Here is a 57,671-nt window from a genome sequence, read left to right on the forward strand (position 1 = left end):
TCCCCGGCCTCGCCGATCCGCGCGACCAGGTCGGCGAGGTCCGAGCCCCGCCGTCCGGCCGCTCCGCCGCCCGTGACCGCACCCGGCAGGCCGCCCGCGCGGGCGCCGGCGGCCTGCTCGGTCCGCTCGTGGTCGAGCAGCCCGCCGCCGTGGAAGGCGACGAGGTCGCGCACGTGCGCGGTGCCCGGGTCGCACTTGAGGGCGTCGAAGACCAGCCACTCCAGCAGCCGGCCGTTCGCCTCGCGCGCGGTGACCTCGCGGGCCGGGTCGTCGTTGGGCTTGATGCCCACGTGCACGCTGCGCGCGCCGACGATCAGCGGTCGCCGGCCGCGGCGCAGCCGCATCCACACGCTGGCCGCGTAGGGGAACTCCCGGTGGGTCTGCACCGACCAGGTCTTCTGCCCCTCGATCGGGCGGCCGTTGGCGTCGACCTCGGTGACCTCCTTGCCGCGCGCGGTCACCACGACGATGCCGGGGAAGGTCAGCAGCTCGGTCTGCAGCTTGCGCCAGCGCGCGCCGGCGTCGTTCCACAGGTTCTGGCTGATGGTGATCTCGGCGTTGGGGTCGCGCTTGAGCAGCTCGCGGTTGCGGGCGGACCTGGCGGCCCGCTCGCTGGCCCAGTCCTTCAGGCCGTCCCAGATGGCCGAGCCGGTGTCGATGCCGAGCACGACCGGCGGCTCGCCGGCGTCGGCGGCGCGGCGCGCCTCCGCCTTGACCGCCTGGACGGCGGCCAGCACCGCGGCGTAGGAGCCGTCGTGCTCGACGAGCTCGTAGCGCGCGCCGGGGATGGCGCCGTACTCGTCGCCGGCGCCCTCGTTGAGGTCGATCCAGTACAGCGCGCCGATCCTGTCGCTGGCGCTGAACTGGGCCAGCGCCCAGCTCTTGCCGGCCTTCTCCTCACCCTCCAGGAGGATGCACGGCCACGGCACGCGACCGGTGGGCTTGCGGGTCTTGAGGCCGGAGGTGGCCATGGGGGACTCCTTGTCGACACGGGGAAGATGTCGATCCGGAATCTAGGGACGGGTACCGACAGAACCGGACTGTCAAGCCGCCCCGCCGGACACGCGGGCGGGTCGTTCGCTCTCGGCGGAACGGTGACCGGCGTCCCACGGCGGCGCGGCGCGGCGGGCTGCACCGGGGACCGGCCCGCACTAGCGTTCGACAGCGTGGGCGCCACCTCCGACGACGGTCCGGGCGGGGCGCGCGACGCCGTCCTCCCGCGCCCGGCGACGCCCCACGAGCTGTGGGAGCGCAGCCAGGAGACCGCGCAGCGCCTGCAGGACGTCTACCGGCGGATCGTCGACGCCGGCAGCCCCGAGGGGTACCGGGCCGCCGCACCGGAGTTCCTGCGGCTGGTGCGCCGCTTCCTGACCCTGCGGCTGACCGCCGTCGCCACCGGCCGGCGGCTGGCCTTCGAGCAGCGGGTGCCCCCCGCCGGCAGCGTGGCGGTGGCGGCGCTCTGGGCGGAGGTGTTCTGGGCGGCGCGGGCCGCCTCGCCCGACGACGACTCCGGGGTGCTCGAGCGGGCCGACGCGTCCATCCGCGGCCTGCTGGCGTGCGCCCCGGACGACCTGGCCGACCGCTACGCCCTGACCGCCTGGTGGCTGCGGCTGCAGCAGGTCGAGGACACCTTCGCCGGCCTGGAGGTGCAGGCACAGGCGGCGCTGGAGACCCGGCAGGAGCTGCGCGAGCACGAGCTGGAGACGCGCCGGCTGCAGGCCCGCTGACGCCCCACGGTCCTCAGGCCGCGCCCGGCAGCGGCTGGGGGCGGCCGCGCAGCCGGCGGGCGAGCGCGGTGTGCCGCCGGCCGGAGCCGGTGGCCCGCACCGCCTGGCCGAGGGCCCGCGGGGAGCCGACGAGCACGACGAGCTGCTTGGCGCGGGTCACCGCGGTGTAGAGCAGGTTGCGCTGCAGCATCATCCACGCGCTGGTCGTCAGCGGGACGACGACGCAGGGGTACTCGCTGCCCTGGGAGCGGTGGACGGTGACCGCGTAGGCGTGCACCAGCTCGTCGAGCTCGGCGAAGTCGTAGCGGATCGTCTCGTCCTCGTCGGTGACCACGGTGAGGGTCTGCTCGACCGGGTCGACGGCGGTGACCACGCCCTGGGTGCCGTTGAAGACCCCGTTGGCGCCCTTGTCGTAGTCGTTGCGGACCTGGCTGACCTTGTCCCCGACGCGGAACACCCGCCCGCCGAACCGCTTCTCGGGCCGGTCGGGGGCGGCCGGGGTGAGCGCGTCCTGCAGCAGCTCGTTGAGCGCGGCGGCGCCGGCCGGCCCCCGGTGCACCGGGGTGAGCACCTGCACGTCGCGACGCGGGTCGAGCCCGAAGCGGGCCGGGATCCGCCGGACGACGACGTCGACGGTGAGCCGGGCGGCCTCCTCGGCGTCGTCGGTGCTGAACAGGAAGAAGTCGTCGAGGCCGCGCACCTGCGGCGGGTTGCCGGCGTTGATCCGGTGGGCGTTGGTGACCACCCCCGAGCGGCTGGCCTGCCGGAAGACCTGCGTCAGGCGCACGTGCGGGATGGGGGTCCCCTCGGCGAGCAGGTCGCGCAGCACCTCCCCGGCGCCGACCGAGGGCAGCTGGTCGACGTCGCCGACGAGCAGCAGGTGCGCCCCGGGGGGCACCGCCCGCACCAGCTTGTTGGCCAGCAGCAGGTCCAGCATCGAGGACTCGTCGACCACCACCAGGTCGGCGTCCAGCGGCCGGTCCCGGTCGTAGGCGGCGTCCCCGCCGGGCCGCAGCTCCAGCAGCCGGTGCACGGTGACGGCCTCGACGCCGGTCAGCTCGGTCAGCCGCTTGGCCGCGCGGCCGGTGGGCGCGGCCAGCAGCACCCGGGCGCCCTTGGCCGCCGCGAGGGTGACCACCGAGCGCACGGTGAAGCTCTTGCCGCAGCCGGGGCCGCCGGTGAGGACGGCGACCCTCGCCGTCAGCGCCAGGCGCACCGCGTCCTGCTGGCCGGGCGCCAGGTCCACGCCGGTGCGCCGGCGCAGCCAGGCCAGCGCGGCGTCCCAGTCCACCCCGCCGAAGACGGCCATCCGGTCGACGTCGGCGCCGGCCAGCCGCTTGAGCCCCCCGGCGAGGGAGACCTCGGCCCGGTGGAAGGGGACGAGGTAGTAGGCCACCGTCGGCGGCTCGCCCGGCGCGCAGGGGAACTCCTCGCGGACGAGGTTGTCCTCGGCGACCAGCAGGGCCAGGCAGTGCCGCACCAGGCTCGGCGGGACCTGCAGCACCTCCACCGACTGGGCGATCAGCTGGTCCTCGGGGAGGAAGCAGTGGCCCTGCCCGGTGGCCTCGGAGAGCACGAACTGCACGCCGGCCTCGACCCGCTCGGTGCTGTCGTGCGGGATGCCGACCGCGGCGGCGATGGTGTCGGCGGTCTTGAAGCCGATCCCCCAGACCTCGGCGGCCAGCCGGTAGGGCGCGGTGCGGACGACGCCGATCGACGCGTCGCCGTACTGCCGGTAGACGCGCACCGCCAGCGACGTCGACACCCCCACGCCCTGGAGGAAGACCATCACCTCCTTGATGGCCCGCTGCTCCTCCCACGCCTCGGTGATCAGCCGGGTGCGCTTGGGGCCGAGGTTGGGCACCTCGGCGAGCCGGCCGGGCTGCTCCTCGATCACCCGCAGCGCGTCGGTGCCGAAGTGGTCGACGATCCGCTCGGCCAGCCGCGGGCCGATCCCCTTGACCAGCCCGGACCCCAGGTAGCGGCGGATGCCCTGCACCGTGGCCGGCAGCACGGTGGTGTAGTCCTCGACGAGGAACTGGCGGCCGTACTGGGGGTGCGCCCCCCACCGTCCGCGCAGCCGCAGCGTCTCCCCCGGCTGCGCGCCCAGCAGCGACCCGACGACGGTGACCAGGTCACCGCCGCGCCCGGTGTCCACCCGGGCCACGGTGTAGCCGGTCTGGGGGTTGGCGAACGTGACCCGCTCCAGCGTCGCCTCCAGGACCGACGGGGTCCGCACCTCCTGCACCCTGCCGATGGTCACACCTCCGGCGCGCGGGGGCCGGGCCACCGCTCGCGGGTCCGGGAACTGTCGGTGCCCGTCCGTAGCCTCCGCGGCGCTCACCTGAGCGCTGCACCGAACGTTACGGAGGACCGGACCATGGCCGGCGAGACTGTCATCACCGTCATCGGCAACCTGACCAGCGACCCCGAGTTGCGCTGGACGCCCTCGGGCGCGGCGGTCGCCAACTTCACCATCGCCTCGACCCCGCGCACCCTGGACCGCCAGACCCAGGAGTGGAAGGACGGCGAGGCGCTGTTCCTGCGCTGCAACGTCTGGCGGCAGGAAGCGGAGAACGTCGCCGAGTCGCTGACCCGCGGCTCGCGGGTGGTGGCGCAGGGCCGCCTCAAGCAGCGCTCGTTCGAGACGAAGGAGGGCGAGAAGCGCACCGTCGTCGAGCTCGAGGTCGACGAGATCGGCCCGTCGCTGCGGTACGCGACGGCCACCGTCGCCCGCGCGTCCCGTCCCGCCGACCGCTCCGGCGGCAACGGGCACGCGGGCGGGTTCGGCGAGGCCGCCCCCGCGGCGGTCCGGGCCGGCGCGGACGACCCGTGGGCGGCGGCCGGTGACCCCGGCGAGGAGCCGCCCTTCTGAGGTCCCGCCGTCGGTGGGGCCGTGCCGGCCGGGCCGGCACGGCTCCACCCCGGGTCAGCCGGCGGCGCGCCCGAGCTCGGCGGCGTCCTGCTCCACCGCGGCGGCCAGGAGGTCCAGGTCGCCGACGACGGCGGGGTCGGCGACGAGGCCGAAGCCGAGCCGGCCGGCGACCGACATGACGCCCACCCGGAGCGCGTGGTGCTGCGCCACCTCGACGAGGGGCTGCACCGCGCCGACGGGTGCGCCGAGCACGGTGACGGCCCGGTCGGGGCCGCGCACGTTCGACACGTTGAGCGCGAAGGACCGCCCGCTGCGCTGCAGCCGCTGCGACCAGCCGGCCAGCCGGGGTGACAGGCGCGCCATCCGGGCGGCGAGCGCGTCGAGCTCCCGGGCGTCGTGGCGGGCCTTCCGCAGCGCCGTCTCCTGGCGGACGGCGGCCAGTCGCGCCCCGGGGTCGGCCTCGTCCACCGGCAGGTCCACCCGGAACCAGGAGTCGCGGTTGCCGAGGTCGTCGCCGCCGGAGTGCAGCGTCACCGGCACCTTGACCCGCAGCCCGTGCAGCGACCCGTGCCGCTCCTGCAGCCACCGGCGCAGCGCACCGGCCACCACCGCGAGCACGGCGTCGTTGACCGTGGCACCGGCCAGCCGGCGGGCCGCCCGGCGCAGCGGCTCGGACGCGACCACGGCGAGGGCCACCGCGCGGTCGCGGCCCACCTCGGCGTCGAACGGGGAGCGCCGCAACCCCGGGACGAGCTCCCCGGTCAGCACGCCGGCGAGCGAGCCGCGGCCGGCGCCGGGATCCCCCGCGGGCGCCGGGCGCGCGTCCCGGGCCGGGGCGGGGTCCCACAGCACGTCCTCGGCCAGGCGCACCACGGTCCCGCCGTCGGCGAGGGCGTGGTGCACCCGCCACACCAGCACCGCACCGCCGCCGGCGACCGGCCCGACCACGTCCATCCGCCACAGCGGCCGGCCGCGGTCCAGCCGCTCGGTGAACAGCCGGGCCAGCTCGCTCCGCAGCCCGTCCTCGTCGAGCGGGCCGGCCGTGGCGACGGCGCCGACGTGGGCGGCGACGTCGACCCCGCCCGGGCACCACACCGGCTCCTGCGCCGTCCCGCCCAGCCGCCAGGTCAGCCGGGGCGCACCGGGCAGCCGGCGGGCGACGGCGTCACGGAGCCGGTCGGGGTCCGGCGCGCCCTCCGGCAGGTGCACCACCGTCGCCGTGTGCCCGACCAGCCGGGCACCCTCCAGCGCCAGGATCGCCCGGTCCTCGTCGGTCAGCGGGACCTGCACGCCGCCAGCCTGCCGCCGCGCGAGCGCCGCGGACAAGGACGGACGCCGCCGATCACGGTGGGCGAGGAACCGGTGACGCCGGTGCGGACCACGCCGCGCCGGAGCCCCGATCCCGCCCTCGGCGGGAAAAGCCGGTGACGGCCCGCCCGGCCCGTCGCTAGCGTCCCGGCCGCACCGTCGCCGTCCGGGACACGGGGACCCGGCGCTCCTCCGAGGAGACCGCCATGGGCAGGTCGTTCGCTTCCCGTGTCAGCCATCCCCGCCTGAAGTGGGTGGTGCTCGTCCTCTGGCTGGTGCTGGCCGCCGCCTCGGCCCCGCTGGCCGGCCAGCTCACCGACGAGCAGGAGAACGACATCGCGGCGTGGCTGCCGGAGGACGCCGAGTCCACCCAGGTGCTGCGGCTGCAGGCCGAGCTGGGATCCGACCCCGACGTCATCCCCGCCGTCGTCGTCTACGAGCGCACCGATGGCATCACGGCCGACGACGCCGCCGCCGTCGCGCAGGACGCGCAGGCGTTCGGGGCGCTCGAGGAGCTCGACGGCGCGGTGATCGGGCCGATCCCGTCCGAGGACGGGCAGGCGCTGCAGCTCATCGTGCCGCTGAACGTGGGCGCGGACGGCTGGGAGGCGATCGCGCCGCTGGTCGACGACATCCGCGCCGAGGCGGGCGACGGCCCCGACGGGCTGACCGCCTACGTGACCGGCCCGGCCGGCAGCGCGGCCGACTCCTCCGAGGCGTTCGCCGGCATCGACGGCACGCTGCTCTTCGCCGCCCTCGGCGTCGTGATCGTGATCCTGCTGTTCACCTACCGCAGCCCGGTGCTGTGGATCCTGCCGATCTTCTCCGCCGTCATCGCACTGTTCTGCGCGCAGGCGGTGGTCTACCTGCTGGCCCGCTACGCCGACCTGACGGTCAACGCCCAGAGCGCCAGCATCCTCACCGTCCTGGTCGTGGGCGCCGGCACCGACTACGCGCTGCTGCTCGTCGCCCGCTACCGCGAGGAGCTGCGGCTGCACGCCGACCGGCACGAGGCCATGACCGAGGCCGTGCACCGGGCCGGCCCGGCGGTGCTGGCCAGCGGCGGCACGGTGGTGCTCGGGATGCTGTGCCTGGTCGCGGCGCAGATGAACTCCACCGCGGGCCTCGGCCCGGTCGCCGCGATCGGCGTCGCGGTGACCCTCGTGGTGCTCATGACGCTGCTCCCGGCGCTGCTGGTCATCTGCGGGCGGTGGGTGTTCTGGCCGGTGCGGCCGGCCTTCGGCAGCGCCGAGCCCAGCGCGACCGGGCTGTGGGCCCGCGTGGGCCGGCTCATCGCGCCCCGGCCCCGCGCCACCTGGGTGGTCACCACCGTGCTGCTGCTGCTCGCCTGCCTGGCCGTCTTCCGCCTGGACCCCAGCGGCCTGACCCAGGCCGAGAGCTTCCGGGGGACGCCGGAGTCGATCCAGGGCGACCAGGTCGCCGCCGAGCACTACCCGGCCGTGGCGGGCAACCCCGTCACCGTCGTCACCGGTGCGGACTCCGCCGACGAGGTCGCCCGCGCCGTCGCGGAGACCGAGGGCATCGCCGCGGTCGACCCGCCCCGGGTGAGCGGGGACTCCGCGCTGGTCACCGCGTCGCTGACCGACCCGTTCGACAGCCCGGCGGCCTACGCGACCGTGGACCGGCTGCGCGCCGAGCTCGACGACGTCGGGGACGGCCAGGCGCTGGTCGGCGGGAACACCGCGCTCAACCTCGACGTCCAGAACGCCTCGCAGCGGGACAACCGCGTCGTCATCCCGCTGATCATGCTCGTGGTGCTGGTCGTCCTCGGGCTGCTGCTGCGGGCGCTGGTGGCACCGGTGCTCCTGGTCGCCACGGTCGTGCTGTCCTTCGGCGCCGCGCTGGGCCTCAGCGCCCTGGTCTTCGACTGGACGCTCGGCATCACCGACACCGACAGCTCGTTCCCGCTGTTCGTCTTCGTGTTCCTCGTGGCCCTCGGCATCGACTACAACATCTTCCTGATGACCCGGGTGCGGGAGGAGGCCGCCGACCACGGCACCCGGCGGGCCGCGCTGGTCGGGCTGGCGGCCACCGGCGGCGTCATCACCTCGGCGGGGCTGGTGCTCGCCGCGACCTTCGCCGTCCTCGGCACCCTGCCGCTGACCTTCCTGACCCAGCTGGGCATCGCCGTGGCGCTCGGCGTGCTGCTCGACACCATCGTCGTCCGGTCGGTGCTGGTCACCGCCCTGACCCTCGACGTCGGGCGGCACATGTGGTGGCCCAGCCGGCTGGCCCGCCGCCTGGACGAGGCCGAGCCGCCACCCGGCGCCCCGGTGCCGACGACGGCCGCGGCGGGGTCCCCGGTGCCGGCGCCGCGGCCGGTCCCCGACGGCGGCGACCCCGTCAGCGGAGCGCCGCCGGCGTCCGGCGCACGCCCACCGGGTACGGGGTCGGGGTGAGGGCGAACGCCGCGGCCGCCCGGCCGCCGTCGACGCCGAAGGGCTGCTCGAACGGGTAGGTGTCGTCCACGACCGTGGGTGTCGCCCGGCTTCAGGCGGCCAGTGCGGCGGCGCGGGCGGCGTCGGCCGCGGTCGCCCCGCCGTAGGGTTCCGCGTGGACTTCGCCGACCTGCGCCGGCCGTTCGTCATCGCCCACCGCGGCGGGGCGCTGCAGGTGCCCGAGCACACCCTGGAGGGCTACCGGGTGGCGGTCGGCCAGGGCCTGCCGGTCATCGAGCAGGACGTGCACGTCCTCGCCGACGGCGGCCTCGGCGTCATGCACGACGGCACCGTGGACCGCATGACCACCGCCAGCGGCAACGTCGCCGACCACACGTCGGTGTCCTGGAAGCAGCTCGACATCGACGCCTCGGCCACCCTCGGCGGCGGCTGGCCCGACGGGCTGCGTCCCCCGCTGTTCGACGAGGTGCTCACCAAGTTCGGCGACCGGGTCCTGCTGTGCGCGGAGGCCAAGGGCACCGGCGCGATGGCACCGGTGATCGCCGCGCTCGAGCGGCGCGGCATCCGCCGGGGGTCGGTGCTGCTGCAGTCCTTCTCCCTCGCCGACTGCCGGCTCGCCCGCTCGCGGGGGTGGGAGGTGGTCTGGCTCGGCAGCACCGACGTCGCCCGCGCCGCCGCCGAGGGCATCGGCTGGCTGGGCCCGCAGGCCGGGCAGGTGACCGCGGCGCTGTGCGCCCGGGCGCACGCCGCCGGCGTCGAGGTGGCCTGCCACACCGTCAACCGCCGGTACCAGCGCGACGCCCTGATCGCCGACGGCGTCGACGCGGTGTTCTCCGACGACCCCGTGTACCTCGCCGGGGACGCCGCGCGCCGCACCACCGACCTGTTCGCCCGGCAGGTGTGGCTGCCCGGCATGCAGGCCGACACCGACCGCGGCCGCTTCTTCCCCGACGACCACTCGTGGGGGTTCGCCGCCACCGACGCCGCCACAGACGCCGCCACAGACGCCGCCGCCTCGGCGCTGCTGGGCTTCCTCGCGCCGCCGGACCCGGACGCGTTCACCCTGCGGCTGCGCGTCCGCCTCGACGAGGCCCGCGGGGACCCGCGCGGCTGCGGCGCGGTCGTCCTGCTCAGCGCCGACGACCGCCCGTACCTGCCCCCGCCCGGGACCTCCCCCGGCGTCGACGGCCTGCTGGTCCTGCTGCGGGCCGACGGCACGGTCGCCGTCTCGTGCGTCTCCGACGGCGTCGCCGTCCCGGTGGCGTCCTCGCCGGGCGGTGCGCCGCTGCCGGTCGGCTCGTACGTGCCGCTGCAGGTCACCGTCACCGGCTCCGGGGTCGCCGTCCGCGCGGGGACCGCCGCGGTGACCGTCGCCGACGGCGGTGTCCGCCCCGTGCCCGTCGTCCACCTCGGCAGCGTGTCCGCCGGGGTCCGCTTCACCGGACTGGAGCTGACGTGACCGACCCCTTCGCCCTCCCCGACCGGCTGCCCGGTCACGGCCCCGCCGACCCGGAGGGCTACCTCGTCGAGGAGGTCGCCGACGGCTACCGGTGGACCTGCCGCGCCGACGGCCGGACCGCGGGCCCCTTCGCCAGCCGCGAGGAGGCCGTCGTGGCCGCCGCCGCCGACCGCACCGCCTGACCGGCGCGCCGGGGTTCCTCTCGTACCCTGGGGATCCGGTCCGTCGGCCCCGGGAGGACAGCACCGCATGCCCTTTCCGTCCCGCCGCCGCCCGCCCGCCGACGTCCCGCCCGCGCAGCGGTGGACCGACCGGGTGCCCCGGCGCCGGCCGGCCGACGACGAGCGCTTCCCGCCGTACGGCCCCCCGCCGGCGTCGGCGGACCCGTGGGCCGCACCGCCGCCCGGGTCGCGGCCGTGGCCGCCGCCCGCCCCCGGCAGCGCACCGCCGGCGGAGCGGGCGGGTGTCCGGCGGCGCCCGGAGGAGCTCCCGCCGCAGGACGACGCCCGGCGGCTGGGGCGCCGGCGGGTCCGACGCCGGGTGGTCCGCGGGCTGGTCGTCGCCTTCGTGCTGCACCTGCTCGTCCTGGTGTCGCTGCGCTGGGTCGACCCGCCGACGACGGCGTTCATGCTGGCCAACGAGCAGGGCGCGATCCAGCAGTCGGTGCCGGTGGAGCACGTGTCGCGGAACTTCCTCGCTGCCGTCATCGCCCACGAGGACCAGGCGCTGCCCTACCGCGACGGCGCCTTCACCTGGGACGAGCTCTCCGGCCGCGCCGAGGCCCGGCTGCGCGGCGAGGAGGACCCGTCGGGCTCGACCATCCCGCAGCAGGTGGCCAAGAACCTCTTCCTCAACCAGTCGATGAGCGTCTGGCGCAAGGCGGTCGAGGCCGGCCTGTCCGCCGAGCTGGCGCTGGTGCTCGACGACCGGCGGATGCTCGAGCTCTACGTCAACTCCGCCCAGTTCGGCCCGCGGGTGTACGGCATCTGCGCGGCCAGCTGGTACTACTTCGACACCCCGCCGTCGACGCTGACCGTCGACCAGGCCGTGCAGATCGTCGGGCTGCTGCCCTCCCCCGGGCACGTCCAGCGGGCGCCCGGCGGCGGACTGGACTTCGACGTGGCCGACGGCCTGGGCTGGCTGTCGCGCTCGCACGTGCTCAACGCGCAGAACCGGGTGCCGCGGCACATCGAGCAGAAGGGGTTCCAGCCGGTCGAGGACGCCGGGATCACCGGCCTCGCGGCGGACCAGCCGCCCGGCGACGACGACTGCTCGGAGGTGCCCGAGGAGGTCGCGGACCTGATCGCCGAGCAGGGCACCGCCTGACGACCACCACGGAGGGCACCCCCGGATGACGACGCCGTCGTTCCACCCCGACCTGCGGGCCGCACGGTTCGTGCCGCGCACGGTGGTCGGCCCGCGCACCCTGCGCCCGGTCCGGCTGCTCACCCGGGGCGTCGCCGCCTCCCGGCGACAGTGGGGCGCGGAGCCGGTGCCGGTCGCGCCGGGTGTGTCGGTGCGGCTGTTCCGGCCGGCGTCGGCCGGGGCGCGCACGCCGGCGCTGCTGTGGCTGCACAGCGGCGGGACGGTCATCGGCACCGCCCGCCAGGACGACCGCGCCTGCCGCCGGTTCGCCGACCGGCTCGGGATCACCGTCGCCTCCGTGGAGTACCGGCTCGCGCCCGAGCACCCCTTCCCCACGCCGCTGCACGACTGCGAGGCGGCGCTGCGGTGGCTGGCCGGGCAGTCGGCCGTCGACCCGGAGCGGATCGCGGTCGGGGGCGCCAGCGCCGGTGGCGGTCTGGCGGCCGCGCTGGCGCTGCTCACCCGCGACCGCGGCGGGGTCCGCCCCGTGCTGCAGCTGCTCTCCTACCCGATGCTCGACGACCGGACCGCGCGGCGGACCGACGTCGACGAGCGCTGCGTGCGGATCTGGAACCAGGCGAGCAACCGCTTCGCCTGGCGCAGCCACCTCGGCCCCGCCTGGGACAGCGGCGACGTCCCCGCGCTGGCGGCACCGGCGCGCGCCGCGGACCTCTCCGGCCTGCCCCCGGCCTGGATCGGGGTCGGCACCTGCGACCTCTTCCACGACGAGGACGTCGCCCACGCCGCCCGCCTCCGCGACGCCGGTGTGCCGTGCACGCTGCACGTGGTCCCCGGGGCCTACCACCTCTTCGACGAGACCGAGCCGCGGGCCGGCGTGTCCCGCGACTTCCTGCAGGCGCGCACCGCCGCCCTCGCCGCCGCGTTGCACGCCCGCTGACCGCTGCTGGGCAGCCCGCCGACGTCACGGAGACGCCCGTGCGCATCCTGATCGCACCCGACAAGTTCCGCGGCACGGCCACCGCCGTCGCGGCGGCCGCGGCTCTGGCCGAGGGGGTGGCGGACGCCGGCCACACGGCGATCGCCGTGCCCTTGGCGGACGGCGGGGAGGGCACGCTGGAGGCGCTGGGCGGCGCGACGCACACGACCCGCGTCACCGGGCCCCTCGGTGCGCCGGTGGACGCGGCGTGGCGGCTCTCCGACGGGCGGGCCGTGGTCGAGACCGCCCGCGCCTCGGGGCTGCTGCTCGCCGGTGGCCGGGAGGCGAACGACCCCTGGGCCGCCACCAGCCGCGGCACCGGCGAGCTCGTCGCCGAGGCGGTGCGCCGGGGAGCGCGGCGGGTGGTCGTCGGGGTCGGCGGGTCGGCGTGCACCGACGGCGGCGCCGGGGCCGTCGAGGTGCTGCGGGAGATCGCGCCGCTCGACGGCAGCCGCGGGTGGACGGTGCAGGTCGCCTGCGACGTCGGGACGACGTTCCTCGACGCGGCCCGGGTGTTCGGCCCGCAGAAGGGCGCGACGCCGGAGCTGGTGCGGCGGCTCACCGCGCGCCTGGCCGACGTCGCGCTCGACCACCGGGAGCGCTACGGCGTCGACGTCCGGGCGCTGCCCGGCTCGGGCGCCGCGGGGGGCCTCGCCGGCGGGCTGGCGGCGCTCGGGGCGTCGCTGGTCCCCGGGTTCGACCTGGTGGCCGACGTCGTCGGGCTGCGGGAGCGGGTGCGGGCAGCCGACCTCGTGGTCACCGGCGAGGGGATGCTCGACGTGCAGTCCTTCGAGGGCAAGGTCGTCGGGGGCGTCGCCGCGCTGGCGCGGGCCGCCGGCGTGCCCTGGGCCGCGGTGGTGGGGCAGGCGCTCGTCGACCCGCCCGACGGCCGGGTGGTCGACCTCGTCGCCACCTTCGGGCGGGACCGGGCGCTGGGCGCCACGTCGGCCTGCCTGCGCACCGCCGGGCGCGACCTCGTGGGCCCAGTCACCGACCGTGCCGTGCATGACGGCCCGGCCGCGGGGAAACGGGATCGGCGTCCCTGATCCCTCCCAGCGAGCGAGCACCTCGAGGAGGACGCGGTGAGCGTGATGCGCTTCGACCCCTTCGGTGACCCCTTCCGGGGCGTGGACCGGCTGACCAGCCAGCTGATGAGCGGCACGAAGACGCCGATGGGCATGCCGATGGACGTCTGGCAGGCCGACGACGGCTACCACGTCGCGCTGGACCTGCCCGGCGTCGACCCCGCCGGCGTGGAGATCACCACCGAGCGGAACACGCTCACCATCCGCGCCGAGCGCCGCTCGGAGTACGGCGAGAGCGGCAACGTGCTGCTCGCCGAGCGGCCGCAGGGCCGGTTCACCCGCCAGCTGCAGGTCGGCGACGCGCTGGACACCGCCCGGGTGACGGCCACCTACACCGACGGCGTGCTGCACCTGGTCATCCCGGTGTCCGAGCGCGCCCAGCCGCGCCGCATCGAGGTGCAGCACGGCGGCGCGCAGCAGCAGCTGCCCGTCACCGGGGACGACGGGCCCGCCGGCCAGGAGCGGCAGGGCTGAGCCGGGCGGCGCCGGGACGGACGGCGGCGGGCGCCACCTCCGTCCCGGCGGGTCACCCGTGCAGGTACACCTGCCCGGGCCGCACCGGCCCGAGCAGCTGCGGCACCGTGACCAGCGTGTAGCCCGCCGCCCGCAGCGCGTCGACGATGCCGGGCACCGCCGCGACCGTGCTCGGGTGGATGTCGTGCATCAGCACGATCGCGCCGGGGTGCACCCCGTCCAGGACCCGCTGGGTGGTGGTGGCGACGTCGCGGTTGAGCCAGTCCTGCGTGTCGACGTCCCACGTGATCTGCGCGTAACCGCGCTGCGCCGTCTCCGCGGCGACCGTGGCGTCGGTGGCCCCGTAGGGCGGGCGCATGAGGTCGGTGGTGATGCCGAGGTCGGCCAGCACCGCGGTGGTGCGGTCGAGCTGGTCGCCGACCGCGGCGGCCCCGACGTCGGGCAGCCGCGGGTGCGACCAGCTGTGGTTGCCGACGGCGTGGCCGTCGGCGACCGCCTGCCGGACGAGGTCGGGCTCGGCGGCGGCGGCCTGCCCGACGACGAAGAAGGTGGCGCGGACGTCGGCCGCCCGCAGCTCGTCCAGCAGCTGCCCGGTGTAGGGCCCCGGCCCGTCGTCGAAGGTGAGCGCGACGCACGCGAGGACGGCGCAGTCGACCTCCTGGCCGGGCGGCGGTGGCGGCGCGGGCGCGGGCGGCGCGGGCGCCGGGGGCTCGGGCGTCGGCGGCTCCGGGGGCTCGGGCGCCGGCGGCTCCGGCGGCGCCGGGACACCGGTGAAGGGGGCGGCCGCCACGGCCGCCTGCCGCACGGCGCGGCCGGCGTCGGTGAGCACGCCCTCGACGACCTCCGGGGCGAACCGGACCGCGACGTCGCCGAAGGGCTCCGCCCGCCCGTCGCCCAGGCCCACCACGGCGGTCACCGACCCGTCCGCCGCGAAGCGCAGGTCGGCCAGGGCGACCGCGCTGCCGAGCAGCTCGTGCCCCAGTCCCGCCCGGCGGACGGCGTCGGTGAACCAGGCGAAGGCGAGGTCGGGGTCGGCGACGAGGTCGGGCGAGGTCCAGACGGCCCCGGAGGTCACGTCGGTGTAGACGCCGGTCGTGGTGGTCTCGGCGGGCAGCCCGCCGATCCGGGTGCGCACGCCGACCGAGGCCCCGAGCACGTCGCCGGCGGCGAGCACGGGCACCACGTCGACCGTCAGCTCGTTCCACGAGCCGGGGGCCAGTTCCTCCTCGTAGCGCTGCACGTCCTCGTCGACGAGGTCGCCGAGCGCCTGCTCGAGGTCCGGGAGGCCGGGCACCGCCACGGTGGTGACCTGCCGGTGGTCCTCCGGGGTCTTGCTGTCCTCCTCGGTCACGGCCAGTCCCGCCGCGGCCGGGTCGAGCGCCGGCGGGGGCTCGACGACCGCCGCGGGCGGGGTCACGCCGGTGGGGGCGGCCGGCGCGGTGGCGTCGCCGGCGGCGGCTGCGGCGGTGCCGTCGCCGGTGCCGTCAGCGGTGCCGGGACCGGCGTCACCCCCGGTGTCGCTGCCGGTGCCGGACCCACCGCCGGTGTCACCGGCGGCGCCGGTGCCGTCCCCGGCGACCGCGCTCACGGCCCGGGCGCCCACGGCCTCGGCACCGACGCTGAGCACCCCGTCCGACCCGTCGCCCGCGCAGGCGCCGAGCAGGAGCACCGCGACGACGAGCGGGGCCGCCCTCCCCGGGCTCACCACGGCGACGCACCCCGGGCGGCGGGCCGGACCCCGCCCGGTGGGCCGGCCGGGCCGCGGCGGGCGGAGGTCGTCGGTGCGGGTCGGTCGGGGGACGTCACGGGAACCGCCGCGGGGTGGGGCAAGGAGGAGCTCCTTCACACGTCGTGCGGACGTCCGTGTCCCGGGAGGCCGACGGGCGTCACGGTCCCGGCAGCCGCTCCAATCCCGCTCCAACGGCGCCGCGGGCACCTCCCCGCGAGCCGGCGCCAGGGGGTGGCGGGGAACCGGTCGGTCCCGGTCGGATCGCAGGCCGGGAGGGTCGTCCGGCCGGCTGCCCGGGAGCCGACACGCGGACGCGAGCGGGATCGCAGGGCGCGACTGCGGGCAGCGCGCCACGGGCCGGCCGGGCTGCGCGCCCTGCCGGCGAGCGGTGCCCCGCCCTACGGGTGGCCCACCGACGCCGCCGGCGCTCGCTCGCGCGGACGGTCGAGCGCGACCACCAGCGCGGGGAACAGCAGCACGGTGAGCACGCCGGCGCCGACCAGCGCGGCGGCGTTCTCGGGCAGCATGGTGCCGCTGCGCAGGCCGATCTCGGTGAGCGCCACGAGCACCGGCAGCGCCGTCGCGCTCACCAGGGCGGTCTGGGTCCGCTCCCGCAGGACCAGCACGCCGCGGTAGACGAGCAGCGCCGGGCCGCCCCGCACGGCCAGCATCAGCGCGAAGAACAGCAGCAGCCGCAGCGGCGCGTCCGCGATCGAGGGCAGGTCCAGCGCCATGCCCGAGGCCACGAAGAAGACCGGGACGAAGAAGCCGTAGCCGACGGCGTCGAGCTTGGCCTCCAGCTGCGGCGCGGCCGTGCCCACCCACCGCCGCAGCACCATGCCGGCCAGGAAGGCGCCGAGCACCGCGTCGAGGTGGAACTGGTCGGTGACCGCGATGAGGGCGACCAGCAGCAGCACCGTGCCGCGCAGGGTGATCTGGCTGGTCTCGTCCTGGCCGGCGTCGATCACCCGGGCGAGCCGGCTGCCGTCGTGGACGGCGCGGCGCAGGACCGCCAGCACGACGGCCAGCACCGCCACCGCGGCGAGGGAGACCAGCGCGGCGAGGCGGCCCTGGGTGCCCAGGAACACGGCGATGGCGAGCACGGGCAGCAGCTCCCCGACCCCGCCGGTGGCCAGCAGGTAGCGCCCCAGCCGCCCGTGCAGCAGGCCCTTCTCGCGCAGGATCGGCAGCAGCGTGCCCAGCGCCGTGGTGGTCAGGCCCAGCGCCACCGGCAGGAAGGCGCGCACCACGCCCCCGGCGGTCAGCAGGCCCACCACGCCCAGCGCCAGCGCGGCGGACACCCCCCACGCGACCAGGGCCCGCCGGCCGGCGTCCTCGCGGAACAGCCGCGGGTCCAGCTCGTAACCGGCCAGCAGGAAGACGAAGCCGAGCCCGACGTCGGAGAGGACCCGGACGTCCTGCGCGGTCCCGACGTCGAGGACGTGCGGCCCGATCAGCATGCCGCCGGCCAGCAGCAGCACCACCTGGGGCACCGGCAGCCGCGGGACCAGCCCCACGACGACGGCGGCGACGAGGGACACCGCGGTCACCGCGGCCAGGGTGTCGATCACCACCACGTCGTCCACCGGGCTCTCCCGTCTCCGGAGATCCCGCGAGGATGCCCCTCCGGCCCGCCCGGGCGGAAGCACACCGGGCGCGCGGGGCTCCCACGGGGGCGGGGTCCGGGGCACGATCGCCGGGACGGTCGCGCACAGGGGCGGGCGCGCCGGGGGCGGGAGGTGCCGTGGGCCTCGAACCCGAGCTGATGCCGGTGGTCGACGGACGGCGGGAGCTGGTGGCCTGGCTGGTCCTCGGCTTCCTGGTGACCTTCCTGGTCACCCGCTTCGTCACGCGCGCCATCCGGGAGGGACGCGGGCCGTTCCGGGACGCCAGCGTCGGCGGGGTGCACGTCCACCACGAGGTGTACGGGATCTTCCTGCTGCTGGGCACCGGCACCGTCGAGTTCACCTACCGGCCCGGCGGCGCCGGCGGTGTCGTGCTCGCCCTGCTCTTCGGCGCCGGCGCGGCGCTGACCCTCGACGAGTTCGCGCTGTGGCTGCACCTGGAGGACGTGTACTGGTCGCGCGAGGGCCGCAGCTCGGTCGACGCGGTGCTCATCGCCCTGGTGGTCGGCGTCCTGCTGCTGGTCGGCGCCAACCCCTTCGACGCCGACGAGGACGACAGCGAGGCGGTGCTCGCCCTGACGCTGGCGGTCAACCTGCTCTTCGCCCTGGTCGCGATCCTCAAGGGGCGCGTCCTCCTGGGCGTGGTCGGCGTGTTCGTGCCCCTCGTCGCGCTCGTCGGCGCGCTCCGCCTCGCCCGGCCGGCGTCGCCGTGGGCCCGGCGCCGCTACCCGCCCGGCTGCGCGGCCGCCGAGCGCTCGCTGCGCCGCTTCCCGCCGGGCCGGCGCACCCGCTGGGACGCGCTGGTCGACCTGTTCGCCGCGGTCCCGGAGGCCACGCCGGCGCGCCCGGCCGTCCGCCCCGCCGCCGGCGGGTGAGCACCGGGCAGGACACGTTCAGGCCTCTGGTGTCTCGTAACCCCTTCCGGGGCGGGCGCGGATGCGGTACGCAGTGTCCCGACAGGGTCGTCACTCACGGTGGTCGGACGCTCCGGTGGCGCAGTTGCCGCCGGTCCGGGTCACCGTGGGGTCGCGGGCACGGGGGACGCACGCGAGGAGGCCGTTCGTGGGGGAAGCCGCGTCCGAGCTGCTGGAGTTCCGGGACCTCGGGCCGCTGGAGGTCCGGCGGGCGGGGGAACCGGTCCCGCTGGGCGGCGCGCGGCTCACCGCGGCGCTGTCGCTGCTGCTGGTCCACGCCGGCGGGCACGTCACCGTCGACGCCCTGAGCGAGGCGATGTGGGGCGCGCGGTCCCCGGCCCGGTCGTCGTCGACGCTGGACTCGCACGTCTGGCGGCTGCGCAAGGCCCTCGAGCCCGACCGGGCCCCGGGGGCGCCGTCGGAGGTGCTGGTGCGCGAGCCCGGCGGCTACCGGCTGGTGGTCGACCCGGGGACCGTCGACTCGCGGCGCTTCCGCCGCCTGGCCGACGAGGCGCGGGTGCTGCTGTCCGCCGGCCGCGCGGAGGAGGCCCGCCGGGCCGCCGAGGAGGCGCTGGCGCTGTGGCGCGGGCGCCCCTACCCCACCGTGGCCGACGCGCCGTGGGTCGCCGCCGACGTCGCCCGCCTCGTCGAGCTGCGCGACCAGGTGCGGGAGGTGCTGGCCGAGGCCCTCCTCACCACCGGGGCGCCGGGACAGGCACTGCTGGAGCTCGGGCCGCCCCTGGCCGAGACGCCGCTGCGGGAGCGGCTGTGGGCCCTGCGCATGCTGGCCCAGCACCGCCTGGGGCGCCCCGAGGAGGCGCTGCGCAGCTACCGGCAGGCCCGGGCGGTGTTCCTCCGCGAGCTCGGCCTCGAGCCCGGTCCCGACCTGCGCGAGCTGCAGCGCCGGATCCTCACCGAGGACGCGACGCTGGCCGACCGCACCGGCTCCGGCCCGCCCGCACCGCCGCCGTCCCCCGGTCCGCCGGGCGCACCGGCCGAGCCGGGACCGGCCGCCGACGACCGGGACCGCGGACGCACCCCCCGGCAGGGCGCCGGTGCCCCGCCGGCCCGGCGCGGGCACCTCCTCGGGCGACCACCCCTCCCGCCGCAGGGCTCCCCGGCCGCAGACCCGCAGCGGCACCGCCGCCCGGCGCAGCGGGCACCCCGCCACCGCGCCGCCGGAGAGACCTCCGGCCGGCCGCTGCCGCGGGCCCTGGACCGCGGCCTCCGTGCGGGACGGCCGGGACGCGACGCCGACTCCCCGGGCGTGGTGGAGCCACCCGACGGGGACGTCCCCGGTGGCGACGTCCCCGGTGACGGCGCGCTCGAGACCGCCGCGGTGGACCCGCCGGAGCCGCGCGACGACGGCGGCACCGGGCAGGGCGCCGCACCGCCCGCCTCCGTCCCGGAGGACGCCGGCGGCGCGGGAGGGGACCGGCCGGCCGGGGCCCGCGGGCCCGGGCTCGGGAGGGTGCCGGGTCCGGACGACGGCGCCGCCCCCCGCGCGGTGCCCCTCCCGCCGCGGCGGGACGCGCACCGGACGACGGGCCGGCGGGGCGGGCGGGACCTCACCCGTCCCGGCGCGCGGCCTCCTCCCGCCGGGTCGCGGCCGAGGTGGTGGTGATCCAGTCGTCGATCGTCTCCCACCAGCGGTAGAGCCAGTCGGTCAGCTCCGCCTCCTCGCGCGGCACCTCCGCGGCCGGGATGAACCACCAGCGCAGGTGGAGGGTCTTGTCCATCGGCAGGCCCCGCCAGACGTCCCCGACCGTGCTCAGGTGCTCGAGCCCGGTGTGCGCCACCAGCACGACGTCGGCGTGCGGCGCGGCCTGCAGCGCCGCGACCACGCCGCCGGGCCGCGGGGGCAGCAGGTGGCGCATCCGCTCGGCGCGCGTCAGCGCGGCGAGCAGCCCGCGCTCGCGCAGCCGCTGCAGGGCCCGCACCTTGCGCTGCGGGGTGAAGTTGGCGCCCTCGGGGAAGATCAGCAACGCGTCCTCCTCGCCGAGGTCGCGGGCGAGGTCGGCGATCGCCTCCTCCGGGCCGGGACCCGCCGCCGACCGGGCGGAGACGAAGGAGTTGGGCAGCCGGTTGAGGTAGACGTCGATCAGCGGGTCCAGCTGCAGCACGTCCTTGAGCACGATCCGCGGCTGGCGCAGGTGGTCGCGGTTCATCAGCGTGTGCACCAGCAGGAACGAGTCCCCCGGGCCGGCGTGCCGGGACAGCACCACCATGGCGTTGGTCGAGCCGGGCACCCCGTCGTCCAGCGGCGACCAGGACTCCCCGTCGGTGACCAGGCGGAGGGAGAACAGCCGCTGGGCGGTCCGCATGAGCGCGTCGAGCAGCAGCCGCAGCACCGTGTAGTGGGCCGCGCGGGAGGCCGGCCCGGACAGCCGCCGGCCGAAGCCGCTGGCGACCCACAGCACGGCGGCGGCCGCGAGGCCGGCCACCTCCAGCGTGAGGTACACCAGCCCGAAGCACAGCAGCCGCAGCGCGCGCAGCCGGCCGGGGAGGAAGACGGACACGAGCAGTGCCAGGACCACCAGCACCGGCAGCAGCAGGACGCCGGCGACCAGCACGCCGAGGAGCAGCGGGCCGGTCACCCGGCGCACGCGGCGGGACGGCAGCACCTCAGGTCCCCCCGTCCCGGTCGGCCGCGACCCGGTCGAGGGCCTCGGCGGCCGCGGCGTGGGCCTGCTCGATGCGGGCGGTCACGCCGGAGAAGTCGCGGTAGCGCAGGTTGGCCGCTCCCGGCGGGTCGGGGTCCCCGGCGGGCAGCACGTGGACCGTGACGCCGGGCGGGAGGGTGGACAGGTCCGCCGCGAACCGGTGCCGGCGGGCGATCTCGAAGGCGACCGTGGCGACCTCCCAGGGCCGTTGCGGCGGGCGCAGCGGCCGGTCGATCCGCCCGACGTGGAGCACGTAGACGGTGTCCGCGCCGAGGGCCACGGCCCGGCCGACGGGGATGCTGTGCACCAGCCCGCCGTCGAGGTAGTGCTCGCCGCCGACCTCCACGGCCGGCAGCAGCCCGGGGACGGCGCAGGAGGCGAGCACCGCGTCGACGAGGTCGCCGTCGCTGAACCAGTGCTCGGCGGCCCGCTCGATGCTGGCCGCCACGCACTGGAACGGCACGCGCAGCCCGGCGAAGGTCCGCACCGGCAGGTGCTCCTCGAGCAGCTCGCGCAGCGGCTCCCGGGGGTGCAGGTGGGTGCGGGTGCGCACCAGGGTGCCCACCCGGGCCAGCACCGAGCCGGTGAGGACCCGCCGGGAGGCCAGCTCCTCCCACACGCCGCGCAGCCGGTCGACCGCGCCCGGCGTGGGGTCGGCGGCCACGACGGCGCCGTTGATGGCGCCCACCGACGTGCCGACCACCAGGTCGGGGCGGACCCCGCGCTCGAGCAGCGCCTGCAGCATGCCCACCTCGGCCGCGCCGAGCACCCCGCCGCCGCCCAGGACGAACGCCGTCCCGCCCCCGCCGGCCGGGTCGGGGAGCGGCGCCATGCCCGCATCGTGCCACCCGCCCCCGGGGGCGGCAGCCGCGCCCGCCGGCCGTCCCCGGAGGCGCTCAGGGGCGCCCGGTGAGCCGCAGCAGCAGGCCGGTCACGAGCCCGTGCGTCGCGTGCCCGACGACGCCGCGGACGTGGCTGACCAGCGGGTAGGCCGTCATCGTCGACAGCGAGGTGCCCTCGTCGACGACGAGGAAGGCGCCGGCCCCGACCAGCGGGCCGGCCACCATCGGGGGCACGCCCCGGCGCACCAGGGCCGCGGCGAGCACCCCGTAGGTGACGCCGAACGTGCGGTGCGTGGCCAGCCCGACCCGGGCGGCCGCGGCGTCGTCGAGGTCGCGGCCGCGGACCCGGCCGAGCTGCCGGCCCAGCTGCACGAGCATCCCGCCGGGCGCGATCTCCTGCTCGCGCTTGCGCGAGGCCTCGCTCTGCCGCGCGTGGAACCAGGTCGTGGCGGCGTCCATGCTGCGGCTGGCCACGTACCCGGCCAGCGCCCCGGTCCACAGCCGGCCGCTCCCACCCGTCCCGGTCGGTGTCCCCGCCATGTCCGCCTCCCTCTCCCGACGGCGTGCCCGCGCGCCCCAGTGCAGCGGGCGGGCACGGCCGGCGGGAGGGTCCAACGTCCCCCGGCGGGGGGCCCGGCGTGGGGGCGGGTGCTCAGTCCTCCGGCTCGTGCAGCGGACCGCTGCCCACCACGACCGGTCCCCCGCCGGAGCCCCACTGCCAGCCGCGGATCTCCGGCAGGTCCTCGCCGTTCGCGCGGACGTACCGGCGGTGCTCGATGAGCCGGCCGTGCAGCCGGTCGCGCAGGTGCGCGCCGCGCGCGCGGAGCCGAGGCACCCGGTCGATGACCGCGATCGCGAGGGAGTAGCGGTCGATGCCGTTGATGACGCACATGTCGAACGGCGTCGTCGTCGTGCCCTCCTCCACGTAGCCGCGCACGTGCAGGTTGTCGTGGTTGGCCCGCCGGTAGGTCAGCCGGTGGATCAGCCACGGATAGCCGTGGTAGGCGAACACGACCGGCTTGTCGGTGGTGAAGAAGGAGTCGAAGTCGGTGTCGGACAGGCCGTGCGGGTGCTCCCGGTCGTCCTGCAGCCGCATGAGGTCGACGACGTTGACGAACCGGACGCGCAGGTCGGGGAAGGCCTCGCGCAGGATCTCCGCGGCCGCCAGGGCCTCCATGGTCGGCACGTCGCCGGCGCAGGCCAGGACGACGTCGGGGTCGGTGCCGGCGTCGGTGCTGGCCCACTCCCAGATGCCGATGCCCTTGGTGCAGTGCTCGACCGCCCGGTCGAGGTCGAGGTACTGCAGCGCCGGCTGCTTGCCGGCGACGATGACGTTGACGTACTGGTGGGTGCGCAGGCAGTGGTCGGCCACCGACAGCAGCGTGTTGGCGTCCGGCGGCAGGTAGACCCGGATGACGTCGGCCTTCTTGTTGACGACGTGGTCGATGAACCCGGGGTCCTGGTGGGAGAAGCCGTTGTGGTCCTGGCGCCACACGTGCGAGGTCAGCAGGTAGTTCAGCGAGGCGATCGGCCGCCGCCACGGGATGCCGTTGGTGGTCTTCAGCCACTTGGCGTGCTGGTTGAACATCGAGTCGACGACGTGGATGAACGCCTCGTAGCAGGAGAACAGGCCGTGCCGGCCGGTGAGCAGGTAGCCCTCCAGCCAGCCCTGGCACAGGTGCTCGGAGAGCACCTCCATGACCCGGCCGTCCGGGGACAGGTGGTCGTCGTCGGGCTCGCGCCGCGCCACCCAGGTGCGGTCGGTGGCCTCCAGGACGGCACCGAGCCGGTTGGAGTTGTTCTCGTCGGGGGCGAAGAGGCGGAAGGTCTCGGGGTTGCGGCGCACCACGTCGCGCAGGAACTCCCCGAGCACCCGGGTGGCCTCCACCGCGCCGGTGCCGGGCTCGGCCACCGGGACGGCGTAGTCGCCGAAGTCGGGCAGCCGCAGCGGCCGCAGCAGCAGGCCGCCGTTGCTGTGCGGGTTGGCGCTCATCCGCCGCGGGCCCTGCGGGTGCAGGTCGCGGACGGCGGGCACCGGGGCGCCGTCGTCGTCGAAGAGCTCCTCGGGGCGGTAGCTGCGCAGCCACTGCTCGAGCACCTGCCGGTGGGCGTCGTCCTCCCGCGCGTTGGCGAAGGGCACCTGGTGGGAGCGCCACGAGCCCTCGACGCGGTGACCGTCGACCTCGGCCGGCCCGGTCCAGCCCTTCGGCGAGCGCAGCACGATCATCGGCCAGCGCGGCCGGTCGGTGACGCCGTCCTCCCGGGCGCGCCGCTGGATCTCGGCGATCTCGTCGAGGCAGCGGTCGAGCACGGCGGCGAACTGCTGGTGCATCACCACCGGGTCGTCGCCCTCGACGACGTACGGGGTGTGCCCGTAGCCGCGCAGCAGGTCGGTGAGCTCCCCGGGCTCGATGCGGGCGAGCACCGTCGGGTTGGCGATCTTGTAGCCGTTGAGGTGCAGGATCGGCAGGACGGCGCCGTCGCGGGCGGGGTCGACGAACTTGGTGCTGTGCCAGCTGGCGGCCAGCGGACCGGTCTCGGCCTCGCCGTCGCCGACGACGGCCGCGACGACCAGGTCGGGGTTGTCGAAGGCGGCGCCGTAGGCGTGCACGAGGGCGTAGCCGAGCTCGCCGCCCTCGTGGATGGAGCCGGGCGTCTCGGGGGCGACGTGGCTGGGGATGCCGCCGGGGAAGCTGAACTGGGTGAACAGCCGCTTCATCCCCGGCCCGTCCTGCGACACGTCGGGGTAGACCTCGCTGTAGGTGCCCTCCAGCCACGCGGCGGCGACCGGGCCGGGCCCGCCGTGCCCCGGGCCCATCACGTACACGCAGTCGAGGTCCCGGGCGCTGATCGCGCGGTTGAGGTGGGCGTAGACGAAGTTCAGGCCCGGGGTGGTCCCCCAGTGGCCCAGCAGCCGCGGCTTCACGTGCTCCGGGCGCAGCGGCTCGCGCAGCAGCGGGTTGTCCATGAGGTAGATCTGGCCGACCGACAGGTAGTTGGCCGCCCGCCACCACGCGTGGATGCGGTCGAGCTCCTCGGGCGACAGCGGCCCGGGCGAGCCGGCGGTCTGCGGTGGGGCGGTGTGCTCGCGGGTGCTCGTGTCGGTCACCGGCGTCGTCCTCTCGGGCCCTGGTCGCGGCTGACGGTCCCCACCCTGGTGGATGCGGCGACCGGACGCGACCGTCCCGATCCCCCCTCCCCGCGACACCGGTACTCGTGTACCGTATTTGTGGTACGTCCGTACCGTTCTGAGGAGTCCCCCGTGGCCTGGGTCCTGCTGGTCGTCGCCGGCGTCTTCGAGACGGCGTTCGCCGTGTCGCTCAAGCAGTCGGAGACCTTCACCCGCCTGTGGTGGTCGGTGTCGTTCGTCGTCTGCGCCGCGGCCAGCTTCGCGCTGCTGTCGGCCGCGCTGCGCACGCTGCCGGTGGGCACCGCGTACGCGGTGTGGACCGGCATCGGGGCCGGCGGCACCGCGGTGGTCGGGATGCTGGCCTTCGGCGACCCGGTCACCACGCTGCGGATCGTGGCGATCCTGCTGATCCTCGGCGGGGTGGTGGCGCTCAACCTGGCGCCGTCGGCGGCGCACTGATGAGCCGGCTGACGGCCAAGGGCGAGGCGCGGCGCACCGCGATCGTGCAGGCGGCGGCGCGGCTGGTGGCCGCCGAGGGCCCCGACGCGCTCACCCACCGCGCCGTCGTCGCCGCGTCCGGCATCCCGCTCGCGGCGACGACCTACTACTTCGCCTCGATCGACGACCTGCGCGCGGCCGCGGTCGGGCACCTGGTCGACGACGAGCGCCGCCAGGCCCGGTCGCTGGTCGAGGCCCTCCCCCGCCGGCCCCGGTCGGCGGCGGCCACCGCGCGGCACGTCGTCGCCGTGCTGCTCGGCGCCGACCGCGACGACGCCGAGCTGCTGGCGCTCTACGAGCGGTTCCTCGCCTGCGGCCGGCACCCGCGGCTGCGCCCGCTGCTCCGGGAGGCGCGGGCGGCGATCGACGCCGCGCTCGCCGAGCTGCTCGAGCGCTGCGGCCGGCCGGCCACCGACGTGGCGACGCTGGTCGCGCTGGTCGACGGGTCGGTGGTCTCCGCGCTCGTCGAGGGCGACGGGTCGGGGGGGGGGGGGGGGGTGGTGGGGGGGGGGGGGGGGGGGGGGGGGGGGGGGCGCCGGCCCCCCGAGGAGGCGGTGGCCCGGGCCCTCGGCTGAACGCCTCACGGGTCCTCGGCGGGGCACCGGCGTCACTAGGCTGGAGGAGCCGTGGCGTCCGGGAGCGAGGGGGACGGTCCGTGGAGCCCGATGCCGACGAGGACGCCGTCGCCACGCTGGTCGCCCGGGCGCTGGGCGACGACGCCGTCGCCTGGGACCGCCTCGTCGAGCGCTTCCTGCCGCTGGTCCTGTCGATCGTGCGGCGGCACCGGCTGCAGGACGCCGAGGCCCAGGACGTCGCCCAGACGGTGTGGCTGCGCCTGGTCGAGCACCTCGGCGCCATCCGGGAACCGCGGGCGCTGCCCGGCTGGATCGCCACCACGACCCGCCACGAGTGCCACCACCTCCGCGGCGGCCACTGCGTCGTCCCCTCCGAGGACCTCGACTCCCGGGCGCGGCCGGACGACGACACCCCCGGTCCCGAGCACCGGCTGCTGCAGGGCGAACGGCACGAGGCCCTGCTCGCCGCCCTCGCCGAGCTGCCCGAGCGGCAGCGCACCCTCCTGCTGCTGCTGATCGAGGACCCGCCGCTGCCCTACGAGGAGATCAGCCGCCGGCTCGACATGCCGGTCGGCAGCATCGGGCCGACCCGGGCCCGGGCCATCGCGCGGATCCGGACCCACCGGGCGGTGCAGGCGCTGCTGGAGGTGTGAGGCGGCGGGGCCTCACAGGCGCACCCAGTCGGTGACCAGCACGCCCGACGGCGTGGCGCAGCGCAGCCGGGTCAGGCCCGACACCGGCCGGTCGAACCGGAACCGGCCCCACTCGTCGGCGGTGGTGCGGTCGACCTCGCCGCCGGGGGCCAGCAGCGACACCTCCCCCGGAGCGGCCGGCACCAGCTGCCCGACCAGGCAGTCCTCGTCCCGGGCCACCTCCACCGACCGGTCGCCGGCCTCGAACACCAGGTCCCGGGGTCCGCCGGGCCCCCCGCGCACGCCCGCCGTCCGGTCGAGGAGCGAGTCGCTGGTCAGGGCGGCGAGCTCGGCGTCGACGGTCCGCCACGAGAAGGCGGCGCGGGCGGCGTCGGTCATCGCCGGGGTGGGACTGCCGGCCGCGCGCAGTGCGGCGCGCAGCTCGCCGAGCAGCTCGTCGTCGCCCGGCCCCGGTACCGACACCGCCGCCTCCCTCCCCGTCCGCCCCCGCACGGGCATCCCGCACCGGCATGGTGCCCCCCGACCGGGCCGGCTGCCAGCACGCGGCGCCGGCCGCCCGGGACCGTCCCGGACCCGCCGCTCCCTGTCAGAGGCCAGGGACGCGCGCCTGATACCCCGGCGGGCCGCTCACCCCGCCCCGTAGGCGCCGAAGGCGCACCGGTGCACGAACGAGCGCGGGTCGGCCGGGTCCAGCGCGGCGCGGGCGGCGTGCAGCGCGTCGGCACCGGTCAGGCCGGCGGCCAGCCCCCGGTGCACGGCGTCCATGAGGCCGACGGACTCCGCGTCCCCGACGGCGACCGTGCTCGCCAGGACCCCCGTCGTCCCCCGCGCCAGGAGCGCGCTGACGAGGCCGAGCAGCTCGTCGCCGGCGTAGGGGACGTCGGCGGCCGAGTCGCAGGCGGCGAGCACGACCCGCCGGGGGGCGATGCCGCGGCGGTCGAGCTCGTGCACGGTCAGCAGCCCGTCGGCCAGCTCCAGGGCGGAGAAGGACGGGTTGTCCGACCGCAGCCGGCCGTGGCAGGCCAGGTGCGCCAGGCCGGCGCCGGCCAGCGCGCCGGTCGTCGCGGCGACCGTGGCCGCCGCGCCGGTCAGGACGGTCGCCTCCGGGTGGGACCGGCGCACGGCCTCGACCTCGGCGACCGCCCCGGGCAGCCGCGGCCCGGCCACGAGCACCACCGGGCCGGCGGAGCGGGGGGCGGCCGCGGTGCGGGCCCACAGCGCCGCCGACGGCGCGGTGGACACCGGGGCGCCGTGCAGGGCCGGCCAGGGCACGCGGCGGGTCCGCCCGTCGGGCACGACCACCAGCGGCACGTCCGCGGGCAGGCCCAGCGGGGACAGCAGCAGGTCCGCCAGCCGGTCCAGCGCGTGCTCGGCGGCGGCCCGCGCGGCCGCGAGCGCCGGCGCCCGGCCGGGGCGCAGCAGGCGGCGCAGCGCGAACAGCAGGCTGTCGCACTCGGCGGTCACCGGCTGCGCCGGGCCGAGCCGGACCAGCCGGCTGCCGCCGCCGTGCAGGACGACGGCGACGAGCTCCCCGCCGACCGTGGCGAACGACGCCAGGGCGCGCCCGTCGAGGTGCCGGCGCAGCTCGGCGGGCGTGCACACCGGTGCCCGGCCCGCGCCCGAGCCCGGCCGCTGCCAGGTGGCCCGCCGCAGCCGGGCCTCCGCGGCGCCCTGCCGGGCGCGCAGCTCGGCCGGCTCCTCGCCGGTGTCGCGCAGCGCCTGCGCCAGCTCGGCGTGCACCAGGCGGAGCTCGGCGAGCTCGTCCTGCAGCCCGTCGGGTGCCGGCGGCTCGACGCCGAGCAGCGCGGCGGCGCGGGTCTGCTCCATCCACCCCAGCACCCGCAGCGGGGAGCCGGTCGACAGCAGCGTCTCCAGTCCCAGGCGGCCGAGCTCGACCCCGTGGCCGGAGGCCAGCGCCCGCAGCTCGGTGGAGCCGAGGGCGGCGCGGTGCCGGGCGAGGTCGGCGAGCCCGGCACGGCAGTGCCGCAGCACCGCGTCGTCCCGGCCGGCCAGCCGCTCGGCGCAGGCGCCGGCGAGGTGCCCGCGCAGGCGCAGCAGCACAGGGCCGCGCCGGCTGCGGTCGCGCGCGGCCCCGAGGCAGCGCCGGGCGACCCGGGGGCGCCCCAGCTCCGCGGCCAGCCGGCCGGCGGCCAGGTGGGCGGCCGCGGCGGCCGACGGCACGCCCGCCCGGTCGAGGAACCCCGCGGCCCGTGCCGCGCGCCGCAGCAGCGTCAGGTCGCCGGTGCCGTCGAGGAGGGCGGCCTCGGCGGCGAGCACCGTCGCGCGGGCGGCCCAGGCCGTCCGGCGCTGCCGGCGGAACAGCCCCTCGGCCGCGTCGGCCGCCGTCCGCGCCGCCGCGGCGTCCCCGGCCAGCAGCGCGGTGTGCGCCACGGTCAGCCGCGCCTCCGCGGCGAGGAGCAGCACGCCCTGGGCCTCGAGGTCGGCCGCGGCGCGCCCGGCCAGCTCCCGCGCCTCCGGCAGCAGCCGCAGCTCGGCGAGCACGTCGGCGTACTCCATGTGGTACTCGCCCAGCGGCACGCCGGTCTGCGTGAACAGCTCCGTCGCGCGGTCGAGCTGGGCCAGCCCCTCGGCCAGGCGCCCGCTCTGGGCCAGCACCAGCCCCCGGTTGTGCGCCACGAAGGCGTACATCGACGGTCCGATGCCGGCGGCGAGCTGCTCGGCGCGGTCGAGGTGCCGCAGGCTCTCGTCGAACCGGCCCCGGGAGGCGGCGACCAGGGCGAGGTTGTTGGCCGCGCTCCCCCGGTTGTCCAGGGTCGCGGCGGGGTCGGCGACCACCCGGCGGTAGGACGCCGCGGCGGGCTCGAGCCGCCCCAGGTTGTGCAGCAGCACCGCGCGCATGAAGTCCGCCTCGGGCGGGGGGCGCCCGCCGGCGGGCACGGCCCGGTCCAGGTCGCGCAGCGCGAGCGCGACCCGTCCCAGCTCGAGGACGACCGCCGCCCGGGTCACCAGCAGCTCCGCGACCCGGGAGGTCAGCCCGGCCTGCCGCGCCAGCCGGAGCGCCTCGTCGAGCAGCCGCAGCGCCCGCCGGTTGTCCCGCCGGGCCCGGGCCGCCCAGGCCACCGCCCGCAGGCCGACCACCAGCGCCTCGGGATCGGCGGCCCGGCGGGCGGCCTCGACGACGTCGACGGCGGCCCGGTCGAAGCGCCGCGGGTCGCCCACGACGCCGTCGTAGGCCCGCTGCGCGCGTATCAGGAGGGAGCCGGTCGACTCTTCCCGTGTGACGCCGGTCACCGGGACGATTCTGCTCCGGATCCGGCGCGGCGAGGAGGAGATCCACGATGGCGGACGCCTACCAGTTCCCCCAGGCACCGGGCGACCTGCGCTCCCCGGACCAGATCCCCGCCCAGCGGGCGGCGGTGCGCGCGCAGATCGCGACGTGGCTGGCCGAGATGGCCGCCGCCGGCGGTCTGCAGGAGGACCACCTGCGCGCCCTGGCCGATCTGAGGGAGCGGCGCAGCGCCGTCGGGCCGGCCCGGATCCGGGTCGAGCGCGACGGGACCGCCGTCACCCCCAACCGGCTCGTCGTGCGCCGGGACGACGTCCCCGCGGTCGTCGCCGAGCTGCAGTCGAGGTACTACGCGCCGCAGGTGGTGGCGGTCCCCGGGCTGGACGACCTGCGCGTGCTGGTGTCCGTCGGAGCCGGCGCGCGGAGCCTGCGCGCGTCCGGGGCGGTGGCCGGCGCCGTGACCGGCGCGCGGGCTGCGCCCAGCCACGTCTCCCTGCTGGGGGCGATCCGGAAGGCGGCGGGCGGGCCGGAGCCCTCGGGACCGGGTCCCGGCGTGTCCTGGGACTTCCGGCCCGAGCCCGGCCAGGGCGGGGACCCCGTGGTCGCGGTCGTCGACAACGGGGTGAGCGCGGAGCAGCGCGAGGACGGCTGGCTGGCCGGCCTGGCGCGGACGGACAACCTGGACCTGCTCGACGTCGTCCCGGCCGACCGCTTCCTCGACCGCGCGGCCGGGCACGGCACCTTCACCACCGGCGTCGTCGAGCAGGTCGCGCCCGGTGCGCGGCTGGACGTGCGGCTCGCGCTCGACACCGAGGGCGAGGGGGACGAGGTGGACGTCGCACGCGAGCTGGTCCGCGCGGCCGAGGACGGCGCGGAGGTGGTCAACCTGTCCCTCGGCTTCCAGACCTCGGGCGACCGGCCGCCGCTGGCGATGGAGCACGCCCTGCGCACGGCGATCGCCGTCGCCGAGGACCAGGGGCGCCACCTGCTCGTCGTCTGCGCGGCGGGCAACTACGGGGACGACCGCCGCCCGTGCTGGCCCGCGGCGTTCGCCGGCGTGCCGGAGTTCGCGCGGCACGTGGTGGCCGTGGCCGCGCTCCGCCTGGACGACGACGACGACCAGCAGGTCGTGGGGGCGGAGTGGTCCTCGCGGGGCGACTGGGTGACCTGCTCGACCCTGGGCCAGGGCGTCGTCTCCACCTACGTGATCGGCGAGGAGTCGCCGGCCTCGGACCTGGTCGACCCCGACAGCTTCGGACCGAGCTCGTGGGCCACCTGGAGCGGGACCTCCTTCGCCGCGCCCCAGGTGGCGGGGGCGGTGGTCCGGATGGTCCGCGACGGGCGGGCCGCCACGGCCCGGGAGGCGCTCGACGCGCTGCTCACCGACGCGGGCGACCACTCCGAGCAGAAGAACGGCACCCGCCGGCTCGGCGGCTTCGGCGTCCCCCTGCGGATCCTGCCCGTGTGACCCCGTCGGGGGCCGGCCTCCCCCGGGAGGCCTGCCCTCAGCGCGCGGGCCGCGCCCGGTGCACGGTGACGGTGGCCGCCCCGGCGCAGACCGGGACCGCCCGCGCGGCCAGGCACCACAGCCCGCCCCGGGCCAGGACGGCGTCGCCCCAGGTGTCGAAGTCCCGCTCGCCGGCGACCAGCAGCGCCTTGGTGGCGGCCAGCCGCCGCTCGACCAGGTCGAGCCGGTGCCGGAGGGTGCCGGCCGGCGGCGGCCCGGGGACGGTCCTGATCCCGCGGGGCACCGCTCCCTGCTCGCGCAGCACGCGGGCGGCGAGGGGTGCGAGGACCTCGGCGGCGAACCGGGGCAGGTACTCGTCGCCGAAGCGGGCCGCGGTGTCCGCGGCCCGGTCGGCCTGCAGCGCCGACGGGCGGGCGCCGCCGGGCCGGCACAGGTCGGTGTCCCGCCCGAAGGAGCGGTCGAGACCGAACGCGTTCTGCAGGTGGACCAGGCCGGTCAGGGCATCGGCCCAGGCGTCGTGCAGCGGGCGGGCCAGGGTCAGACGGGGTCGCAGCAGCGGCCCCACGTCGGTGCCGGCGAGCAGGTGCCCCGGTCCCGGCCGGCCGCCGTGCACCCGGCCGAAGGCGGTCGTGGCGTCCAGTCCCGCGTGGGCGCGCAGCACCGCCGCCCCGCCCGGGTGCCGCTGCAGGAAGGCGGTGACGTCGTGCACGCGGCCGCCGACCGCCAGCCACCAACCGTGCTCGTCGTCGTTGTGCTCGGCGAGGTCGGCCAGGCCGTGCCCCCGGCGCACCGGCCGGCCGGGGGCGGCGGGCCGGGGCCGGGGCCGGGCCGCGGGCGCGGGGTCGCGCTCGGTGCGGGACGCGGTGAGGGCCGCGTCGACGGTGTGCCAGGTGAGCTCGCGCGGGGACCCGGTGAAGCCGCCGATGGTCACCCCGCGGCCGACCATGAAGGCGACGGCCAGGTAGCCCGACACCAGGCGCCGGTGCCGGCCGAGGAACCCGTCGGCGCCGGCGTAGGCCTCGATCGCCGCGTCGAACGACGCCGCCAGCTGCGGCCGCCGCCGGGTGGTCGCGTACGCGGCGACCGGGACCTCCTCGACCGCGTCGGCGAACCGCCGCCAGCGCGGCGGGGCGCTGCGGCGGTGCCGGAGGATCTCCTGCCCGAGCTGGCTGGAGTGCCCGCGCCGGCCGAGGAGCGCGTCGAGCAGGCCGAAGACCGGCGAGGCCGTGCCGCTGGGCCCGAGGTCGCCGGGCCGCAGCGGCACCGCGAGCGGGGCCACGGTCTTGGCCCAGACGACGGGGTCGACGTGGGTGCGGACGCCGGGGCGGGGGTCGATCAGCCGCAGGGACCGGGTCGCGGCCCGCAGCGCCGCGGTCACCGCGTCGAGGGCAGCGCAGAGGGCCTCGGCGTCGTCGTCGAGGACCGCCTGCTGGGCGTCGGCCGCGGCCGGCACCACCGGCGCGCAGCGCGCCAGCACCTCGACCTGGGTGAGGTAGAAGACGCGCTCCTCCTCGTTGCCGGCCGCGGGCACGAGCAGGCGCAGGTCGTCGGACAGCAGCGGGAGGCCGTCGCGCCCGGCGGCGGAGCGCCGGTTGTGCACGATGAGGTCGGGATAGCCCAGCACCGGCTCCGGCGAGCGGCCCAGCCGGCGCAGCACCTCGGCCCAGGGGACGGCGAGGGCCGGCGGCAGGCCCGCCGGCCGGGGCGCGCGGCCGTGCACGTGGGCGTGGGCGAGCAGGCCCAGCACGGTGGCCGCCCGCTGCAGCGCGGTGTCCGGCAGCGCGTCGGGGCCGGCCGGCAGCAGCGGCAGCTCCTCGACGGCCTCCCGGACGGCGACGTCGCGCAGCAGCGCCGGCAGCTCCGCCGCCGTCCGGTCCCAGGCCGCGTGGGTCCCCGGCAGCCGCTCCGACGGCGGGCGGGTGGGCAGGAACCCGCGCGCGGCCGACAGCGGGCCGAGGTCCTCGTGGCCCGGGCGGGCGTCGACCTCCGCCGCGGCGGCGAGCACCCGCGCGGCGGGGGCGGTGCGGACCGGGGGCACGGCAGCTCCTCGCGGACGGCGGTCAGTCGCCGGGCGGCCGCGGCCGGGGCACGCGGGGGCGGTCCCGGCCGGCCTCGACCAGAGCGCCGCGGAAGCCGTCCGCGTACCAGGCGGGGGCGTTGAGCCGGACCCCGGCCGGTGCGCTGCCCCCGCCGTCCCAGACCAGGCGGGCCAGCCCGTCGGGGCCGCGCCCGTGGCAGCACGTCCCCGCCGGCACCGTCTCCCCCGCCGGTCCGACGGCGGCCTCGAGGAGCCCGTCGGCGCGGCCGAGGGCGCGGGCGTGCTCGAGGGCGCGCAGGTACGGCGAGGACGGGCGGTGGTCGGTCACGGCGGGGATCCCCGGGGCGGTCACGAGGCGGCCCGGCGCGGCCGGCCCAGGCCCTGCACCAGCCGGGTCATCTGCCCGGTCGGCGGGACGCCGAGCTCCTCGCGCAGCAGGTCGCGGAACGCGTCGTGGGCGCGCAGCGCCTCGGCCAGGTTGCCCTCGGCCAGGTGCACCTGCACCACGGTGCGGTGGGCGCTCTCCCGCAGGGGCTCGGCCCGCACGGCGAGGTGGGCCGCCTGGAGCGCGTCGGCGTAGCGACCGACGGTGCGCAGCCGCCCCGCCAGGGTCTCCAGCGCGTGCAGCCGCAGCTGGGTGAGCCGGTCGCGCTCCGGCAGGACCCAGTCGTCGTACCAGCCCGGCAGCAGGTCGCCCAGCAGGGCCGGGCGCGGCAGGGTCAGCCGCCCGGCGGGCACCCGCGGGTCGCGGACCTGCCCGGCCCACTCCTGCAGCTCGCGCACGTCGACGCGCACGCCGTCGGCGACGCGCAGCGCGCCGTCGGAGTGGTCGACCAGCCCGGGGGCGCAGCGGCGCAGCCGCCACAGCGCCGACCGCAGGCTGGCCCGGGCCCGGTCCTCGTCGACGTCGGGCCACAGCCGGCCGGACACGGCGGCGCGGGCCGGCCGGCCGGCCAGGCACAGCAGGGCCACCAGCCGCTGCACGGCCGGGGGCAGCTCCCCGGCCGCCGGCGGGTCACCGGCCGCGACGGAGAAGCCGTCGAGCAGCGTGACGCGCGGTCCGCTGCGGGGTGCGAGGCGCAGGTCGTGGTCCACGGGCGGTCCCCTCGGTCGGTGACGACGACCGGCAGAGGGGCCCGGTCCCGCCGCTGATACACCGGCGGGGCACCGCGGTCGGGCGCGGTGTCGGGCGCGCTGTCAGGTGCGGGCGCGGACGACGTCGAGGGAGCCGGTCACCGCCTCCCCCAGCGAGCCGGCGTCGACGGCGACCGTGACGATCGTGGCGCCCTCCGCGGCCCACCCCGCCGCCTCCGGACCGCTCGAGGCGTGCACGCCGACGGGCACGCCGGCGGCCACCGCGCGGGCCACGACGGAGGACAGCACGCCCCGCAGCTCCTCCCGCCGGCCGGCCCCCGCCAGCCCCAGCGACAGCGACAGGTCCCCGGGGCCGACGTAGACCCCGTCGAGCCCCTCGACGGCGAGGACGGCGTCGAGGTCGTCGAGCGCGCTCGCGGTCTCGACCATCACGACCACCAGGGGCTGCTCGCACCCGCCCGACAGCCGCCCGATCGACCGCCCGCCGGCCGGGGCGTACCGGCAGGCGGCCACGACCTCCCGGGCGTGCCCGGCATCGCGCACGTTGGGGACGATGACGCCGCGGGCGCCGAGGTCGAGCGGGCGGCCGACGTCGGCGAAGGACGGGCTGCGGGTGCGCACCAGCGGCACCGCGCCGGCCGCGGTCACCGCCGCCGCGACCCCGGGCAGCTCGGCCTCGGCCGCCGCGCCGTGCTGCAGGTCGACGACGACGTAGTCCGCGCCGGTGCGCGCGAGCACCTCCGCGGTCACCGCACCCGGCAGCAGGCTCCACACCCCGTGGCAGGCCCGCCCCTGCGCCCACCGCCGCCGCAGGTCCCCCTCGTCGGTCACGTCCCGCTCCCCTCGCCGTCGCCCGGCCGGGGCCCCGGCCGCCGGCAGATCCTCCCCCGACGGGTCAGAGGTCGATCTCCGCGCCCATGACGACGGTGCGCTCCGGGGGCAGCGCGAGGTGCTCCGGCCAGCCGGTCCCGCCGTGGGCGAGCAGCACGAACAGCCGGGCGCGCCAGGCACTCATGCCCGGTCGCGGTCTCGGGCGCGGTGCCGGGCGCGGTGCCGGGCGCAGCGTCGGCCGGGTCACGAACCAGGTCGCGGCGTCCGCGTCGGCGCCTGCGACCCCGTCCAGGGCGCGGCGCAGCGCGGCCTCGGGGTCGGTCCGGTCCAGGAAGCCGGACTCCACGACGACGTGGAGGAACCCCGCCTCGGGGGGACCGAGCGGACGGGTGCTGACCCGCCGCTCCTCCGGCACGTGCGGCACGCTCGCCGTCCGGACGGTGAGCACCACGACCCGCTCGTGCAGCACCGAGAAGCGGGCGACGGTCGCGCGCAGCGACAGCGGCGCGGTCGCGTCCGTGGGGTGGGGGTGGACGGCGACCCCGGGCACGCGGGGGACGGCGGCCGCGCGCACCTCGGCGAGGACGGCGTCCAGGGGGCCCTCCCGCTGCGCGCGCCGGGCCTCCAGCAGCTCGCGGCCGCGGCGCCAGGTGGTCATGACCGTGAGGACGGTGCCGGCGATCAGCAGGGTCAGCCAGCCGCCGTGCGGCACCTTGGGCAGGGTCGCGACGGCGTAGGTGAGCTCGACCGCGCCGAGCACGCCGCCGAGGAGCACCAGCCGGGGCCGGGACCACCGCCACCGCACCCGGGCGAGCACGAGCAGCAGCGCCGTCGTGACGAGGAACGTGGCCGTCACCGCCACCCCGTACGCGGCGGCCAGCCGGGCGGAGGAGCCGAACCCCACCGTCACGGCGAGGACCAGCACGAACAGCACCGCGTTGACCGCCGGGACGTACACCTGGCCGGCCTCCTGCGCGGAGGTGTGCCGCACCCGCCGCCGCGGCAGGTAGCCCAGCGCCATCGCCTGCCGGGACACCGAGAAGGCGCCGGCGAGGACGGCCTGCGAGGCGATGACCGTGGCGGCGGTGGCGAGCACGACCACCGGCAGCTGCGCCCAGGAGGGGAAGAGCAGGAAGAACGGGTCGTCGCGCGCCGCCGGGTCCCCCTCGACCAGCGCCGCCTGCCCCAGGTAGTTGAGGACCAGGGCGGGGAAGACGAGTGAGAACCAGGCGCGGCGGATCGGCCGGCGCCCGAAGTGCCCCATGTCGGCGTAGAGGGCCTCGGCGCCGGTGACGGTCAGCACCACCGCGCCCATCACCGCGAGGGCGACCCCGGGCCGGTCGACGGCGAACCCCAGCGCGTAGCCGGGTGAGAGCCCCCGCAGCACCCCCGGCCGCGCCAGGACGTGCGCCAGCCCGGCCGCGCCGAGGACGCCGAACCACACCAGCATCACCGGTCCGAAGGCGCGCCCGACGCGGCTGGTCCCCCACCGCTGGACGAGGAACAGCGTCGTCAGCACCGCGACCGCCAGCGGCAGCACGACGCGGGACAGGCCGGGGTCCACGACCTCCAGGCCCTCCACGGCCGACAGCACCGAGATGGCCGGCGTGATCACGCTGTCGCCGTAGAACAGCGACGCGCCGAGCACGCCGAGCGCCATGGCGACGGCGGCGCGGCGGCCGGCGGCGGGACCGAGGGAGCGGGCGACGAGGGTGGCCAGCGACAGCACCCCGCCCTCGCCGTCGTTGTCGGCCCGCAGGACGACGAGGACGTACTTGACGGTCACGGTGAGGGTCAGCGACCAGAAGACCAGCGAGGCGACCCCGAGGACGTCGCGGGTGGCGGCACCCACCGCGCCGCCGTCGACGGCGAGGACCGTCTCCATCGCGTAGAGCGGGCTGGTGCCGATGTCGCCGTAGACCACCCCGAGCGCCCCGAGGACCAGCGCGGACTCACCGGGGGCCGGCCCGGGACGCGGCGGCCGCGCCGGACGGCGGTCGCGCCGGAGGCCCTGGCCGGTCCCGGTTCGCGCCACGGCGGCCGCTCCTCTCCGCGTCCGCGCCGCCCTCCCCGGCGGCCCGGCGCAGGGCCCATGGTGTCCCTCGCGATCGGTCGCGGACACCCCGCGGCGCGGCGGCACCCGGCCGGGCCCGCCGGCGACACCGGGTCCGGTCAGGCCTTGGCCAGCTCGGCCATCTGCTCGTCGGAGAGGACGTCGCCCTCGGCCTTCGCGGCCTGCAGCCGGGTGTCCTCCAGGGCGAAGGCCCGGGTGAGCGGGCAGGCGGCCAGGAAGCTGACCTTCTCCCCCGCCCGGGGACGGCGCTCCGGGAGGGGCCGGGACAGGTCGATCCGCCGCCCGTCCTTGACCACCTCGACGATCGCCCCCTCGCGGGTGAGCACGCCGATGTCGGCCAGCGGGTCGCCGTCGACCACGATCAGGTCGGCCACGTACCCCTCGCGCAGGGCCCCGAGGCTGCCCTCCATCCGCACGGCCCAGGCCGCCTGCGAGGTCGCCGCCGTGATGGCCTCCAGGGGCGTGAACCCCGCGTACTGCACGAGCATCGCCAGCTCCCGGGCGTGCCACTCGCCGCAGGGGGTGATCGCGAAACCGGTCTCCGACCCGGTGATCACCCGCACCCCCGCACGGTGGGCCTTGTCGACCATGACCCCGGTGACGTCGAGCTCGGCCTTGAAGACGTCGAGCAGCTCGGGGGCGGTGCCGACCCGCTCCCCGTAGTCGACGAGGTTGCCCAGCAGGGTGAACGTCGGGCACAGCGTCGCCCCGGACTCGACCACCGCCTCGAGCGCCTCGTCGTCCATGTAGGACGAGTGGTAGATGAGGTCCATGCCGGCCTCGGCCGACTCCTTGGTGCTGACGGAGTTGCGGCAGTGCCCGACGACGGGCGTGCCCAGCTCGTGCGCGGCGTCGACCACCGCCTGGATCTCGCGCCGGTTCCAGACCTTGACCTCCGGGCCCTTCACCGACGGGATCAGGCCGGTCACCATGACCTTGATCCAGTCGACGCCGTGCTTGATCTGCCGCCGCACCTCCCGCTGGATCCCGTCGACGTCGTGGACGACGGTGGCGTAGCCGGTGGTGCCCTCGTCCCGGATGAGCCGGCCGGCCGTGCCGCCGAGCATCGTCATCAGGGCGTTGCCGCCGGCGCGCATCCGCGGTCCCTCGACGAACCCCGCCTCGATGGCGTCCCGCAGCTCGACGCCGATGTTCCACAGGCAGTCGGCGTCGAGCACGCTGGTGACGCCGGCGCGCAGCACCTTCTGGGCGTTGTACGCCGACAGCATCGAGCTGTAGGCCTCGGTGCGGTGGAAGAACAGCTCGTCGTTGCCGGTCGGCTCCCCGAAGGACAGGTGGGTGTGGGCGTCGACGAGGCCCGGCATGACCGTGCGCCCCGTGGCGTCGATCCGGACGAGGCCGGGCAGGGCCGCGGCCTGGTCCTCGGCGCGCGCCCCGAGGGCGGCGATCCGGCCGTCCCGCACCAGCACGGCCTCCCCGGGCCGGGCATCGGCGCCCGTGCCGTCGATGACCGTGCCCCCGGACACGAGGATCGGCTCGGACACCGGCGCCACCTCCCTGCGCGGCGGGTCGCGCTCCCGGACAGGGGCCCCGCGGTCCCCTCATCGTCGGAGGGGCCCCTGGTGGTGTCAAGGGAGCTCACGACTACCGGCCGGCGCCGGTCAGGCGTTGGTGACGCCGAGGGCCAGCCCCCCGTCCACGGTCAGCACCGTGCCGGTGACCCACTCCGCGGCGGCCAGGTAGGCGACCGCCTCGGCCACCTCCCCGACGGTGCCGATGCGGCCCAGCGCGTGGGCCCCGGCCAGCGCGTCCAGCCGCGCCCGGGCCTGCTCGGGCGTGCCGAGCCCGGCCCGCACGTTGATCTCGGTGGGCACCGCGCCGGGACGCACGCAGTTGACGCGGACGTGCTGGGGCCCCAGCTCGGCGGCGAGGACACCGGTGAGCGCCTCGAGCGCGCCCTTGGTCGCCGCGTAGGGCGAGGCCCCGGGGAAGGCCCGCTGGGTGTGCACCGACCCGAAGAGGACGATCGACCCGCGGCTGGCACGGAGGGCCGGCAGGGCCAGCCCCGACAGCTGCACCGGTCCCACCACGTTGGCGTGGAAGAGGTCGAGCATCGCCCGCTCGTCGAGCTCCTCGAGGGCGCCGCGGTACATGTTGCCGGCGGCGTTGACGAGGGTGTCGAGCCCGCCGCCGTGCGCCGTCGCGGCGGCGACGAGCCGCTCCCGGTCGGCCGAGACGGTGACGTCGGCGGCGACGGGCAGGCAGGCCTCCCCCAGCTCGCGGGCCACCGCCTCGACCCGCTCGGCCCGCCGACCCGAGACCGTCACCCGGGCGCCGAGGCCCACCAGGTGCCGGGCCACGCCCGCGCCGATGCCCGAGCCCCCGCCGGTGACCAGCACCGACGAGCCCGCGAGGTCCCGCACGTCGCCTCCCCTCCTCGCGCCCCGCGCCGGGGCGGCTCAGCCCGCCGACCTGCCCCGGCGCGCCCGACGGGCCGGAGCCGCCTGCGGGCCGGCCTGCGCGCCGGCCCGCAGCGTCACCGCCGGCAGGCCCCGGTCGGCGCGCAGCCGCCCCATGTCCGGGTCCTCCCGCCAGAAGGTGCGGATCTGCTCGGCGTCGAAGTGGTGGCCCATCAGCTGGATGGCGATGTCGTGGCGCACGTACTCCACCGACAGCAGCACGACGGCCGGGTTGTCGGTGTAGACGCCCCAGGCGCCGGTCTCGGTGAACCCGCCGATCACCGCCTCCTGCCGGTCCCCGACGACGGTGAGCATCCGGCAGCCGAGGTTCTCCAGCACCACCTCGGGCGTGGACAGCTCGTGGCGGTAGGTCCGGCCGACCGGGTCGCCGACGTCGCCGAACGCGATGGCCGTGACCGCCACCGACCGGGCCTCCGCCGACGTCACGCTCTCCCGCAGGGCCGCCATCTCCTCCGGCCAGATGGACAGGAACAGCTCCCGGCGGGCGCCGGCGACGACGTCGCGAGCGCGGTCGAGCAGCGCCGCGGCCCCGGACAGGTCGTGCACGACGTGCACGGCGGGCGGCGCGGTGATCGACGGCAGCACCGCGTCGAGCGCGGCCAGCGACTCCGAGTAGTCCCGGCTCAGCCGCGCCAGCAGCGCCTTCGCCGGCAGCGGCAGGTAGTCGACCGAGTCGCCGGCTCCGCGGACCTCGAAGGCCGCGCCGCGCGACACGAGCTTCGCGAGGGTCTCGTAGACCGTGCTGCGCGGCACCCCGGACCGCTTGGCGACCTCGTAGCCGTTGACCGGGCCGCCGGCGCCGAGGAGCGCCAGGTAGGCCTTGGCCTCGTAGCCGGACATGCCCAGGTGCTGCAGCCGCTCGATGACGTCGTCGTGCGTCACGGCCCGATCCCTCCCGGTGGCGTCCCCGCGGGACCCGCGTCGGCGTCGTGAGCATGCCAGCCGCTCCCGCCCGCGTCGTCGTCCGGACGGGTGGCCCGGCCCGGGCTCTCAGCCACCCGGGTCCACGCTCCGCGGCCGCGCGAGGCCGAGCAGCGCCGCCTTGGTCAGGCCGCCGTCCACCGCGAGCGTCTGCCCGGTCAGGTACCCGGCGCGGTCGGAGGCGAGGAACAGCACGGCCGCGGCGACGTCCTCGGCGGTGCCCAGGCGGCCCAGCGGCACCCTCTCCTGCCGCTGCCGGCGGACCTCGGGGTCGGCGTAGATCGGGTCGGACATGCCGGCCCGGATCAGTCCGGGGGCGACGGCGTTGACCCGCACGCCCAGCGGCGCCCACTCCAGCGCCATCTGCTCGGTGAGCAGGACGACGGCGGCCTTGGTGCTGGTGTAGGCCCCCGCGTGCGGCGCGGCGGCGATCCCGTTGACCGAGGAGATGTTGACGATCGCGCCGCCCCCGGCCTCGGCCATCCGCCGCGCCGCCGCCCGGCCCACGAGGAAGGTGCCGGTGAGGTTGACCGCGAGCACCGCGTCCCAGTCCTGCCGGTCGAGGGTGAGCAGCGGGCCGAAGCGGACGCGGCCGGCGTTGCTGACCACCAGGGCCGGGGCCTCGGGCACCGCGTCGAGGGCCGCCCCCACGGCGGCCTCGTCGGTGACGTCGACGGTGGCGGCGACGGCGGCCGGACCGAGCTCGCCGGCGACCGCGCCGGCCGCCGCCCCGTCGACGTCCCAGACCGCGACCCGGTACCCCCTCTCGACCGCGCAGCGGGCGATGACCGCGCCGATGCCCCGCCCCGCGCCGGTGACGACCGCCCAGCTCATCTGCTCCTCCACGGACCGGGGACCGCCGGCCGCCGGCCGTGCCTCACGGGCTGCCGAACAGCACGGGGTAGCTGCCGAAGTGCTCGCGCCGGGAGTGCGGGTCCCGGGTCGGCGGGTGCTCCGGGTCGGGGCGGACACCGTGCCGCAGCAGCTCGCGGAGCATGAGCGTCACCGTGCCCAGGACGTGGTCGGTGCCGGGCGGGTCGGCGGGCACCGTGCCGCCGTCGAGCTCCATGCCGATGCAGGCGTGCATGCCGCCGCCGAAGGTGTGCCCCCACGGGGCGACGCCGTCGGGCACCGTCCGCAGCGGGTCGAAGGCGCCGGCGTCGGGTCCGAACACCGCCGGGTCGCGGTTGGCCGTCCGGATGTCCATGACGACGACCGTCCCGGCCGGGACCAGGCGGCCGTCGCGCAGCGTGACGTCGGCCAGCGCGCGGCGCTCGGCGACCGGGCTGGCCGGGTGCAGCCGGAACGCCTCGTGCACGCAGCGCTGCAGGAACAGGTCGTCGGCCAGCCGCCGGGCACGGCCCGGGTCCCTCCCCGCCCACCGCAGCACCTCGTCGACGGTGTGGGTGAAGGCCGCCGCCGTGCTGTGCGAGCCGGCCTGCAGGTAGAAGGCGACCTCGCGCAGCACGGTGTCGCGGTCGACGCCGAGCTCACCCGCGTGCTGCACCAGCGCCATGAGCACGTCGCGGGGCAGGTCCGCCTCGGGCACGGAGGCGTCGGCCGCGAGTGCCACCCGCCGCTCGTACGAGGGCGTGAAGAACAGCGCGTCGAACCGGCGCAGCGCGTCCTCGACCTCGGCCCGCACCTCGGCGTGGTCGCGGGTGCTGTGGACCAGCGTGGCGCCCTCGCTGAAGGTGACCGCGAACCGCTGCAGGGCGTCGGTCTCCTCGACCGACCCGGTGCTGCGGTCGGCGCCGGCGACCCGGGCGGTGAGGGCCATCGTGGTGCGGTACCCGAGCCGGACGAGGTCGGCCCGGCCGGCCCGCAGGGCAGGGTCGAAGGCCTCCTGGATCACGCCGGGCACCAGCTCGGCCTCCCAGAGGCGGAAGGTGCCGCGCCGGAACAGCCGGTTCTCCACCCGGCGGCGCAGCCGGTGGTCGTCGCCGTGCAGGTCGAGCAGCGCGTCGCGCATGACCACCCCGCCGGCGTCGTAGAGCCGCTGCCGCAGGTCGCGCTGGCGGAAGGCGTCCCACAGCTCGGCGTAGCCGCGGAGCGTCAGCTGCGGGGTCGCCGTCACCTCGTCGACGGACACGCGACCTCCTCCGGGGGCGAGGAGCCGGCGCCGTGGGCGGCGTCAGCCGCCTAGCGACGCTAGTGTGTCGCCGGTCACACGTCCATCGCCGGGGAGGGTCATGGCCGGCACCTCGTCCGCTCCTCCGGTGGTCGACGTGCACGCCCACGTCGTCCTCCCCTCGAGCCTCGGCGCCGCCGGGGCGGCCGGGCCGGAGCAGGGGACGGCCCCGGACGGCACGCCGTTCTACCGGGTGGGCGGCTACGTGCTCAGCGGCGTCCGGTACGAGGGCACCGCGTTCACCGACGTCGGCGTGCGCCTCCGGGCCATGGACGCCGCCGGCATCGACGTGCAACTGCTCTCGCCCAACCCGCTCACCTACCTCGGCGACCTCGACGCGGCCGCGGCCAGCCGCTACGCCCGGGTCCACAACGACGCGCTGGCCGGGCTGGTGGCCGCCCACCCGACCCGGCTCCTCGGCGCGGCGCAACTGCCGGTGCAGGACGTCGGCGCCGCGGTCGCCGAGCTCGAGCGGTCGGTGCGCGGTCTGGGGTTGTCGGCGGCCTGCATCGACACCGACCCCGGGGGGCGCACCCTCGACGACCCGGCGCTCGACGACCTGTACGCCGCCGTGGTGGACCTCGACGTCCCACTGTTCGTGCACCCCTCGCCGCTGGGCCGGGCGGGACCGGCCGACGACCCGCGGCTGCGCCGGTTCGACCTGGACCTGCTGGTGGGCTTCGCCTACGACGAGACGCTGGCGGTGGCCGCGCTGGTGTTCGGCGGGGTGCTGGAACGACACCCGCGGCTGGACGTCTGCCTGTCCCACGGGGGCGGGGCCACCGCGTTCCTGGCCGGGCGCCTCGCCCGGGCCGCGGCGGTGCCGCGGGCCTGGGTGCCCGACGCGCTGCGCAGGGAGGGCGTGCCGACGCTGCTGCGCCGGCTGTGGCTGGACACGCACGTGCACGGCCGCGACGCGCTCGATCTCCTCGTCCGGGTGGTGGGGACCGGACGGCTGGTGCTGGGGACCAACTTCGCCGGGTGGGACTCCGGCGGCACGACGTCCGTCGCGGAGGTGGCCCACCTGGCCCCGGTGCTGTCGGCCAACGCCGTCCGGCTGCTCCGGCTGGACCGGGAGCGCTGACCCGGCCTCCCGCGCCTCAGAGCTCGTGCTGGACGGCGCACCGCTGCGCCAGGATGGGCCGGACGTGCTCGCGGAGCATCCGCTGGTGGCGCTCGTCGGCGGCGTAGGCGGCGTAGGCGTCCCGGTCGGGCAGGTCCACGACGACGACGGCGTCGCCGTTGCCCTCCGCGAGCCCGGCGTCGACGCCCAGGGTCAGGGTGCCGAACTCCCGGGCCTGCTCGCCCCACGCCCGGATCGCCGCGACCGCCGCCTCCCGCTGCTGGGCGGTGGCCTCCGGGGTCCAGCTGAACACCACGACGTGACGGAACACGGGACGTCGGCTCCTCGGGAGTGGGGTCAGGACAGGTCGACCGGGCGGCCGGCCGCGTCGTGCAGAGCGATGGCCGCCGACGGGCAGGCGCGGGCGACGGCGAGCAGCAGGTCGTCGTCGGCGCGGGGCTGCGGCTCGACGGGCTCGGCGAGCTCGTCGTCGTCGAACCGGAAGGCCGCCGGGGCGTCGGCGACGCACCGGCCGGAGCTCAGGCAGGCGTCCTTGTCCACCGAGACGGTGTAGGCCATGGCGGCTCCTGGCTCGGTCGTGCCCGCGGCCGGGCGGGACGGGGTCGGGTCAGCCGCGGCGGCCGAGGAGCACCGGGTAGGTGCCCCAGTAGGGACGGGCGGTGTTCGCGTCGCGCTGCGGCGGTGCCTGCGGGTCGCGCCGCACCCCCTCGGCGAAGACCCGCTGCACCGCGCCGGTGACCAGGCCGGTGAGGTGGGTCCGCGGGTCGGCGTCGCCGGCCGGCACCACCCCGGCGGCGAGGTCCTGGCCGATGCAGACGTGCATCCCGCCGCCGAAGCTCAGCCCGAACGGGGCCACGCCGTGCGGCAGCTCGCGGTACGGGTCGAACTCCGCGGCCGTGGCACCGAAGACCGCGGGGTCGCGGTTGACCGCGGCCAGGTCGATGACCAGCTTGCCCCCGCGGGGGATCCGCACCCCGGAGCGGAGGGTGACGTCGGCCAGCGCCCACCGGACGCCGACTGGGCTGGAGGGGTTGAGCCGCACGGTCTCGTGCACGCAGCGCTGCACGAACAGCGGGTCCTCGAGGACCCTCGCGAGGTCACCGGGGTGGGTGGCCGTCCACGACAGCAGGGCGTCGACGGAGCGGACGAAGGCCGTCGCGCTGGTGTGCGCGCCGGCGAGCAGCACGAAGGCGATCTCGCGCCGGAGGACCTCGTGCGGGAGGTCCAGCTCGTCCTGGGCCCGGAGCAGCCCGGTGAGGACGTCGCGCGGGACCTCCCCGTCGGGCAGCTGCCCGGCCGCCGCGCGGTCCAGCGCGTCCCGCCGGCGCGCGATCGAGGGCGCCAGGAACTCCTCGTCCCAGTCCAGCAGCCCGGCGGCCACCCGGCGGCGCTGCTCGTCCCTGTCCTTCGTGGAGTGGGCGAGGGTGGCGCCCTCGATGAACAGCAGCAGGTACCGGTGCAGCCGGGCGGTCTCCTCGGCGGTGCCCTCCGGGCGGTCGACGCCGGCGGTCAGGGCCGCGAGGTTGAGCATCAGCTCGTGGCCGAGGTGCACGAGGTCGGCCCGCCCGGCGGCCAGGTGGGGGGCGAGCGTGCGGTCGGTGACCGCGGGGAACAGCTCGTGCTCGTAGTGCTCGAAGGTCTCCCGCCGGAAGCTGCGGTTCTCCACCCGTCGCCGGCGGCGGTGGTCCTCGCCGTGCAGGTTGACCAGCACGTCGGCCATGACCACCTCGCCCTCGTCGTAGAGGGCCTGGCGGAGGTCCCGCTGCCGGTAGGCGTCCTTGGCGTCGGCGAACGTCCGGACGGTGACGACGTCCACCGTGGTCGCGGTCATCGACACTCCTCAGGTGTGACCTGCGTCGCGGTCACCCTGTAGTAGTTGGTCTTCTGACGTCAAGGAGGGCTGTGATGGGCGGACGCACGGCGACCGCGCCGGCCGTAATCGTGTCCGGCGGCGTGGCGCACGACTTCCCGGCGACGTCGGCGGAGCTCGCCCGGGTGCTGGCGGAGGCCGGGTTCACCGCCACCGTCACCGAGGACGTCGAGGCGGCGCTGACCGGGCTCGCGGACCCCGGGCCGGGGCCCCGCCCGCTCGTGGTGCTGGACCTGCTGCGCTGGACGATGCGGGTGGAGCGCTACGCACACCTGCGCGAGCGCTGGTCGCTGTCCCTGTCCGCCGCCGCCCGGGCGGCCCTGCTCGGCCACGTCCGGTCCGGGGGCGGGCTGCTGGCGGTGCACGGCGCGAGCATCTGCTTCGACGACTGGCCGCAGTGGCGCGAGCTGCTCGGCGGCGTGTGGCGCTGGGACCGCTCCTCGCACCCGCCGCTGGGCGCCGCCGTCCGGGTCACCGTGGCGCGCGACCGGCACCCGGTCGTGGCCGGGGTGCCCGACTTCGACGTCGTCGACGAGGTCTACGGGTTCCTCGACCTGGCCGACGGCGTGGAGGGGCTGATGACCTCCCCCCACGGCGGCCGCGAGCACCCCCTGCTGTGGGCCCGCACGGTGGGCGCGGGCCGGGTGGTCTACGACGCGCTGGGCCACCACGTGCCGTCCTACGCCGTCCCGGAGCACCGGGAGATCGTGCGGCGGGCGGCGGTGTGGGCCGCCGGTGGCCGCCCCGGCTGACGGTCAGCCGCCGCGCCCGGCTCCCGCCGCGGTCAGCGCCTGCGCGGTGAGGACCCGCGCGAGGTGCGCGCGGTAGTCGGCGTCACCCCGCAGGTCCGACGGCGGTGCGGTGCCCTCGGCGGCGTGCCCGGCCGCCTCGGCCACGGGGGCACCCGCGCGCAGGGCGTCCTCGACCGGCGTGGACCGCCACGGCACCGGGGCCATGTTGACCAGCCCGACCGCGTGCGACCCGTCGGCGCGCTCCTGGACGGCGACCCCCACCGTCGCCCAGTCCTGGCTGCGCTGGCGGAACTTCCGGTAGTCCCAGCCCCGCCCCGGCAGCACCGGCACCCGGATCTCGGTGAGCACCTCGTCGAGCCGGCAGGCGGTCTCCCAGAAGTCGACGAAGAACTCCGCGGCGGGCACCTCCCGCTCGCCGGCCGGGCCGCGCAGCACCAGGGTCGCGTCGAGGGTGACCAGGACCGCCGGCACGTCGGCGGCGGGGTCCCCGTGCACCACGGTGCCCCCGACGGTGGCGCGGGCACGCACCTGCCGGTCCCCGACGGTGGCGGCCGCGGCCGCCAGCAGCGGCACCTGCTCGCGCACCTCCGGGGAGTGCTCGAGGTCGCGCAGCCGCAGGCCGGCGCCGAGCCGCAGGTGCCCGTCGGACCGCTCGAGGGTGCGCAGCGCGGGCACCCGGCTGATGTCGACGAGCACGCGCGGCGCGGCCAGCCGGAACCGCATCAGCGGGAGGAGGGAGTGCCCGCCGGCCAGCAGCTTGGCGTCGTCGCCGTGCTCGCCGAGCAGGGCGAGGGCGTGGTCGAGGGAGTCGGCGCGCACGTGGTCGAACTCGGCGGGGATCACCGGACCGCCTCCTGCGACCGGGCGCGGTGCTCCTCCGCGGGGGCGCCGGCACCACCGTGCTCGGCGGCCCAGCGGACCGACTCCACGATCATCTGGTAGCCGGTGCAGCGGCACAGGTTGCCCTCGAGGCCCTCGCGGATCTCCTCCCGCGTCGGGTCGGGGCTGTCCAGCAGCAGGCCGGTCGCCGAGACCACCATGCCCGGCGTGCAGTAGCCGCACTGCAGGCCGTGGCACTGCCGGAAGCCCTCCTGCACCGGGGACAGCCGGCCGTCCTCGGCGAGTCCCTCGACGGTGAGCACCTCACCGCCGTCGGCGGCGACGGTGAGCACGGTGCAGGACTTGACCGCCACCCCGTCGAGCAGCACCGTGCAGGCGCCGCAGTTGGAGGTGTCGCACCCGACGTGGGTGCCGGTCAGGCCGAGGGTCTCGCGCAGGTGGTGCACCAGCAGCTGCCGGGACTCCACCGTGTGCCGGGTGGCCACGCCGTTGACGCGCAGGCTGACGTCGTGCCTCACGGGGTCACCTTCCAGTCCTCGCCGGCACCCGCGGGCGGGGTCGGCATGCCGTCGGGGGGTGGCGGTGCGCCGTCGTCGGGCTGCAGGGCCTCCGGCGGGGGACGCCGCTCGTCGACGGCCGCGCCGTCGCCCCTGCCCTGCTCGGCGGCGCGCATCGCCGTCCACACCCGGAACGGCGTCATGGGCATGTCGATGGTGCGCACCCCCAGGTGGGCCAGGGCGTCGACGACCGCGTTGACCACCGCCTGCGGGGCCGCGGTGGCGCCGGACTCCCCCAGCCCCTTGGCCCCCAGCGGGTTGAAGCTGGTCGGCACCTCGAGGTGGTGGGTGGAGAGGTCGGGCAGGTCCGGGGCCCCCGGGACGGCGTAGTCGACCAGGGAGGAGGTCACCGGCTGGCCGTCGTCGCCGTAGCACACCTCCTCCAGCAGCGCCTGGGCGATGCCCTGCGCCAGCCCGCCCTCGACCTGGCCGCGCGCGGTCAGCGGGTTGATCACCGTCCCGCAGTCGTCGACGGCCACGTAGCGCAGGATCGACACCTGACCGGTGGCCCGGTCGACCTCCACCACGCAGGCGTGCGCGCCGCTCGGGTAGCTGAGGTTGGTCGGCTCGTAGTAGTCCATGAACTGCAGGCCGACGTCCATGCCCTCCGGGAGCTTGTGCGGCTTGTAGGCGGTCAGCGCGACGTCGGCGAGGGACACCTCCGCGCCGGGCGTCCCGCGGACGGCGAACCGCTCGCCGTCCTGCTCGACGTCGGACTCGTCGGCCTCCAGCAGGTGGGCGGCGATCGCGAGCAGCTTGCGCCGCAGCTGGTCGCTGGACCGGTGCACCGCGGGGCCGCAGACCGGGATGGCCCGGCTGCCCATGGTGCCGATGCCCTCCTGCACGGTCCCGGTGTCGCCGTGGCGCACGCTGATCCGCTCCACCGGGACGCCACCGAGGGCGTCGGAGGCGATCTGCGCGAACGCCGTCTCGTGCCCCTGCCCGTGCGGGCTGGTCCCCACCGCGACCACCACGGAGCCGTCGGGGTTCATCCGCACGGTGGAGGACTCCCACCCGCCGATGTAGCCGAACTGCTCGAACAGCGGGGTGGGGCCGAAGCCGCCCATCTCGACGAAGCAGGAGAAGCCGATGCCCAGCAGCGGCCGGGTGGGGTCGGCGCGCCGCTCCTCCGCCTCGCGCCGGAGCTCCTCGAGGTCCGCGCCGCCGTCGCGCAGGTGCTCCAGCAGGGTGTCCAGCAGCCGCGGGTAGTCGCTCTCGTCGTAGACGATCCCCGGCCACTGGGTGGCGTAGGGCATCTCGCCGGGCTGGATGAAGTTGACCCGCCGCACCTCCAGCGGGTCGCGGCCGAGCTCGCGGGCCACCACGTCGACGACCCGCTCGATGAGGAACGCCGCCTCCGGCCGGCCGGCGCCGCGGTAGGCGGCGATCGGCGTGGTGTTGGTGGTGACGCTGCGGAAGGACGCCGCGATCTTGGGGATCTTGTAGCAGCCGCCGGACATGAAGACGGTGAGCGTGGGCAACCCGGCGCCGGTCGCGTCCGGCCAGGCGCCGACGTCCTGCACGATGGCGACCCGCATGGCCAGCAGCCGGCCCTCGTCGTCGAAACCCACGTCGACGTCCTGCAGCTGGGCCCGGCCGTGGGTCATCGCGACCAGGTTCTCGCTGCGCGTCTCGACGTACTTCACCGGCCGCCCCAGCCGCCGCGACAGCTCGGGGGTGAGGAGGAACTCCGGGTAGAAGCTCGCCTTGGCGCCGAACCCGCCTCCGACGTCGGGCGCGACGACGCGCGTCTCGTGCTGCGGCAGGCCGAACATGGCGGCCAGCTCGTTGCGCACCGGGTGCGGCGCCTGCACGGTCGCGTACAGGGTCAGCCCGCTGCCGTCCCAGCTGGCCACGCAGCCGCCGGGCTCGATGGGGACCGCGGCCAGCCGCTGGTTGCGGATGCGCAGGCTGGTGCGGTGCGGTGCGGCGGCGAGCTCGGCCTCGGCGTCGTCGGCCGACATCGGCTGGTCCAGGACGACGTTGCCCGCGAGCCCGGGGACGATCGGCGCGGCGCCCTCGGCCAGCGCGTCCTCGATGGTGACCAGGGCCGGCAGCGGGTCGTAGTCGACGACGACCGCGGCGGCGGCGTCGGCGGCGCGGTAGCGGTCGTCGGCGACGACGACGGCGACCGGCTCGCCGACGAACCGGACGGCGTCGCGGGCGAGGCAGGGCCGCTGCGTGCCGGGGAAGGAGCGCACGTGCGGCAGCCCGTCGAGGTCGGCGGCGGTCCACACGCCGAGGACCCCCGGCAGCTCGCGGGCAGCCTCGGTGTCGATGGAGGTGATGCGGGCGTACGGCTCGACGCTGCGGACGTAGGCCATGTGCACCGTGCCGGGCAGCCGGATGTCGTCGACGAAGCGGCCCCGGCCGGTGAGCAGCGCGGGGTCCTCCTTGCGGAGCACGGCGGCTCCCACCATGGACCCCATCAGCGGGTCGCCTGCCCGCAGTCGACGTGCAGCGTGTGACCGGTGATGACCCGGGCGTTGTCGGAGGCGAGGAAGAGCACCGCGTCGGTGATGTCCTGCATCTCCGCCCGCCACTTGGGTCCGGGGAGGTTGCCCTGGGCGGAGAAGACCTCGAAGGCCTCGGCGGGGTCCATGCCCATGCCGGCCGAGAGCCCGGTGACCATGCCGGAGCCGTGCCGGTCGGGACCGGGCCGGATGGTCGCCGGGGCCACGGCGTTGACGTTGATGCCGAACTCGGCGAGCTCGGTGGCCCACGCCCGGGTCAGCCCGACCACGCCGTGCTTGCTCGCCACGTAGTGCGACAGCATCGCGTGCCCGCTGCCGATCACCGCGGACGAGATGTTGACGATCTTCCCCTCCTGCCGGCCGATCATCTGCGGGACGACGAACTTGGCCACGTGCATCGGGCCCTTGAGGTTCGTGTCGACGACCGCGTCGAGCGTGGCGGCGCTCATGTCCTGGATCGTGTCGAGCGCCGCCATCCCGGCGTTGTTCACCAGGACGTCGATCCGGTCGAACTCGGCGAGCGCGGTCTCCACCGCCTGCCGCACCGCGTCCTCGTCGCGGACGTCGGCGGTCAGCCCGAGCGCCCGCCGGTCGTACTGCTCGACCTGCTTGACCGTGAGCGCGAGGTCCTCGGGGCTCGCGGTCTCGTACAGACCCGGTATCGGCGCGGCGATGTCGACGGCGACGACGTCGCAGCCTGCCTCGGCGAACGCCCGGGCGTGGTTGGCGCCCTGACCCCGTCCCGCTCCCGTGATGAGGACGACCTTGCCCTCGAGTCCGCGCAGCTCGACGCCCATGGAGACCCTCCGGTGTGACGTGCGCAACAGCGTGCGCGGTCTTCCTACGGCACCGGGAGGAGTCTCGGCAATGGCTCGCCGCACTAGTCGTGGGTGTCCTCACGCCGGTCCGGCGGGGTCTCGGGCCGCGGGGTCTCAGGCCGAGGGATCTCAGGCCGTGGAGCCGTAGATGGCCGTGGCCTGGGCGGTGGCCAGCCGCGCGTCCTCCTCGCGCACCACCGACAGCTGGGTCTCGTCGGGCGGGAGCACGCTCTGGAACACCCAGTCGAGGGCCACCCGCACCCGGTTGGACATCGCCGGCAGCGCGTAGAGGTGGTAGCCCCGGGTGACCACCTTGGCCACCGGCCCGGTCAGCGGGACGCCCAGGGGGCGGGCGACGGCGTCGAACCCGCCGAGGTCGGCCACCAGGCCCAGGTCGGTGTGCCGGTAGGGGCGGGCGGTGCCGTGGCCCAGGGCGGCGGCGATGTTGCGGCCCAGCGCGACGCCCTGGCGCTGGGCGTGCTGGGCGGTGGGCGGGGTGTCGGGCAGCCGCCCGTCGGCGACCCCGCGGGCGGCGAGGTCGGGCACCGCGGCGGCGTCGCCGGCCGCCCACAGGCCCTCGACCCCCGGCACCGACAGGTCCGGGTCGGTCACCAGCCGGCCGCGGCGGGTGGGCAGCCCGAGCTCCATCACCAGCGGGCTGGCCACCACCCCGGCGCCCCAGACGAGGGTGCGGGTGCGGATGGTCGTGCCGTCGGTGAGCGTGACGCGGGTGTCCTCGGCCTCGGCCACGCTGGTGCGCAGGCGGACGTCGACGCCGCGGTCGTGCAGCACCCGCAGCGCGTGCTCGCCCAGCCGCGGGCCGAGCTCCGGGAGGACGGCCGGGGCGACGTCGACCAGCACCCACCGCACGTCGCGGGCGCGGGTGCGGTCCCAGCGGCGCTCGATGCGGGTCAGCCAGCGCTGGGCCTGGGCGACGAACTCGGTGCCGGTGTAGCCGGCGCCGACCGCCACCACGGTGAGCAGCTCCGCGCGGGCGGCCCGGCCGGCCTCGGTGTCGGGCTGGGCGTCGGCGAGGTCGAGCTGCTCGAGGAGGTGGTCGCGCAGGTAGACCGCCTCGACCAGCGTCTTCAGGCCGCGGGCGTGGTCGGGCACCCCGGGGATGTCGAACTGCCGGGTGATGGAGCCGGGCACCAGCACCAGGTGGTCCCAGTCGAGCCGGTGCTCGAGGTCGGCGCGCTGCACGGTGACCATGCGCGTGGTCAGGTCGACGTCGGACACGCGGCCCAGCACCAGCCGCACCCGCGGCAGGGTGCGCCGCAGCGACACCGCGATGTGCCGGGCCTCGACGACGCCGGTGGCCACCTCGGGCAGCAGCGGGCTGTAGAGCAGGTAGTCGTTGGGCGACACCAGCACCAGCTCGGCGGCCTCCCGCGGCAGGTGACGCTGCAGGTGGCGCAGGGCGTGGAAGCCGGCGAACCCGCCGCCGACGACGACCACCCGGGGCCGGCGGCGCGGCGGACTCGTCACCGCCTGCCCGGCGGTACCACCCCCCGGCCGGATCGAGCGGAGCGGCGGACGGCGGCGAGCGGGCGTGCCGGTCATGGCGGGATGCTCGCACCATGAGCGGCGCCCCGACAGCCCCCGACCCGGCCGGCCCGCGGACGGCGGAGCCGCCGTGGTGGCGGCGCGGCGCCGTCTACCAGGTCTACCCGCGCTCGTTCGCCGACGCCGACGGCGACGGCGTGGGCGACCTCGCGGGCCTGCGGGCGCACCTGGACCACCTGTCGGCGCTGCACGTCGGGGCGGTGTGGCTCTCGCCGGTGTTCCCCTCGCCGATGGCCGACTTCGGCTACGACGTCGCCGACTTCTGCGACGTCGACCCGCTCTTCGGCGGCCTCGACGAGCTCGACGCCCTGGTCGCCGACTGCCACGCGCGCGGCATCCGGGTGGTGCTGGACTGGGTGCCCAACCACTCCTCCGACCGGCACCCGTGGTTCCTGGCGTCACGGTCCTCGCGCGAGGACCCGAAGCGCGACTGGTACGTGTGGCGGGACGGCGCACCCGGCGGCGGGCCGCCCAACGACTGGCGCTCGGAGTTCGCCGCGGTCGGGCCGGCCTGGACGTTCGACGAGGCCACCGGCCAGTGGTACCTGCACTCCTACACGCCGCAGCAGCCCGACCTGAACTGGGAGAACCCCGAGGTCGAGGCCGCGATGCACGACACGATCCGGTTCTGGCTGCGGCGCGGCGTCGACGGGCTGCGGATCGACGCGCTGCAGCGGCTGGCGAAGGACCCCCTGCTGCGCAGCAACGCCGGGTCCGCCCGCCGGCACGACCAGGACTGGGAGACCGCCCACGAGCGGCTGCGCGGCATCCGGCGGGTGGTCGACGAGTTCCCCGACCGGATGATCGTCGGCGAGGTCTACCTGCTCGACCTGCGCAGGGTGCTGGCCTACCTCGCCGGCGGTGACCAGCTGCACCTGGCGCACAACTTCGTCTTCGTCCACCTGCCCTGGGACGCCGGCGCCTTCCGCACCGCCGTCGAGGAGTTCACGGCCCGGGCCGAGCCCGAGGCCTGGCCGGCCTGGTTCCTCGGCAACCACGACCACTCGCGGATCGCCACCCGCTACGACGGCGACGGCCCCGACGGCGGCTCCGGCCCGGCGCGGGCCAGGGCGGTCGCGCTGCTGCTGACCGCGCTGCGCGGCACGCCGTTCCTCTACCAGGGCGACGAGCTGGGGCTGCCCGACGCCGACGTGCCGCCCGACCGGGTGGTCGACGTCGACGGGCGCGACCCCGAGCGCGCGCCGATCCCCTGGCGCCCGCCGTCGGTGGCCGGCCCCGGCGCCGGGTTCACCACCGGGCGGCCGTGGCTGCCCCTGGTGGCCGACGCCGAGCGGCTGTGCGTGGAGCGCCAGGCCGCCGACCCGGACTCCACCCTGTCGCTGGTCCGCCGGCTCGGCGCGCTGCGCGCGGGCTCGCCGACCCTGCAGACCGGGTCGCAGCGGGTGCTCGACGCCGGCCCCGACGTCCTGGCCTGGGTGCGCGGCGAGGGCGCCGACCGGCTGGTCGCCGCGGTCAACTTCGCCGCCGCACCGAGGCCGCTGGCGGCCGACGGCCTCCCCGAGGGGGACCTGGAGGTGCTGCTGTCCACCGACCCCGGCCGGACGGGGCGCCCGGACGGCGCGACGCCGGGCGACCTCGTGCTGCGGCCCGACGAGGGCGTGCTGCTGCGGCCGCGGGTCCCCTGACCCCCGGCCCGGCGCCGGTGCCGGGCACCGGCCCGCGACCGGGTGCCGACCCGGGACATGCACGGGCGCGACGCCCGCCCGGGGACTGCCAGCGTGGGCCGGTCCCGAGAAGCCGGCGGCCGGCGTCCCCGCAGCCGGGCCGGCCGCCCCACCGCAGGAGGCCCGCATGTCCCGGTCGACCGCGCCCGCGCCGATCCCCGCCGCCCAGGAGCCGGACGGTGCCGCGATCCGCCCGTTCCGGATCGAGGTCCCCGACGCGGCCCTCGCCGAGCTGCGCCGCCGGATCGAGGCCACCGTGTGGCCCGAGCGCGAGACCGTCCCCGACACCTCCCAGGGCGTGCCGCTGGCCACGATGCAGGCCCTCGCCCGGCACTGGGCCACCGACTACGACTGGCGGCGGGTCGAGGCCCGGCTCAACGCGCTGCCGCAGTTCACCACCGAGATCGACGGCCTGGACATCCACTTCCTGCACGTGCGCTCCCGGCACGCCGACGCCCTGCCGCTGGTGGTCAACCACGGCTGGCCCGGATCGGTGATCGAGCAGCTGAAGATCATCGAGCCGCTGGTCGACCCCACCGCGCACGGCGGCAGCGCCGCCGACGCCTTCGACGTGGTGATCCCCTCGATGCCCGGCTACGGGTTCTCCGGCAAGCCGACCGGTCCGGGCTGGGGACCGGAGCGGATGGCGCGGGCGTGGGCGCAGCTGATGACCCGGCTGGGCTACGACCGCTACGTGGCCCAGGGCGGGGACTGGGGCGCCTTCGTCGTCGACCAGATGGGCCTGCAGGCCCCCGAGGGACTGCTCGGCATCCACACCAACATGCCCGCCGTCGTCCCGGCCGACGTCGACCGGGTCCTCGTGGCCGGCGGCCCGCCGCCGGACGGGCTCGCCGACGACGAGCGGCGCGCCTGCGAGCAACTGCTGCGCACCTACCGGCAGGTCGAGTACGCGCGCTACATGGCCGCCCGCCCCCAGACCCTGTACGGCATCGCCGACTCCCCCGTCGGCCTGGCCGCCTGGTTGCTCGACCACAACGACGCCGACGGCCAGCCCGCCGCGGCGGTGGCGCAGGCGCTCGAGCGGGAGAGCAGCGACACCGGCGAGCTGACCCGCGACGAGGTGCTCGACAACATCACGCTCTACTGGCTGACCACCACGGGGGTCTCGGCCTCCCGGCTCTACTGGGAGTACCGGGGCGGCTTCTTCGACGCCAAGGGCGTGCAGATCCCGGTCGCGGTCAGCGTCTTCCCCGGCGAGCAGTACGAGGCCCCGCGCGGCTGGACGGAGCGGGCCTACCCGGGCCTGGTCCACTACGACCGGGTCGCCAAGGGCGGGCACTTCGCCGCGTGGGAGCAGCCCGGCCTCTTCGTCGACCAGCTCCGCGCGGGCTTCCGGTCCCTGCGCGGCCCCCGGGTCCCCCAGCCGCGCTGACGCGCTCCGAGCAGAGAGGAGTCCCTCCCATGGACCTGCGCCTCGAGGTCGTCGTCCTGCCCGTCTCCGACGTCGACCGCGCCAAGGACTTCTACAAGGGCCTGGGGTGGCGGGAGGACGCCGACATCGTCGGCGGCGAGCGGTTCCGCATCGTGCAGCTGACCCCACCGGGGTCGGGCTGCTCGATCAGCTTCGGCACCGGGGTCACCACCATGACCCCGGGGTCGCTGCAGGGCCTGCTGCTCGTCACCCGCGACATCGAGGCCACCCGCGCCGAGCTGCTGGAGCGGGGTGCCGCGGTCAGCGAGGTCTTCCACGGCTCGGCCGGCCGCTTCCACCCCGACGACCCGGGCGTGCGCGAGCCCGGTCGCGACCCCGAGGGCCGCAGCTACCAGTCCCACGCGGTGTTCAGCGACCCCGACGGCAACGGCTGGGTGCTGCAGGAGATCACCGAGCGCCTGCCGGGCCGCTGACGGCCCACCCCTGCGACGACGAGGGGCCCGGGCACCTGGGGGGCGCGCAGCGGGCGGAACGCGGCCCGGACCTCGGTGGTGAACAGCTCGGGCTCCTCCCAGGTGGCGAAGTGACCGCCCCGGTCGACCTCGTTGAAGTAGGCGAGGGTCGGGTAGCTCTGCTCGGCCCAGCTGCGCGGGGTGCGCCAGATCTCGCCCGGGAAGGTGGTGAACCCGACCGGCACGGTGACCGGCGGCGGGGTCTGCCCGGCAGCGGCCGCCGCGGGGGCGTCGGGGCCGTAGCTCTCCCAGTAGGACCGGGCCGCCGAGGCCCCGGTGCCGGTCAGCCAGTACAGCGTGACGTTGTCCAGGACGTGGTCGCGGGTGAGGTTCCCCGACGGCTGCCCGTCGACGAAGGCGCGGGAGATCTTGTGGTAGGCGTCGGTGTCGTGGTCGAGCAGCCACGCGGCCAGGGCGACCGGTGAGTCGAGCAGCCCGTAGCCGATCGTCTGCGGCCGGGTGGCCTGCTGCAGGAAGTACGCGTAGCCGCTCGACCGGAACGTGGCGATCGCGTCGAGGGCGGCGCGCTCCTGCTCGGTGTCGCCCGGCAGCCCGCCGGCCAGCGCGGTGACGAGCAGGTTGAGGTGGATCCCCAGCAGCCCCTCCGGCGCCTGGCGGCCCATCGCGTCGGTGACGCCGGCGCCCACGTCGCCGCCCTGGGCGACGTAGCGGTCGTAGCCCAGCCGGCGCATGAGCTCGGCCCACGCCCGCCCGACGCGGGCGACGTCCCACCCGGTCTCGGCCGGCTCGCCGGAGAAGCCGTACCCGGGCAGGGACGGCAGCACCAGGTGGAAGGCGTCCTCGGCGCGCCCGCCGTGCGCCGTCGGGTCGGTGAGCGGTCCCACCGCCTCGAGCATCTCGACGACGGAGCCGGGCCAGCCGTGGGTCATGACCATCGGCAGCGCGTCGGCGTGCGGCGAGCGCACGTGCAGGAGGTGGACGTCCACGCCGTCGATCTCGGTGCGGAACTGCGGCAGCGCGTTCAGCCGCGCCTCGCAGCGGCGCCAGTCGTACTCGGTCGCCCAGTAGCGGGCGAGCTCCTGCGCGGTCCGCAGCTGGACGCCCTGCGAGCGGTCGGGCACGAGCTCCCGCGTGGGCCAGCGGGTCGCCTCGATGCGCCGGCGCAGGTCGGTGAGGGCCTCGTCGGGGACCTCGATGCGGAACGGGCGGACGGCGGCGCCGGACTCCTGCGGAGCAGCGGACGTCGTGGGGACGGTCGACCGGGTCACGGGTGCCTCCTCGCGGTCTCGCACGCGGCGAGCGGTGGTGAGCGGGGTGCTCGGCTCGACCCTCGTCCGCTGCGCCCGGGACGCGCGCCAGGGAGACCCCCTGGCGCTGCTCCGGCCGGGGGCACCCCGGCGCCGGCCGGGCGGCGCGGACGGGTGTCCGGAGTGACGTCCGGCGACGGAGGGTCACCGCCACCCGGGGTCCGGCCGGACCACCGGGCTCCCGGCCCGCTGCCTGTTCCCCTGCGGACTCGCGAGAGGGACTCTCGTCGTCGTCAGTCCTGCATCCCGGAGAGGTGCGTCGCGAGACCTGCGACGACCGGCTCGGCCGAGGGGACCCTCGATGGCACACCCGGAACCCGTCGCCCG

50 protein-coding genes (1 of these 50 cut by a window edge) are annotated in these 57,671 nt (G+C 77.0%); 20 read left to right on the forward strand and 30 right to left on the reverse strand.

Going from position 1 to position 57,671, the window contains the following annotated elements:
• On the reverse strand, positions 1-971 hold the 5' portion of the coding sequence (locus ACI8AD_RS00535; protein ID WP_456868573.1) for a hypothetical protein. Its footprint begins 526 nt before the window's first position; 971 of the gene's 1,497 nt are visible here — the first part of the coding sequence; it begins with the start codon at positions 969-971; the stop codon falls past the left edge of the window.
• 195 nt (positions 972-1,166) lie between these two features.
• Between ACI8AD_RS00535 and ACI8AD_RS00540 the strand changes: the two genes are divergently transcribed.
• Entirely contained in the window at positions 1,167-1,727 is a 561-nt protein-coding gene (locus ACI8AD_RS00540) for a hypothetical protein (protein WP_456868574.1), read from the forward strand.
• Positions 1,728-1,740: 13 nt separating this feature from the next.
• Here ACI8AD_RS00540 and recD2 read toward each other — a convergent pair whose 3' ends face one another.
• The gene (recD2, locus tag ACI8AD_RS00545; RefSeq protein ID WP_456868575.1) at positions 1,741-3,975 is read right to left on the reverse strand and encodes an SF1B family DNA helicase RecD2; all 2,235 of its coding nucleotides are present in this window, start codon (positions 3,973-3,975) and stop codon (positions 1,741-1,743) included.
• 132 nt (positions 3,976-4,107) lie between these two features.
• Here recD2 and ACI8AD_RS00550 point away from each other — a divergent pair, with 132 nt between their 5' ends.
• Positions 4,108-4,602, forward strand: a complete 495-nt coding sequence (locus tag ACI8AD_RS00550) for a single-stranded DNA-binding protein (RefSeq protein WP_456868576.1) — start codon at positions 4,108-4,110, stop codon at positions 4,600-4,602.
• Between the two features lie 54 nt (positions 4,603-4,656).
• Here the strand turns inward: ACI8AD_RS00550 and ACI8AD_RS00555 are convergent, their stop codons facing one another.
• Positions 4,657-5,892, reverse strand: a complete 1,236-nt coding sequence (locus tag ACI8AD_RS00555) for a WS/DGAT domain-containing protein (RefSeq protein WP_456868577.1) — start codon at positions 5,890-5,892, stop codon at positions 4,657-4,659.
• Positions 5,893-6,116: 224 nt separating this feature from the next.
• On the opposite strand from ACI8AD_RS00555, the gene ACI8AD_RS00560 reads away from it, so the two are divergent.
• From ACI8AD_RS00560 to ACI8AD_RS00590, 7 genes are all read left to right on the forward strand, one after another.
• Entirely contained in the window at positions 6,117-8,330 is a 2,214-nt protein-coding gene (locus ACI8AD_RS00560; RefSeq protein ID WP_456868578.1) for an MMPL family transporter, read from the forward strand.
• A 154-nt stretch (positions 8,331-8,484) separates the two neighbouring features.
• The gene (locus ACI8AD_RS00565; protein WP_456868579.1) at positions 8,485-9,789 is read left to right on the forward strand and encodes a glycerophosphodiester phosphodiesterase; all 1,305 of its coding nucleotides are present in this window, start codon (positions 8,485-8,487) and stop codon (positions 9,787-9,789) included.
• On the forward strand, positions 9,786-9,971 hold the full coding sequence (locus tag ACI8AD_RS00570) for a hypothetical protein (protein ID WP_456868580.1): 186 nt from the start codon (positions 9,786-9,788) through the stop codon (positions 9,969-9,971). Before ACI8AD_RS00565 ends, ACI8AD_RS00570 begins: the two co-directional genes overlap by 4 nt.
• Before the next feature lie 67 nt (positions 9,972-10,038).
• The gene (locus tag ACI8AD_RS00575; protein ID WP_456868581.1) at positions 10,039-11,115 is read left to right on the forward strand and encodes a transglycosylase domain-containing protein; all 1,077 of its coding nucleotides are present in this window, start codon (positions 10,039-10,041) and stop codon (positions 11,113-11,115) included.
• 25 nt (positions 11,116-11,140) lie between these two features.
• Positions 11,141-12,052, forward strand: a complete 912-nt coding sequence (locus ACI8AD_RS00580; protein ID WP_456868582.1) for an alpha/beta hydrolase — start codon at positions 11,141-11,143, stop codon at positions 12,050-12,052.
• Between the two features lie 38 nt (positions 12,053-12,090).
• Positions 12,091-13,137, forward strand: a complete 1,047-nt coding sequence (locus ACI8AD_RS00585) for a glycerate kinase (RefSeq protein WP_456868583.1) — start codon at positions 12,091-12,093, stop codon at positions 13,135-13,137.
• Positions 13,138-13,182: 45 nt separating this feature from the next.
• Positions 13,183-13,650 (forward strand): Hsp20/alpha crystallin family protein, encoded by a 468-nt coding sequence (locus tag ACI8AD_RS00590; protein WP_456868863.1) that lies wholly within the window; start codon positions 13,183-13,185, stop codon positions 13,648-13,650.
• A gap of 52 nt (positions 13,651-13,702) precedes the next feature.
• Here ACI8AD_RS00590 and ACI8AD_RS00595 read toward each other — a convergent pair whose 3' ends face one another.
• Positions 13,703-15,355, reverse strand: coding sequence for a polysaccharide deacetylase family protein (locus ACI8AD_RS00595; RefSeq protein WP_456868584.1), 1,653 nt, complete (start codon positions 15,353-15,355; stop codon positions 13,703-13,705).
• A 422-nt stretch (positions 15,356-15,777) separates the two neighbouring features.
• Entirely contained in the window at positions 15,778-16,965 is a 1,188-nt protein-coding gene (locus ACI8AD_RS00600) for a cation:proton antiporter (RefSeq protein ID WP_456868585.1), read from the reverse strand.
• A gap of 158 nt (positions 16,966-17,123) precedes the next feature.
• Here ACI8AD_RS00600 and ACI8AD_RS00605 point away from each other — a divergent pair, with 158 nt between their 5' ends.
• Together ACI8AD_RS00605 and ACI8AD_RS00610 are read left to right on the forward strand one after the other, a co-directional pair.
• Complete coding sequence (locus ACI8AD_RS00605; protein ID WP_456868586.1) at positions 17,124-17,879, forward strand: hypothetical protein; 756 nt, start codon at positions 17,124-17,126, stop codon at positions 17,877-17,879.
• Between the two features lie 187 nt (positions 17,880-18,066).
• Complete coding sequence (locus ACI8AD_RS00610) at positions 18,067-19,542, forward strand: BTAD domain-containing putative transcriptional regulator (protein ID WP_456868587.1); 1,476 nt, start codon at positions 18,067-18,069, stop codon at positions 19,540-19,542.
• On the opposite strand, the gene ACI8AD_RS00615 is transcribed toward ACI8AD_RS00610, so the two are convergent.
• From ACI8AD_RS00615 to ACI8AD_RS00630, 4 genes are all read right to left on the reverse strand, one after another.
• Positions 19,487-20,542 carry a lysophospholipid acyltransferase family protein gene (locus ACI8AD_RS00615; RefSeq protein ID WP_456868588.1) on the reverse strand — a complete coding sequence of 352 codons (1,056 nt, stop codon included), beginning with the start codon at positions 20,540-20,542 and terminating at the stop codon, positions 19,487-19,489. The two genes, ACI8AD_RS00610 and ACI8AD_RS00615, sit on opposite strands and share 56 nt — an antisense overlap.
• A 1-nt stretch (position 20,543) precedes the next feature.
• A complete protein-coding gene (locus ACI8AD_RS00620; RefSeq protein WP_456868589.1) occupies positions 20,544-21,413 on the reverse strand; it encodes a patatin-like phospholipase family protein in 870 nt (289 codons plus the stop codon).
• Positions 21,414-21,477: 64 nt separating this feature from the next.
• The gene (locus ACI8AD_RS00625) at positions 21,478-21,963 is read right to left on the reverse strand and encodes a hypothetical protein (protein ID WP_456868590.1); all 486 of its coding nucleotides are present in this window, start codon (positions 21,961-21,963) and stop codon (positions 21,478-21,480) included.
• A 112-nt stretch (positions 21,964-22,075) separates the two neighbouring features.
• Complete coding sequence (locus ACI8AD_RS00630) at positions 22,076-24,532, reverse strand: phosphoketolase family protein (RefSeq protein WP_456868591.1); 2,457 nt, start codon at positions 24,530-24,532, stop codon at positions 22,076-22,078.
• A gap of 153 nt (positions 24,533-24,685) precedes the next feature.
• Here ACI8AD_RS00630 and ACI8AD_RS00635 point away from each other — a divergent pair, with 153 nt between their 5' ends.
• From ACI8AD_RS00635 to ACI8AD_RS00645, 3 genes are all read left to right on the forward strand, one after another.
• Entirely contained in the window at positions 24,686-25,012 is a 327-nt protein-coding gene (locus tag ACI8AD_RS00635; RefSeq protein ID WP_089403656.1) for a DMT family transporter, read from the forward strand.
• Entirely contained in the window at positions 25,012-25,626 is a 615-nt protein-coding gene (locus ACI8AD_RS00640) for a TetR/AcrR family transcriptional regulator (protein WP_456868592.1), read from the forward strand. The genes ACI8AD_RS00635 and ACI8AD_RS00640 overlap by 1 nt, the downstream gene beginning before the upstream one ends.
• Positions 25,627-25,706: 80 nt before the next feature.
• Positions 25,707-26,279, forward strand: coding sequence for an RNA polymerase sigma factor (locus ACI8AD_RS00645; RefSeq protein ID WP_456868593.1), 573 nt, complete (start codon positions 25,707-25,709; stop codon positions 26,277-26,279).
• 12 nt (positions 26,280-26,291) lie between these two features.
• Here the strand turns inward: ACI8AD_RS00645 and ACI8AD_RS00650 are convergent, their stop codons facing one another.
• Both ACI8AD_RS00650 and ACI8AD_RS00655 read right to left on the reverse strand, forming a co-directional pair.
• Positions 26,292-26,741, reverse strand: coding sequence for a hypothetical protein (locus tag ACI8AD_RS00650; RefSeq protein ID WP_456868594.1), 450 nt, complete (start codon positions 26,739-26,741; stop codon positions 26,292-26,294).
• A gap of 165 nt (positions 26,742-26,906) precedes the next feature.
• Positions 26,907-29,531, reverse strand: a complete 2,625-nt coding sequence (locus tag ACI8AD_RS00655; protein WP_456868595.1) for a CHAT domain-containing protein — start codon at positions 29,529-29,531, stop codon at positions 26,907-26,909.
• A 47-nt stretch (positions 29,532-29,578) separates the two neighbouring features.
• On the opposite strand from ACI8AD_RS00655, the gene ACI8AD_RS00660 reads away from it, so the two are divergent.
• Positions 29,579-30,994: a S8 family peptidase gene (locus ACI8AD_RS00660; protein WP_456868596.1), complete on the forward strand. Its 1,416-nt coding sequence runs from the start codon at positions 29,579-29,581 to the stop codon at positions 30,992-30,994.
• A 37-nt stretch (positions 30,995-31,031) separates the two neighbouring features.
• On the opposite strand, the gene ACI8AD_RS00665 is transcribed toward ACI8AD_RS00660, so the two are convergent.
• The 10 genes from ACI8AD_RS00665 to ACI8AD_RS00710 form a co-directional block, all read right to left on the reverse strand.
• Positions 31,032-33,032, reverse strand: coding sequence for a cytochrome b5 domain-containing protein (locus tag ACI8AD_RS00665; protein ID WP_456868597.1), 2,001 nt, complete (start codon positions 33,030-33,032; stop codon positions 31,032-31,034).
• A gap of 22 nt (positions 33,033-33,054) precedes the next feature.
• On the reverse strand, positions 33,055-33,360 hold the full coding sequence (locus tag ACI8AD_RS00670) for a hypothetical protein (RefSeq protein WP_456868598.1): 306 nt from the start codon (positions 33,358-33,360) through the stop codon (positions 33,055-33,057).
• Between the two features lie 20 nt (positions 33,361-33,380).
• Positions 33,381-34,127 (reverse strand): AfsR/SARP family transcriptional regulator, encoded by a 747-nt coding sequence (locus ACI8AD_RS00675; RefSeq protein WP_456868599.1) that lies wholly within the window; start codon positions 34,125-34,127, stop codon positions 33,381-33,383.
• A 102-nt stretch (positions 34,128-34,229) separates the two neighbouring features.
• Complete coding sequence (locus tag ACI8AD_RS00680) at positions 34,230-34,958, reverse strand: HpcH/HpaI aldolase family protein (RefSeq protein WP_456868600.1); 729 nt, start codon at positions 34,956-34,958, stop codon at positions 34,230-34,232.
• 64 nt (positions 34,959-35,022) lie between these two features.
• A complete protein-coding gene (locus ACI8AD_RS00685; protein ID WP_456868601.1) occupies positions 35,023-36,993 on the reverse strand; it encodes a potassium transporter Kup in 1,971 nt (656 codons plus the stop codon).
• Positions 36,994-37,130: 137 nt separating this feature from the next.
• Positions 37,131-38,537: an amidohydrolase family protein gene (locus ACI8AD_RS00690; protein ID WP_456868602.1), complete on the reverse strand. Its 1,407-nt coding sequence runs from the start codon at positions 38,535-38,537 to the stop codon at positions 37,131-37,133.
• Between the two features lie 117 nt (positions 38,538-38,654).
• Positions 38,655-39,416, reverse strand: a complete 762-nt coding sequence (locus tag ACI8AD_RS00695; protein ID WP_456868603.1) for an SDR family NAD(P)-dependent oxidoreductase — start codon at positions 39,414-39,416, stop codon at positions 38,655-38,657.
• A gap of 36 nt (positions 39,417-39,452) precedes the next feature.
• Positions 39,453-40,355, reverse strand: coding sequence for a TrmB family transcriptional regulator (locus ACI8AD_RS00700; protein WP_456868604.1), 903 nt, complete (start codon positions 40,353-40,355; stop codon positions 39,453-39,455).
• Between the two features lie 108 nt (positions 40,356-40,463).
• A complete protein-coding gene (locus ACI8AD_RS00705) occupies positions 40,464-41,228 on the reverse strand; it encodes an SDR family NAD(P)-dependent oxidoreductase (RefSeq protein WP_456868605.1) in 765 nt (254 codons plus the stop codon).
• A 43-nt stretch (positions 41,229-41,271) separates the two neighbouring features.
• The gene (locus tag ACI8AD_RS00710) at positions 41,272-42,486 is read right to left on the reverse strand and encodes a cytochrome P450 (RefSeq protein WP_456868606.1); all 1,215 of its coding nucleotides are present in this window, start codon (positions 42,484-42,486) and stop codon (positions 41,272-41,274) included.
• A 100-nt stretch (positions 42,487-42,586) separates the two neighbouring features.
• On the opposite strand from ACI8AD_RS00710, the gene ACI8AD_RS00715 reads away from it, so the two are divergent.
• Positions 42,587-43,609: an amidohydrolase family protein gene (locus tag ACI8AD_RS00715; RefSeq protein ID WP_456868607.1), complete on the forward strand. Its 1,023-nt coding sequence runs from the start codon at positions 42,587-42,589 to the stop codon at positions 43,607-43,609.
• A gap of 16 nt (positions 43,610-43,625) precedes the next feature.
• Here ACI8AD_RS00715 and ACI8AD_RS00720 read toward each other — a convergent pair whose 3' ends face one another.
• From ACI8AD_RS00720 to ACI8AD_RS00730, 3 genes are read right to left on the reverse strand one after another with little or no spacing between them, the layout of a single operon-like run.
• Complete coding sequence (locus ACI8AD_RS00720; RefSeq protein ID WP_456868608.1) at positions 43,626-43,919, reverse strand: Dabb family protein; 294 nt, start codon at positions 43,917-43,919, stop codon at positions 43,626-43,628.
• Between the two features lie 26 nt (positions 43,920-43,945).
• A complete protein-coding gene (locus tag ACI8AD_RS00725; RefSeq protein WP_456868609.1) occupies positions 43,946-44,167 on the reverse strand; it encodes a ferredoxin in 222 nt (73 codons plus the stop codon).
• A gap of 49 nt (positions 44,168-44,216) precedes the next feature.
• Positions 44,217-45,440 (reverse strand): cytochrome P450, encoded by a 1,224-nt coding sequence (locus ACI8AD_RS00730; protein WP_456868610.1) that lies wholly within the window; start codon positions 45,438-45,440, stop codon positions 44,217-44,219.
• A gap of 74 nt (positions 45,441-45,514) precedes the next feature.
• Between ACI8AD_RS00730 and ACI8AD_RS00735 the strand changes: the two genes are divergently transcribed.
• Complete coding sequence (locus ACI8AD_RS00735) at positions 45,515-46,231, forward strand: ThuA domain-containing protein (protein WP_456868611.1); 717 nt, start codon at positions 45,515-45,517, stop codon at positions 46,229-46,231.
• A 3-nt stretch (positions 46,232-46,234) separates the two neighbouring features.
• Here ACI8AD_RS00735 and ACI8AD_RS00740 read toward each other — a convergent pair whose 3' ends face one another.
• The 5 genes from ACI8AD_RS00740 to ACI8AD_RS00760 form a co-directional block, all read right to left on the reverse strand.
• Complete coding sequence (locus ACI8AD_RS00740; RefSeq protein WP_456868612.1) at positions 46,235-47,074, reverse strand: FAD binding domain-containing protein; 840 nt, start codon at positions 47,072-47,074, stop codon at positions 46,235-46,237.
• Entirely contained in the window at positions 47,071-47,589 is a 519-nt protein-coding gene (locus ACI8AD_RS00745) for a (2Fe-2S)-binding protein (protein ID WP_456868613.1), read from the reverse strand. The genes ACI8AD_RS00740 and ACI8AD_RS00745 overlap by 4 nt, the downstream gene beginning before the upstream one ends.
• Complete coding sequence (locus ACI8AD_RS00750; protein ID WP_456868614.1) at positions 47,586-50,033, reverse strand: xanthine dehydrogenase family protein molybdopterin-binding subunit; 2,448 nt, start codon at positions 50,031-50,033, stop codon at positions 47,586-47,588. The genes ACI8AD_RS00745 and ACI8AD_RS00750 overlap by 4 nt, the downstream gene beginning before the upstream one ends.
• A 23-nt stretch (positions 50,034-50,056) precedes the next feature.
• Entirely contained in the window at positions 50,057-50,899 is an 843-nt protein-coding gene (locus ACI8AD_RS00755; protein ID WP_456868615.1) for an SDR family NAD(P)-dependent oxidoreductase, read from the reverse strand.
• 150 nt (positions 50,900-51,049) lie between these two features.
• The gene (locus ACI8AD_RS00760) at positions 51,050-52,408 is read right to left on the reverse strand and encodes an NAD(P)/FAD-dependent oxidoreductase (protein WP_456868616.1); all 1,359 of its coding nucleotides are present in this window, start codon (positions 52,406-52,408) and stop codon (positions 51,050-51,052) included.
• A 92-nt stretch (positions 52,409-52,500) separates the two neighbouring features.
• Between ACI8AD_RS00760 and ACI8AD_RS00765 the strand changes: the two genes are divergently transcribed.
• From ACI8AD_RS00765 to ACI8AD_RS00775, 3 genes are all read left to right on the forward strand, one after another.
• Entirely contained in the window at positions 52,501-54,132 is a 1,632-nt protein-coding gene (locus ACI8AD_RS00765) for an alpha-amylase family glycosyl hydrolase (protein WP_456868617.1), read from the forward strand.
• Positions 54,133-54,298: 166 nt separating this feature from the next.
• Entirely contained in the window at positions 54,299-55,564 is a 1,266-nt protein-coding gene (locus tag ACI8AD_RS00770; RefSeq protein WP_456868618.1) for an epoxide hydrolase family protein, read from the forward strand.
• Positions 55,565-55,593: 29 nt separating this feature from the next.
• Entirely contained in the window at positions 55,594-56,037 is a 444-nt protein-coding gene (locus ACI8AD_RS00775) for a VOC family protein (protein ID WP_456868619.1), read from the forward strand.
• On the opposite strand, the gene ACI8AD_RS00780 is transcribed toward ACI8AD_RS00775, so the two are convergent.
• A complete protein-coding gene (locus ACI8AD_RS00780) occupies positions 55,953-57,305 on the reverse strand; it encodes an epoxide hydrolase family protein (protein WP_456868620.1) in 1,353 nt (450 codons plus the stop codon). The genes ACI8AD_RS00775 and ACI8AD_RS00780 overlap by 85 nt on opposite strands.
• Between the last annotated feature and the right edge of the window lie 366 nt (positions 57,306-57,671).

The sequence above is a fragment of the Geodermatophilus sp. SYSU D00766 genome, from assembly GCF_054049915.1.

Bases quoted from the DNA above. Each gene is read 5' to 3' on its own strand.
- ACI8AD_RS00705 (WP_456868605.1), bottom strand. From the start codon at position 41,228: ATGAGCTGGGCGGTCGTCACCGGCGCGGGGCGGGGCATCGGCGCGGTC.
- ACI8AD_RS00640 (WP_456868592.1), top strand. From the start codon at position 25,012: ATGAGCCGGCTGACGGCCAAGGGCGAGGCGCGGCGCACCGCGATCGTG.
- ACI8AD_RS00725 (WP_456868609.1), bottom strand. From the start codon at position 44,167: ATGGCCTACACCGTCTCGGTGGACAAGGACGCCTGCCTGAGCTCCGGC.
- ACI8AD_RS00660 (WP_456868596.1), top strand. From the start codon at position 29,579: ATGGCGGACGCCTACCAGTTCCCCCAGGCACCGGGCGACCTGCGCTCC.
- ACI8AD_RS00730 (WP_456868610.1), bottom strand. From the start codon at position 45,440: ATGACCGCGACCACGGTGGACGTCGTCACCGTCCGGACGTTCGCCGAC.
- ACI8AD_RS00765 (WP_456868617.1), top strand. From the start codon at position 52,501: ATGAGCGGCGCCCCGACAGCCCCCGACCCGGCCGGCCCGCGGACGGCG.
- ACI8AD_RS00625 (WP_456868590.1), bottom strand. From the start codon at position 21,963: ATGGCGGGGACACCGACCGGGACGGGTGGGAGCGGCCGGCTGTGGACC.
- ACI8AD_RS00560 (WP_456868578.1), top strand. From the start codon at position 6,117: ATGGGCAGGTCGTTCGCTTCCCGTGTCAGCCATCCCCGCCTGAAGTGG.
- ACI8AD_RS00590 (WP_456868863.1), top strand. From the start codon at position 13,183: ATGCGCTTCGACCCCTTCGGTGACCCCTTCCGGGGCGTGGACCGGCTG.
- ACI8AD_RS00550 (WP_456868576.1), top strand. From the start codon at position 4,108: ATGGCCGGCGAGACTGTCATCACCGTCATCGGCAACCTGACCAGCGAC.
- ACI8AD_RS00770 (WP_456868618.1), top strand. From the start codon at position 54,299: ATGTCCCGGTCGACCGCGCCCGCGCCGATCCCCGCCGCCCAGGAGCCG.
- ACI8AD_RS00620 (WP_456868589.1), bottom strand. From the start codon at position 21,413: ATGGCGCCGCTCCCCGACCCGGCCGGCGGGGGCGGGACGGCGTTCGTC.
- ACI8AD_RS00580 (WP_456868582.1), top strand. From the start codon at position 11,141: ATGACGACGCCGTCGTTCCACCCCGACCTGCGGGCCGCACGGTTCGTG.
- ACI8AD_RS00755 (WP_456868615.1), bottom strand. From the start codon at position 50,899: ATGGGCGTCGAGCTGCGCGGACTCGAGGGCAAGGTCGTCCTCATCACG.
- ACI8AD_RS00735 (WP_456868611.1), top strand. From the start codon at position 45,515: ATGGGCGGACGCACGGCGACCGCGCCGGCCGTAATCGTGTCCGGCGGC.
- ACI8AD_RS00575 (WP_456868581.1), top strand. From the start codon at position 10,039: ATGCCCTTTCCGTCCCGCCGCCGCCCGCCCGCCGACGTCCCGCCCGCG.
- ACI8AD_RS00775 (WP_456868619.1), top strand. From the start codon at position 55,594: ATGGACCTGCGCCTCGAGGTCGTCGTCCTGCCCGTCTCCGACGTCGAC.
- ACI8AD_RS00715 (WP_456868607.1), top strand. From the start codon at position 42,587: ATGGCCGGCACCTCGTCCGCTCCTCCGGTGGTCGACGTGCACGCCCAC.